Here is a 57,671-nt window from a genome sequence, read left to right on the forward strand (position 1 = left end):
TTATGAGTTATTGCCAGAAACATCGGAGACTTTTATTTATCTGGCAATGATCCGTATCATGGTCAGGCGGTTGGCATAATATTTAACCCCTCACCACTTTTCAAACATCCTCTAACAAATGAAACCCTTTAAATTCAAGATTATCAGGGCTAAACCAGAAATAGTCAGGAGTGCGGAAAACATCCCTATCTAATCTCGCCACAACGCAATTCCGCCCAATAAACCAGTTACATTAGGAACGATTTTGACATTTAGTGGTAAGTTGAGAGTTACTTTTTTGGCTTCGCCGCCGCCGATGTAAAGGTAATCGTAGTTAAACAGATTTTGCAGAGATGCGATCGCTTTTTCGAGACGAGAATTCCATTTTTTCTCACCGACTTTATCTAAAGCGGCACGTCCCAACTGTTCCTCATAGGTTTCCCCTTTGCGAAACTGATGGTGCCCAAGTTCCAGGTTTGGCACCAGTAATCCTTCCACAAACAAAGCCGAACCAAAGCCTGTTCCCAGAGTGATCGTTAGTTCTACACCCGATCCTGAAATCGCCCCCAGACCTTGCATATCGGCATCATTAACCACCGCTACTGGTGTTTTTAAGCGATCGCATAGTGCTGTTGCTAGATCGAACCCGATCCAATTTGGAGACAAATTTACGGCTGTCTTAGTGACACCAGAGCGAACTACGCCAGGAAAGCCCACAGATACGCGGTCAAACTCGCCTTGAGAGCTAACAAGGGTCGCGATCGCATCCATTACAACCTCTGGCACAGGAGGGTTTGGGGTGTCTACACGAGACCGTTCAGTCAGCGGCTGTCCATCTTCGTCTAAAATTATTGCCTTGATGCCACTGCCGCCAATGTCAACAGCTAGAGTCCGCATAAATTTATCTCTCAATTGGGTAGTGACTTAATTTTTGATTTTAGATTTGTGACAACCTTGAAATGAAGGTTTTACACCGCTAGATGTTAATCCCAAATTATCGGAAACCCAGAGAATCCTTCGCCCCCACAAAATCCAAAATTGTATTATGCTTGGGGGTTCGGAACCGAGGAACTTGCATCAGTTACAGTTGGTGAGAAAAACTTCTGCCTCACCCAGTAAGTCAAAATATGAGAAAGCAATCCCATCGGCCCTGCAAATAAACATAGCAGCAGCGAATGGATTGTCCAGATACCAGTCCGCTGACCCTCCAAATAAATATAGCGACCCACGAACAAATCCATCACCAGAAAATGAATCCACCCAGTAGCAGCAGCTGTTTCATCTGCAAAAAATTGTGCAATGTCAGCCAGTTGAGGATTCGATAAAGCGGCGGCAGATTCTGGCGTAATTGACGCTACAAACAGATAGATATACAGACCAGCTAACGCCACAAATGGGAGATAAGATTCCATAACCCGCTTGGTCACGCCCCAGTTGGGCAGCAGAATCATCAGCGCCCAGAAAGGCAGAACAAACAGATTAGCAACGTTAAACAGTTGAGCGATGATCATATCAATGGCTAATGGGTAATAAAAAGGAAAAATTGAATAATTCTTTATTTTGCCTTTTGACGCGATGTGCAACTTTCACAATCAGAACAGTTATATCACCCCCCTAAACAAGGGGGGCAAGGAGGAATTAACACGTGAGCTGCACTCTTCGTTAAATACCCCTACCCCCGTGAATAAAAAGTTTTCCTTATCTTCCCCGTCAAAAAAACTTTTTCTTTATCTCTGGTTCGCCAGCGAACCAGTTTGAGGAGGTAAGAGGGGCTGCTCTTAGTTGCACATTGGGCCTTTTTCCTTTTTACCTCATCCGCCGCCGACCTTTACGATTTTCAGAGACGAGGCTATCTGCTGATGACTTATAAGACTCTGCCAGTTCCTCCCATCCATCATCATCTTGGTCTTCCAGTGTCTCTAGATTATCCATGATGTCGCTATCAGTGTCACCCTCTGCGGCTAAGAGCGTAGCAGCACGGTATGCCTCTGTAGCCTCCCGGTGTAGACCTTGACGATGGTAAATATCTCCCCAAAGCTTATGCTGACGGGGTGCAAGCTGTTTGGTCTGAGGTACTTCTCTAAGAAGCGTAGCAGCCTCTTCCAGTTTATTTTCTTGAATCAAAGCTTCTACCAAGCTTAATCGGACACCAGATGGTACATCGGGGTTCAGCTCAACTGCTTGACGTAATACCTCCGAAGCAGCACCGTAGTTATTCTGTTTCAAATAGACGCGCCCCAGTTCGGCATAACTAATCCACTTTTGGGGATTGATATTAATTGCAGTTTTTAGCTCAGAAGCAGCTTCTGCAAGCTTCTCCTGGTCAATATAAGCTTGAGCCAAGCGGATGCGAATCATTAGCAGCCGGGGGTCTAAACTTAGAGCCTTACGAAACTCCTGTATGGCTTGCTCATAGTTGCCTTGCCTCGCCAGCACCTGACCCAAACCTGTATAAGCTTGGATGGCTTTCGGGTCAAGGCTAACAACCGTTTTAAACTGCTCTAAAGCTTTATCCCAATTCCGCTGCTTCAAATAAGCCTTCCCAGCTTTCAGTATGGGCATCGGCTTCAAGGGATCTAATCTTATTGCTGCTTGATAATAAACAAGAGCTTCATCGTAATGTTTTTGCTTGAACTCAATATTTCCAGCACCCAGATTAGCCCGCATTGATGTCGGATTGTCTTGCAAGACTGACTTAAATTGTGCTAAAGCTTCATCCATCCGCCCTTGTTTTTGCAGAGCAACACCAAGCTTTACCTGATCCTGCCCGCCTGTATTCAGTCGCTTTACTTTAGGAGTGAAATTGGTCATGGAAAGTTCTTCCTCTAATGCGCGATGTGCAAGTGGGCAATGAAAAAAATTCTACCGTTAGCTTCTAGAGAGACATTCTTCATGACCCTTGGTAGATAGTTTATCTTATGTGTCTTTTGGGGTGCCACTGCCCTTGCTGGTGGCGATCGAGTTTTATTAAATGCTTACTACACTCATGGATGATTGACAATACTTATTATATAAAACTCAATTATATGTAAAAATTTTTGATGAATGTAAAAAAATTATATCTTAGAAATTCTGGCTTCTAGGGTAAGTATACATTTTTGAGCCACTGCCCACAGTTCATCAGCCGATAAACGATTTGTTATGGCTTCTTTTAAAGTAGTTATGACCTCTGATAATGCTGCTTCTGCTGGGGGCAAGTGACTAAAAACTGCCAAAATTTTGGGATGTTCTGTAAGCATGACTTTTTCATGAGAATTTATTAAAGATTCATGTAATTTTTCCCCTGGACGCAAACCAGTGATGCAGATAGGAATATCAATATTTGGGGTAAGACCTGCCAAGTGAATCATTTGTTCGGCTAGTTCAAAAATGTTGACTGGCTGACCCATATCTAAGATTAAAGTTTGCCCTGATTTTCCCACGGCAAGGCTGTGAATTACCAACTGCGCGGCTTCAGGAGTGGTCATAAAGTAGCGGGTCATTGACTTGTCGGTGACGGTAACGGGGCCGCCTCTGGCAATTTGCTGTTGGAATATAGGCACGACGCTGCCGCGACTGCCTAAAACGTTGCCAAATCGTACGACAAGAAAGCGGGTGTGACTTTTGGTGGCATATGCTTTGACCATGAGTTCTGCTAAGCGTTTACTTAAGCCCATAAAGTTAGAGGGGTCAACAGCTTTATCTGTAGAAATCATGACGAATGTTTCTACTTTGCAGGCATCAGCTAAAGCTGCTAATTGGGCAGAACCAAGGGCGTTATTTTCAATGGCTTCTGTGGGGTTATGTTGCATCAATGGTACGTGTTTGTGGGCGGCAGCATGAAAGACAATTTCTGGTTTCCAGGTGTTGAATATGTCCTGCATTCGGGGAAAAGAGCGAATATCTCCAATTAAGGGGGTGGTAACTAAATTGGGGAAGTCTCGCCTTAATTCTTGTTCGATATTAAAAATGCTGTTTTCGCCTCTTCCTAGAAGCAATAAATTTTTAAGTTCCAGTCTGGAGAGTTGGCGACAAATCTCTGAGCCGATGGTGCCACCTGCACCAGTGACGAGGACGGTACGATTTTTAAATTGCGATCGCGCACTGGGAAACTGCACAGAAAACTCGGTCGCTAGATCCAGGCGAATTTCCGGTCGTCCCAGGATATCCTGAATTTGGATTTTTCTGGCTTGCGGGGTCAGAGTGCGATCGCGTAAAATTTCTGCCTGTCCCGGTAAAGCTTTGAGTTTCAGATTAGTGCCAACAGCGAAATTAAGCAGTTTGCGGATTTTGGCAGCACTGGCAGAAGGCATGGAAATCAACACTTCATCAACATTCAGCGCTAAAGCGATCGCTACCATCTGCTCAGAAGATCCCAGAACTGGCACCCCTTCCACCTTGCGACCCACCTTAGTCGGGTCATCATCGACAAATCCGACGATTTCTAAATTCAGGTGCGGATTTTGTCGCGCTTCTTGGACAATTTGGCTCCCAGCCATCCCCGCACCCACCAGCAACACCCGCTGAGGCTGTGAAAAGCGCGATCGCATCTGCGGGTGATTAACTGACCAGCGACGAGCATAGCGCAGAGCCGCCATCAAGAGCAGGCAAAAACTCCAGTCAATCGCAGCAATGCTCAGGGGAATCCCCAAAATCGGCATAAAGCTAGGAAAGATGGCGCGGGTCATCGCTAAAACCAGGAGGGAATAGACGGTGACTGCCTGGAAAAGTGCGATCGCATCCTTAAGACCGAACAAACGCCACACTTGTTGATACAAGCCAAAACCAGTTTGGACAAGCAGCCGTCCGGGAATGGCAACCAGTGGTAGAATCCATGCCAAGGCTTGATGATCGAAAGCGATCGCTCCATCAAAGCGGAGCCAAAATGCAAAGCTGCAAGCAAACCAGGCAACAAATCCATCTAGGCTGAGTTGTCCTAGTCGATATACAGAGGGAAAAATAACGCGCTTGGGCATGGAAAACTCATTTTAGGCAGGCTACCAGCAACTCTTAAGCATCATAACGCTGGTAAAACATAGTTAATAATCTCAGTTTTTCGTGTAGACAACCTATTTGTCAGGTTTACACCTCTTTCACGTTACTGCTAATCTTTATGAAGCAGCGACCAGAAAAGGCGGTACGAGCTTTAGGAGTGTCTGAGTGCAAACAGGCGACAAAAAAATTATCATTCGTCCCGGCAATCAGTCTCTGGTTGACTCGCTCCGAGAATTCTGGGACTATCGCGACTTGCTGTATATCCTGGCAGCGCGGGAAGTCAGCGTGCGGTACAAGCAAACGGTAATTGGCGTTGTTTGGGTAGTGTTGCAGCCTTTGATGACGACACTGATATTTACCGTCGTGTTTGGTCGCTTCGCCAAAATACCCTCTGATGGCATCCCGTATGCGATATTTTCCTACTCCGCACTGGTGTTATGGAGCTTGTTTTCTCAGGGTATGGAACGAGCGGCAAATAGTATCATTGCCGATGGAAATTTGATTACTAAGGTGTATTTTCCCCGTTTGGTAATTCCCTTTGCCGCTGTCGGTTCAGCTTGGATTGATTTTGCGGTGTCATTGTTTATTCTCCTGCCGCTGACCTATATTTACGGTCTTAGACCAACAGGAAGTTTGCTGCTAATTCCTCTAGTCATGATTGTAGTAATGATTTCAGCAGGGGGTGTGGGTACGTTGCTGGCAGGGTTAAATGTCCGCTACCGCGATTTTCGGTATATAATACCATTTTTCTTACAGATTTGGCTGTATGCTTCACCTATCGTATATCCTGTCAGCATCGTGCCAGAGTCACTGCGACTGTTGTATTATTTGAATCCGATGGCCGGGCTAATTGAGGCGTTCCGGTTTGCAGTGTCGGGACAAGGAAGTTTTAGTGGGATGGGATTAGGGATAAGCGCCGTTACCTCAGTCATCATTTTTCCCATCGGCTTAACTGTGTTTCGGCAAGTTGAGCGCAGTTTTGCAGATTTTATTTAGGTATGAGCATGGAGCCAATTATCTCTGTCAGAGAGTTGGGAAAGATGTACCGCATCCGTTCTCAAGACAAAAAGCCATACCGAACGTTGCGAGAGGAGTTAGTCGAGGGTGTTCAGAAACTCTGGCAAGGTAAATTTGCCCAGCCTAAGATGGAAGAGTTTTGGGCATTAAAAGATATTAATTTTGATATTTATCCAGGTGAAGTAGTCGGAATTATCGGCAGAAATGGCGCTGGGAAAAGTACGCTATTAAAAATATTATCCCGAATTACGCCGCCAACTACAGGAGAGGCCATTTTACGGGGTCGAGTTGGTTCTCTCCTAGAAGTAGGAACAGGGTTTCACCCAGAATTAACTGGTAGGGAAAATATCTATCTCAGTGGTGCAATTCTGGGGATGAGCAGGGCAGAAATAAAAAAGAAATTTGATGAAATTGTCGCTTTTGCAGAGGTAGAAAAGTTTATCGATACTCCCGTAAAGCGCTATTCTTCTGGGATGTACGTGCGGCTAGCTTTTGGAGTAGCAGCGCATTTGGAACCAGAAATTTTGGTAGTAGATGAAGTGCTTGCAGTGGGGGATGCCCAATTTCAGAAGAAATGTTTGGGAAAAATGCAGGATGTGAGTAGAGAAGGACGAACGGTTTTATTTGTGAGCCATAACATGCCTGTTATTCGTAAACTATGCAAAAGTTCTATTTTGCTCAATCAAGGACAAATTGAGATTATAAGCAATACCGAAACAGTTTTGAGAAAGTACCTTGAGGGGGGAGAGAATAGCCAAGCTATTTATCCGATACAACATCCAAAAAATGGAAGTACACCAGGTTATGCTCATAAACTTATTATTGAGGATGAATCTGGCAATCCAGCAACTACAATACCCATCGGGCAACCCTGGCAAATTAGAGTATATTTCACTATTAATGAAAAAATCGAACATTTTATTATAGCTTTGGGATTTCGGACAAGTGATGAGATTCCACTCAGAACCTGTTGGAGTAAACCCTGGTCGTTAGTTCCTGGAGAATATCAAGCAGTTTTTCGTGAAGAAACAGTTATTTTAGGGGCAGGGCGTTATTCAATAATTGTGGGACTTTCTAGCCGTAACCAGTCATTTCATTATGTTGAAAATACTGGTGTTTTAGAAATTGCCGAATATACTGATAAAATTGAATTACTAAAAAATTCTAATGTTGGTATAATACTAAATTCCCTAAATATCGATATTTACAATACTATTAACGTTAAGTAAATTTAAAGATAAAGATGATTTTTACAAGAGATGATTATATAAAAATGCCTTCTCCCATCGAAAAGGAACTAAAAATACTTTTTAATACTCATTCTAAATTGACAATATTTGATATTGGTAGTTGCGAGGGAGAAGATTCAATTAAATATGCCAAACTTTTTCCTAATTCTAAAATTTATTCAATTGAAGCTTTGCCAAAAAACCTACCAATTTTGTACACTAATCTAGAAAAATATTCAACAAAAAACGTAGAAGTTTTGCCTGTTGCTCTATCTGACAAAAGAGGTAAAGCTGCCTTTTATGTATCTTCAGGAAACCCAGATAATTTATCCAGGAGTAATGATTGGGACTACGGTAATAAATCTAGCTCTCTGCTTCCACCAGATCAGCATATACAATATTGGCCTTGGTGTAAGTTCAACGAAGTTATTGAGGTAGAAACAGATACTCTCAACAATGTTTGTAAATACTACAATATTGAAGTGATTGACTTTCTTCATATGGATGTTCAGGGCGCAGAATTAAAAGTGCTTAAGGGTGCTGGAAAGTTTTTAAAAAAAATCAAAGTTATATGGCTAGAAGTAGAGCATATAAGTCTATATCAAGGGCAACCTTTAAAAAAAGAAGTTGAAAATTTTATGAGGGAAAATGGCTTTTTTAAAATCAAAGACACCGTTAATAAAGTTACTGGAGATCACTTGTATTTAAATTCCAAATACTTCAATTTCTTATTTTATAAGGTTTTAAATTTACTTAACCTATTTTAATAATTTAAAATGATGTATTATTAAGCGTTAGTTCACTATATTGATTGAAATAAAATAAAAAATGTTTTTTCCTGAATTAATCAAGTCAATTAAGCCATCTGATAGAGTTCTAGAAATAGGACCTGGGGGTAATCCTCATCCAAGAGCAGATATTTTGCTTGAGTACGAATTTGATTCGCCAGATATGGCTGAAGCTCAAAGAGGATATGTATATCCTTTAAAAACCGATAAAAAAATTATATATTATAAAGGTGACAGATTTCCTTTTAAAAATAAAGAATTTGATTACATCATATGTTCTCATGTTATTGAACATATAAATAATGTGGATGAATTTGTTAGGGAAATAAATCGAGTTGGAAAAGCTGGATATTTAGAATATCCAACTATTTACTATGATTATATCTATAATTTTCCTGAACATTTAACATTTGTAAAATATAAAAATGGAAAACTTTTTTGGATGAATAAAAGCCAAACATCGATTTCTAGTTTTCAACCAGTTCATCATCTTTTTTATGAAACTTTGCGTCAAGAGTATTTCGGTTTAATCAATGATTTAAAATTTTGTTTTTTTGAAGGTTTTGAATGGTCGGGCAATCTTGATTCTGTAAAAACATCTAATTTAAATGACTTGGTATTTAATATTCTAGATATCCCTCCTAAACCCTTATCAGGGTCGCGTATTTCAATAATTAAAACTAGATTTAGAAACTTATTAAATAAAATTTTAAATATTTAAATATAAGGAAATATTTTGAAGTTAAAAAATTCTTGAAAAAAGTATAGAAAAAGTAATGTTAAGAGCCGGAACGTTCAATGAATTCAATCGTGTAGCTTGGCTGGAGCAAAGTCTGAAGCAAATACCTGATGATTCGCGCATTCTTGATGCTGGAGCCGGAGAGCAGCAGTTCAAAAAATTTTGTTCCCATCTTAACTATGTAGCTCAAGATTTTGCCCGATATGATGGGAAAGGTGATAATAAAGGATTGCAAATGGGTTCTTGGAACCAAAACGAATTAGATATTGTGTCTGATATTGTGGCAATTCCAGAACCAGATGAATCTTTTGATGCCATTATGTGCATAGAGGTATTTGAACATTTACCCAATCCTTTATTAGCACTCAAAGAATTTTCTCGTTTATTGCGGAGTGGAGGGCAACTGATTATCACTGCACCCTTTTGCAGTCTGACTCATTTTGCACCCTATCATTTTTATACTGGGTTTAATCGCTATTTTTATGAAACCCATCTTTCTGCTTATGGTTTTGAACTTGTGGAGATACAGGCAAATGGGAATTTCTTTGAGTACCTTGCCCAGGAAATTAATCGCCTCCCTTACATTGCTGAAAAATACGCTAAGGAGCGCCCTCGCCTCTGGGAACGCCTTGCCTTGCGTGTGGTATTAATGATGTTGGAACGATTAAGTTCTAAAGATAGCGGCTCGGCAGAGTTATTGCATTTTGGCTATCATGTTCTTGCTACTAAGAAAGGGGGGTAAAGTTGAGGAACTGGCTAGTGCCTCTGTATCTGCCGGACATTAGATGGCAAATTTTTGACACGTTTGATGCAATGTGATTAGCGATCGCTAATGAGCGACACTAGCGATGAAGTTAGAGGATGACGGATAAAACAACCTAGTTGCACAAGGATTGGAATTGTTATCGCCATTAAAATTTCGCACACAAAATGGATATAAATCTGACAGATAAAAACACATCAATAGAGTTTTACGAACACAGGTACTCTGATGGCTACATGGAAGAATGGCCTGAAAAAAAGAAACAAAGAGTTTTGGAAATACTCAAAAATCTCCCCCTACCAGAAACCGGAGACGCATTAGACTTCGGCTGTGGCAACGGCATTTTTACAGATGTAATCAAGCAAGCGTTACCCCAATGGAATGTTTACGGAACCGATATTAGCCTGGTAGCTATAGACAATGCTAGAGAAAAATTTCCTAATTGCATATTTTTTGTATCTTCTGATGAAAAGTTCGCCAGTAAAAAATTTGACTTTTTATTTACTCATCATGTTCTTGAACATGTATACAACCTGTTTGAGGTTTGGGAACAAATGCAAGGTTTTTCCCAAGAAAAATCAAGAATATTACATATTTTACCCTGCGGGAACGAAGGTAGTTTTGAACACCAGCTTGCTTCCTTAGTAAAGAATGATGCAAATTCGGAAAGGGAAAATTGTTATTTTTTTGAAGAACCAGGACATTTAAGAAGATTAAATACAGAGCAATTCACTTCAATTGCAACAAAATATAATTTTAAGTTAGTTATAGATTATTATGCCAATCAATATTATGGAGCGCTTGACTGGATTATGGACGAAGCTGTTAAATATATTCTAGAGCTGGGCAATCCACCTTTACAGGCTAAAGACAACTTATCAAAAATAAAATTAAAATTTATAATAGCGAAATTGTTAGTATTATACATAATAAGATATCCAGCGTTAATTTTAGAAACCGCCAGAGAAAATAGACGCAAAAGTTTAAAGCATTTCTGTAGGTTTATCTTATTAATGATTTTGTATCCCTTTTCGTGGGTGGTAAACTCAAATTTTGAAAAAAAGGTAGCAGAAGAATGGAAAAATAGAAAAAGAGATAAAAACGGTAGTGAAATGTATTTATTTTTTGAGAAAAAGTAGTAGGAATTTGTAAAGCCTAAATGCACATATTTTACGCTGCACCCGATACACCTAACTTTGAATTTAAATCAAATTTATGGAACATTAATCTATGCCTACCTATTAAAGATATGGGGCATGAGGTAACAAAATTTAAGTATGACTTGGAAAAGGTATTCCATATTTATTTTTATTCAGATGCTAATAAGCGCAAATTTTTAATAGAAAAAAGTAGAAAAAAAGTTGGGGAAGAACTACTGCGGCAAGTTAAGGAAGCACATAGTTATAAAAAGTTAGATTTGTTGTTAAGTTACTTTTACGATTTGCATATCTTGCCTGAAGCTATAGATGAAATTCAGGCGATGGGAATTACAACGGTAAACTGGTACTGTAATGGCTCCTATCAATTAAATTTAGTTAGTGAGATTTCTCCCCATTATGACTGGTGCTTGGTGCCGGAGAAATTTCGACTCCAAGATTACATAGCAATGGGAGCCAGACCGATTTACTGTCAGGAAGCAGCTAATCCTAATATCTATAAGCCTTACGATCTGTCAAAAGAATTTGACGTTACTTTTGTCGGGCAAGCTTATGGCGATCGCCCACAATACATCAGATACCTGCTAGATCGAGGCATCGATGTCCGGGTGTGGGGGTATGGTTGGCAAAACTTTTCCCCAGAGACGAAGACAGCTATGCAAGCAATTTCCTGGCAACGAGCGCTTTACATCGGCAAAAGGCTATTGACACCCCAAGGGTGGCAAGCAGTGCGGCAAAGTTTCCAAAAGATGCTTTCATCCCCATCTGGAGAACAAGACTCCTTCTCCACAACCGTCGCGTTACCTCCTGAAATTTTGGGCAGCACCCTCTCGGATCTGGAAATGATCCAAATGTACAGTCGTTCTAAGATTAACCTCGGATTCTCTACCTGCGGTAACACTCATCTGACAGATCAGCGTATCCTACAAGTGCGACTGCGGGATTTTGAAGTTCCCATGAGTGGCGGCTTTTATATGGTGGAGTATATGGAAGAATTGGAGGAGTTTTTTGAGATAGGTAAGGAAATTGTTTGCTACACTGATCCGGAAGATTTGGCTGATAAAATTCGATATTATCTAGCCCATGATGAGGAACGAGAGCGCATTCGTTTGGCGGGGATGCAGCGTGCTAGGAGTGAGCATACTTGGCACAAACGCTTTGAGATGGCGTTCCAGCAGATGGGTTTAAGCTGATATGTGCGGTATTGCGGTAATTGTCTCGAACACAGAGGAGATTTCAGAAGGCGCGATCGCACGCATGACAGAAAGCCTACAGCATCGTGGTCCCGATGCCCAAACTTGTATCCAGTTGCCTAATTGTCACCTCGGTCACACTAGGCTAAGTATCATTGATGTGTCTGGGGGCAGCCAGCCCATGACAGAAGAGACAGAACGCTACTGGATTGTATTCAATGGCGAAATTTACAATTACCGCGAGTTGCGCCGCGACTTGGAAAGACAGGGATGGCATTTCCGGACCAACTCAGACACAGAAGTGCTGCTGCGTGCCTATCAAGCGCATGGCGAGGCAATGCTAACTCGCCTCAACGGTCAATTTGCCTTTGTAATTTGGGATAGTGTTGAGCGACAATTATTTGCGGCACGTGATCGCATTGGCGAAAAACCCCTGTATTGGGCTTGCTCGTCCCAAGGGGCTTGCATTCTGGCATCTGAAATTAAAGCTTTAGTCGCTTCCGGCTTAATTCAGCCAAAAATCGACCTAGTTGCCGTAGATGCCTACCTGGCTCTACTCTACGTGCCGCCAAACCGAACCATTTATGAAAACGTCCACACCCTACGCCCCGGTCATGCTCTTTCTTGGAAAAACGGGCAACTGCGGCAATGGTCTTACTGGCAACCAACCTACTCCCAGCAGCCAACCTCTGACCCCCAGGAACTAATTGAGAAACTACGCTTCCTAATTGCTCAAGCTGTACAACGGCAAATGGTCGCAGATGTCCCTGTGGGAGCGTTCTTGAGTGGCGGTCTAGATTCTAGTACAATTGTCGCCTTAATGACTCAGCACGCCAATCAGCCTGTCTCTACCTTTGCCGTAGGCTTTGGCGACTTGATTGATGAACTGCCCTACGCACGGTCTGTGGCACAAGCTTATCAAACCAACCACCAGGAAATCCAAGTGTCGATTCCGGTAGGGGAAATGCTGGAACGTATGACGGCGGTTTATGATGAACCTTTTGCGGACTCTTCCAATATCCCCACCTACTGCCTCGCTGAATTTGCACGTCGTCACGTCAAGGTAGCACTGTCAGGCGACGGCGGCGATGAATTATTCGGCGGTTATGACTGGTATCGCTGGTTGTTTGCCAGTCATGGAAGTAAGTCGGGTATCGGTAGGATTACAGGGTTACACCTGATAGCTTTGGCATGGCGCGTACTGACAAAACTGGGTCTGCCCTTTGCAGCCCAAAAGGATGCTGCTGTTTATGCCCATTACGGAGCGAGTTATCAGCGCCGCTACCCCGACCTTTGGGAACATCATCTAGCCATCTCTACGGGGTTAAACACAAATCGTTCTCAATTATGGGGCAGTCAAAAAATTCCGGAAACCGCTGCGGCAATTCGTCAATACCAGCCATCGCCAGATGTGAAATCTCTGGATCGAGCAACTGATTTCGATTTACAGTGCTACTTGCCCGGTGATATCTTGGTCAAGGTGGATCGGGCAGCGATGGCTCACGGTTTAGAAACTAGAGTGCCATTTCTGGATGTAGATTTGGTTGAGTTTGTGTTGAGTCTGCCTTGGCAATTGCGGTTTCAAGATGGCACGCTGAAGTATCTACTACGCCAGTCTTGTAGTAATTTGTGGCCCGATGCCTTGCAAAAGCGCTCAAAACAAGGATTTGGCGCACCTGTGTGGAATTGGATACGGCGACCGGATGTACAAAATCTGCTACAGCGTGTTTGTAAACCAGGTAGCCCGTTGGTGGCTCTACTTCCTGGTTGTCTCGCCGCCTTGCCAAATTTGGCTTCACAGCAGGTATGGACTGTACTGTGTCTGGGTTTGTGGTTAGAGGAGCGCTCAGAATGTCTGAACAGCCTAGAATGATTAGTGTAGTGATGAGTGTCTACAATGGCGATCGCTACCTGCGCGAAGCTGTAGACAGCATCCTCAACCAAACCTTCACTGACTTCGAGTTTATTATCATTGACGACGGTTCCACAGACAGTACCTGGGAAGTTCTCACCGCTTATGCCAAACAGGATTCTCGAATTTTACCGATCCGCAATGATGAAAACATTGGCTTAACTTGTTCCCTCAATAAGGGAATAGCCCTAGCTAAGGGAAAGTATATTGCCAGGATGGATGCTGATGATATTAGTCTACGCGATCGCTTTGCCAAGCAAGTTGCTTTTATGGATGCCCACCCCGAAGTAGGAGTGTGTGGAAGCTGGATTAAATTTATTAGTGAAGGCATCAGTTACATTTGGCATTATCCTACAGACGACAAAAATATTCGGTGTTGGTTGTTATTTAAAACCGCATTAGCTCACCCTTCTATAATCATGCGTAAAGACCTCTTTTTAAAAGCTGGTCTTTCCTACGATCCTGCCTACAAATATGCTCAAGATCATGAACTGTGGGTGCGCTCTTCAAAATATTGCAAGCTAGCCAATATTGGAGAAGTCTTATTACTCTATCGAATACACAACAATCAAGTGTGGCAGCGCCATAGGACAGACCAGATAGCATTAGCCAGATACATCCAGTTAGAGCAGGTAAAAAGTTTAGGTATTCAACCTACAGTAGATGAATTAAACCTCCACTACGCCTTGAGTATGTCGAGCTTTGAGCTGACCAATGATTTTGTCAACCAAGCTCATACCTGGCTCTACAAGATTAAAGCAGAAAACGAGAAAACAGGGAGCTACGATGAACTAGCACTGGCAAAGTTTCTCGGTCAGCTATGGTTTTCTCTTGGCAATGCAGCGACAAAGTTGGGATGGTGGATGTGGGAAACCTTCTGGCAGTCACCTTTAAGTGCATCTGCGGATTTAACTTGGCAGCAGAAATTGAAATTTGCACTCAAGTGTAAGCTCAGATATAAACCCTATCTTTGGGGCAGAATCTGGGAGCAGCTAGAAAAAAAAATTAAGTTGTTGTTCAAGAAGTAGGTGAATAGGCAATGACGCCTTTTATCAGTGTAACTATGGGTGTGTATAACGGTGAAAAATATTTAGTAAAAGCAATTGAAAGTATTCTCAATCAAACGTTTACCGATTTTGAATTTATTATTATTAATGATGGTTCAACAGATGGCACTAGCGCCATCCTCCACCGTTACGAACAGCTCGATCCCCGAATAAAAGTTTATTACCAAGATAATAGTGGACTGGCTATAGCACTCAATAGAGGATTGGAACTAGCGCAGGGTAAATACTTTGCCACGATGGATGCTGATGATATTTGCCTACCCGAACGCTTTGCCAAGGTATTTACCTTTATGGAGGCAAACCCAGAGGTGGGAATTTGTGGAGGTTGGCATAAAACAATTGGTCAATATTCTTACGTTGAAAAGTATCCAACTGATAATGCAACGCTTCGATGTCGATTGCTATTCACCACAGCTTTTTCTCAGCCTACCGTACTGATGCGTAGAGAGTTCTTGGTTAAGGCGAACCTATCTTACGATCCTGCCCACAAATATTGCGAGGATTATGGATTATGGGTAAAGGCATCAAAACATTTTCCCCTGGCAAATCTTGCGGAAGTCCTCATGCTTCATCGCACGCATCCCAACCAGGTAACGCAAAGTTGTAGCAATGATCAGCAAGCAGCGGCAAAACATATCCGACTAGCTCAGCTGGCAACCTTGGGGATTCAACCGACAGCGCCAGAGGCAGACCTCCATGAATCCATCCGAATTTTGACTTTTCCGGTCACTAAAGATTATATCCAACAAGGTCATAACTGGCTTCTTAAACTAAAAAAGGCAAACGCAAAAGTTTTGACCTACAATGAACTGGCACTGGCAAACATTCTTGGTCAGCGCTGGTTTTACTTTTGCAGTGCAGCAACCGAATTAGGAGTTTGGACGTGGAAAACATTCTGGCAGTCGCCTTTAAGCAAGTCCGCCGATTTAAGTTGGCAGGATAAGCTTAAATTTGCCGTGAAGTGCGGAATTAAGCGTAGAAGTCAGTTTTGATGCAGAAAAAAAATAGGTAAAAAGTTTTTTAGATATTATCTCAAGTTGCGCCCGGATTGTAAAAATTATTGCGTTAATCTCATGGATTTTATTATTACTGGAGGAGCAGGTTTTATCGGTTCTCACTTGGCAGAACAACTTTTGATAGAGGGTCATACTGTCACCATAGTTGATAATCTCGCAACTGGTAGCTTAAAGAACCTCCCTCAACATCCAAGTTTAAAATTGATTAAAAAAGATATCCTGGAATGTCAACCAGAAGATTTTCTCGCCCCAGTTGATGGAATTGCCCACTTAGCGGCGATACCATCAGTTAGCGAATCTTGGAAAGAACCGATAAAAGGGCATTCTAATAACCTCTCTACAACAATTAGCGTCATTCAAATTTGCCAGAGTTTAAGGATTCCCCGGCTAGTTTTCGCTAGTTCTGCCGCCGTATACGGAAATCAAGCTAAATTGCCCATTTCAGAAGATCGAGAAACTAATCCTATCTCTCCTTACGGTTTACAAAAACTTACGAGCGAAAAATACGCTGGATTATTTTCTCAGCAGCTGGGTATGTCAACAATTGTATTGCGACTTTTCAATGTATTTGGTCCCAGGCAAGTACCTAACTCGCCTTACTCTGGCGTTGTCTCCAAATTTGTATCAGCTATGCGGTATAACCAACCTTTAACAATTTACGGTGATGGAACTCAGACACGAGACTTTATCTACGTTAAAGATGTGGCTAAAGCGTTTTCCACAGCTTTAACAACTCCCCTTATGGCTGGCTCCTGCCTAACTTGCAACATCGCTACTAATAAGTCAACTTCTATTCTGCAACTTGTAGATATTCTGAAAAGTTGTTTTCCGGAATGGTATTCAAAAATTCAATTCCTACCCGTAGGGACTGGCGACATTCAACATTCTCAAGCTGATATTTCCAAAGCATTATCGTCTTTAGTTTTTGCCCCTGAATGGTCAGTCGAGGCGGGTATGAAACTTCTAGTTGACTATATAGCTATAGATAAAAAATAAAGTGAGGATATGAAAATCACTCTGGTTATTGCTAGTATGGACTGCGGCGGAGCCCAACGGGTGATGTCAATTATAGTTAACTATTGGGCTAGGAAAGGATGGAAAGTTACTCTATTGACTATCGATGATGGTTCAGAACCTCCTTTCTATGATTTAGAAAAATCTGTGCTACACATACCATTGGAAATAGCAGGGGCTTCTGGAAATCTATTAGCTGGCTTGTGGAATAACTTGAAACGTATTTATGTGATGCGACAAGCTATTTTTTATAGCAATCCAGATGTGGTGCTAAGTTTCATAGATGAAACAAATGTGATTACTTTGTTAGCGACACAGGGACTAAATTTGCCAGTAGTGGTGTCAGTACATACTGACCCAACAGCATGTCCCATAAGTAAGATTTGGGAGCAACTGCGCCAATGGACTTATCCAAGGGCAGATAAAATTGTTGTTCTCAGCCAAGCTGCACAAAATTTTTTTTCCCCTCAGCTACAAAATCGAATTTCTATAATTCCCAATCCAGTCTTGCGACCAAAGTTTGAGAAAAATCCATTCGGTCAGCAGTTGGTTAAGCCAGCCGTAATTGCTCTGGGGCGTTTTGCAGAAGAAAAGCGTTTTGACCTACTGCTACAAGCTTTTGACAAATTAAAAGATCGTCATCCTCAGTGGACATTGACAATTTTGGGAGAGGGAGAACTACGTCCAGAACTGGAATCTCTACGCCAAGAGTTAGGATTGGGCGATCGCGTTTATCTTCCAGGAGTGGTGAAGAATCCCTATGAATTTCTACAGCAGGCGGATCTATTTGTCATGTCTTCTAGCTTTGAGGGGTTCCCGATGGCTTTGTGCGAAGCAATGGCTTGTGGGCTACCCGTCATTTCGACAGACTGCCCTAGCGGGCCAAGAGAAATTATTCGAGATGGCGTAGATGGTATCTTAGTGTCGAAGGTCGATGCAGAGGCTTTGGCTGCGGCGATGGACAAATTGATGTCTGACGAGGAAGAGCGCCAGCGTCTAGCTGCCCGTGCGCCAGAGGTAACGCAGCGATTTAGTTTAGAAACAGTAATGGGAATGTGGGAGGCAGTGATTAGTGAGGTGATAGGAGAAACATAGGGATGGGAGAGCAAGAGCAACAGAGGATAGAACCCGAACAAAACTATCAATATGTGTTTACAGCTTTCACCCCAACCTATAACCGCGCTTATACACTTCATCGGGTTTATGAAAGCCTGAAAGCACAAACTTATCGTGATTTTGAATGGCTGATTGTTGATGATGGCTCTACTGATAATACCTGTGAATTGGTAGAGCAGTGGCACAAAGAAGCTGACTTTCCAATTCGCTATCTCTACCAAGAAAACAGCGGAAAGTACATTGCTTGGAATCGCGGGGTACAAGAAGCTAGAGGAAAACTGTTTCTGTGCTTTGATTCTGATGATGCTTGCGTGCCAGAAGCCTTAGAACGATTAAAATATCACTGGGACTCTATTCCAGAACCCAGAAAAAGTATTTTTTCATCTGTAGTTTGTCTATGTGAGGAGCGAAATGGAAAATTAATTGGTACTAGGTTTCCCCAGGAAATAACTGATTCAGACTATTTAGAAATTCACTATAAATTTAAGGTCAAAGGAGATAAGTGGGGATTTGACAAAACTGAAATTTTAAGCAGGTTTCCTTTCCCGGTTCTTAAAGGAGAAAAATTGATTGGAGAATCCTTGGTTTGGAACGCGATCGCCCGCAATAATTTTAAGACACGCTTTGTTAATGAGGTACTCAAAATAGTTGAATATTTGCCTGATGGTTTAACGCGCACTACAGTTGGCTCAAAACACGCTTTGGGGACTGCCTTTGCACACGCAAGTTCTCTGAATGAAGATATAGGGTGGTTTCGGTATGCGCCATTAACTTTTTTTCGTTCAGCGGTTCACTACAGTCGTTTCTCTTTTCATGTAGGTGTTACTATACTTAAACAGTTTGAAGGAATTAAAACACGATTAGGAAAAATATTGTGGTTTGTAGCGCTGCCCTTAGGATACTTGGTTTACATCAAAGATTGGTTCTTGAAAGAAAGGCATGAAAAGCACTTTTGAGCAAGAGGTTAAGCAGAGCGATCGCTTTCAATTTACCGTTTGTACTCCCACCTATAACCGCGTCTATACTCTGCACCGGGTTTATGAAAGCTTGAAAGCACAAACTTATCGTGATTTTGAGTGGTTGGTTGTCGATGATGGCTCTATTGATAATACCCGTGAATTGGTAGAGCAGTGGCAACAAATAGCTGACTTTCCCATTTGCTACATTTATCAAGAAAATGCTGGTAAGCACGTCGCTTGCAATCATGCTGTGCGGTTAGCAAAGGGAGAATTGTTTTTGTGTTTTGATTCTGATAATATTTGTGTGCCGAATACTTTAGAGCGTTTCAAATATCACTGGGACTCCATTTCAGAAGATGAAAAAGATAAATTTGTAGGTGTTACCGCCCTTTGTATGGATAAACACGGCAGGGTATTGGGAAACCCATTCCCGGTTGATGCGATCGACTCTAACGAAATCGAAATGCAAGTAAAATGTGGTTTAGCTGGGGAGAAATGGGGTTTTCATAGAATAGATGTATTAAAAGAGTTTCCTTTTCCAGAAATTCAGGGAGAAAAATTTCTGGCTGAGGGGCTTGTTTGGAATAGGATTTCTACTAAATACAAAACTAGATATGTGAATGAGAAGTTGCAAGTTGTAGAATATTTGACAGATGGACTTACGGTATCTTCTATAGAAATACGTGCTAAAAGCCCCAAAGGAACGAGGCTATATTATCAAGAATATCTTTCTTTGAATGTTCCTTTGACAAAGAAATTTAGAAACTTAATTAATTATATTCGATTTTCTTTCCATGCAGGCATTAACCCTCTAAAAATACTCATCGAGTCTAAGAGGAGAATTTTAGTAGTATTATTTATGCCCTTGGGGTATGTGTTTTATATAAAAGATGTATGCCAAGTATCGTCAGATTTTAAGCTAATATAAAGTAAGAAATATATGAGTTCTATTAGATATTTTATAACTAAATTAAGGCAAAAAAAGCGACCTTTTCTTTTTATTATTTCAAGACTTTTATGGGCGTCTGGCTTTTGCCAATTATTCTCGATTAAATGTAAGTCATATCAGCTTCGATTTTTTCCTACCTCAGGATCGGCAGATAAGTGGGTAGATCCTGATGCTGGTGAGGAAGATGAAATTTTTTTTAATTCCTATCTTAGAAGTGGAGATGTGGTAATTGATGTTGGTGCTAATATTGGAACATTAACTTTAACAGCAGCTACTATCGTCGGTAGTTCTGGAAAAGTATTTTCAGTTGAAGCCCATCCAGCCACATTCAAGTACCTACAAAAAAATATAGAAATCAATGATTTAAAAAACATACATTTGTTCAATATTGCTATCGGTAACAAAAATAGTTTGGTTGGATTTTCTAATAAACGCTCAGACGAGCAGAATGAAGTTACTGGAAGCCAAGGTATACAGGTGGAGGTTAAAAAGCTGGATGACTTATTTGTCGATAAGCTTGAAAGTGTCGAGCTTTTGAAGGTTGATGTAGAGGGATATGAGAAATTTGTTTTCCAAGGTGCATTGGAGATACTTAAAAAAACTGAGTGCATTTACTTTGAATCCTGGAAACAGCATTTTGCCAAGTATAATTACAGTACATTCGATGTTTTTAATATATTGAAATCTTCTGCATTCAGTATATACAAGCTTAAACATGGTAAAATTGTGCAATTACCATTGGATTATATTTCGGAAGATTGTGAAAACTTGCTGGCAATTAAGAACATCCAATCATTTATAGAGAGAACAGGTTTTTGTATCGGAGAAAGTTATGAACCATATCTTTGAGCAGTCAGTTAAGTAGAGCGATCGCTCAGATATACCTCATTTCACCGCTGCCTTACATGAATTGTCTACTCACTGGTTTTGGAACGTGCTAAGGTTCAAGGGAAATTTGAGTATGGGTAAGAGTTTCCGAGTTGTTCACATCATCGCCGGGCTTCCTAGCGACGGCGCTGAAATGATGCTTTATAAGCTCTTGTCCAGGATGAACCGAAAGCGCTTCAATTCAGTTGTAGTTTCTTTGATGGATCGCGGCACCTTGGGCGATCGCATAGAAGCTTTAGGCATTCCTGTTTACACTATCGGTATGAAACCGGGAAGACCTACAATTGCTTCTATTTGGCGAATAATTAGCACAATTCGCAATATCAAACCCGGTCTCATTCAAGGTTGGTTGTCTCACGGCAACTTGGCTGCACAATTAGTTAGTGCTTTTGTGCCAGGACGAGTTCCTGTGCTGTGGAATGTCCGTCACTCAGCTTTGCCAAGAAGCGATACAAAAATCGGAACTCTGTTAATCATCAAACTGCTAGCTTATTTATCTCGCTTGCCAGCCAAAATAATTTATAACTGCAAAATCGGTGCTGACGATCATCAGCAAATTGGCTACGATATTGAGAAAACTATTATTATTCCCAATGGTTTTGATACAAACCTATTTGCACCCTCGGTAGAAGCTCGCCTCAGTGTTCGCTCAGAGCTGAACCTTGCTGAAAATACTTTTTTCATTGGTCGATTGGGTCGTTTTCATCCCATGAAAGACCATCTTACCTTTCTCCAAGCGGCTGCTTTTTTATTAAAAGTTTATCCAGAAGTTCACTTCCTGTTGGCTGGGAGTGGAATTGATGGAAATAACCAAGTTTTACACCAGTTTATTAAACAATTAAATATTGGTGAAAAGATACACTTACTAGGAGAGCGTCAAGATATATCCCGGATTGCGGCTGCTTTAGACATTGCTACCTCTTCTTCTGCTTATGGCGAAGGCTTTCCTAATATTATTGGCGAAGCTATGTCTTGTGGAGTGCCTTGTGTGGTGACTGATGTGAGCGATTCTGCTTGGATTGTGGGAGACACGGGACGAGTAGTACCGCCAAGAGATCCAAAAGCATTATGTGCGGCGTGGGTAGATTTGATTGAGATAGGAAGCTCAGCACGGGTTGAGCTGGGTGCAAGAGCAAGACAGCGAATTCAAACGGAATTGTCACTTGAAAAAATAGTTTATCAATACGAGAAACTTTACGAAGAACAACTCTATGGAATCTAATATCGACCAAGCAGTTGTTGAGGGATTTGGTGATGAATGGAGCAGATTTGACCAATCCGAACTGTCTCCAGAAGAAGAACTAGCAATGTTCAACGACCACTTCTGCATTTTTCCTTGGGATGTATTGCCAGCAAATTCTATTGGTTTCGATCTTGGATGTGGCAGCGGTCGTTGGGCAAAATTGCTGGCGCCAAGGGTAGGTGAACTGCACTGTATAGATCCCAGCGCTGCTGCCTTAGAGGTTGCTAAAAAAAATTTAGTTGGACAGCAAAATTGCCAATTTCATCTAGCTAGTGTTGACACTATACCTTTAAATAATGAGTCAGCAGATTTTGGCTATGCAATCGGAGTGTTGCATCATATACCCGATACGCAGATGGGGATTAAGTCTTGTGTAGCTAAATTAAAGCAAAAAAGTCCTTTTTTACTTTACTTATACTACGCTTTTGATAATAGACCTTGGTGGTTCAGGCTCATCTGGAAAGTTAGTGAGATGGGGCGTTTTATACTATCGCGCTCGCCTGCTCCCATCCGTTATTTCTTAAGCCAAGTTATCGCCCTTTTTATTTACCTACCCCTAGCCCGATTTTCAGTGATTTTAGAGAAGATCGGTATAGATGTTGATTCAGTTCCTTTGTCGTATTATAAGGACAAAAGCTTTTATACAATGCAAACAGATGCGTTGGATCGGTTTGGGACAAAATTAGAAAAAAGATTTACAAAAAATCAGATTTTAAAAATGATGGAATCAGCGGGGTTAGAGAAAATAGCGTTCAGCGATCGCGCTCCTTATTGGTGTGCAGTAGGCTATAAAAAATAAATGTGCGGCATCACGGGTTTTTGGGACACCTCTCGACAATTTAGTACCGACACCATGCAGGCGATCGCCCAAAAAATGTCGGACACCTTGCGGCATCGAGGGCCAGACGATCGCGGCGTGTGGGTCGATGCAGAAGTGGGACTTGCTTTAGGTCATCGGCGTCTGGCAATTGTGGATCTTTCCCCCGAAGGACATCAGCCGATGGTGTCTGCCGATGGTCGTTACGTGATTGTATTTAATGGCGAGATTTATAACTTTTTAGAATTACGGCGGCAACTGGAACGCCTGGGCCATCGGTTTCGGGGGCATTCCGATACCGAGGTGATGCTGGCAAGTTTTAGCCAGTGGGGACTGGATCGGGCAATTAGGCATTTTAACGGGATGTTTGCCTTTGCCTTGTGGGATAATCGGGAGCGAATTTTATATTTAGGGCGCGATCGCCTCGGTGAAAAACCCCTTTACTACGGTTGGCTGGGCGAAACTTTCTTATTTGCCTCCGAGTTAAAAGCCCTGAAAGCTTATCCCCATTTTCAGGCTGAAATCAACCGGGATGCCCTAGCACTGTTTGTGCGCTATAACTACGTTCCTGCGCCTTATTCTATCTACCAAGGCATCTACAAGCTGCCCCCCGGACAAGTTTTAAGCTGGAACGGTTCGGGAACTCACCCCGATCCGATACCATATTGGTCTCTAAGGGATGTTGCCCAATTCGGTCTTGCCAATCCCTTCACTGGCACGACATCGGAAGCAGTAGCAAAACTGGAGGCACTCTTACAGGATGCGATCGCCCTGCGAAGAGTAGCTGATGTCCCCTTGGGCGCTTTCCTGTCGGGGGGTATCGACTCCTCTACCGTCGTCGCCTTGATGCAGGCGCAAAGCGGTCAACGGGTGAAAACGTTTACCATCGGTTTCTATGAAGATGCTTACAATGAAGCTCAATATGCCAAAGCTGTCGCCCAGCATCTCGGTACTGACCACACAGAACTTTACGTTACCCCAAAGGAAGCGATCGCTGTCATCCCCAAACTGCCGGCTTTGTATGACGAACCCTTCGCCGACTCCTCCCAAATTCCCACCTTCCTAGTTTCCCAGCTTGCCAAGCAACACGTCACCGTCAGCCTTTCTGGGGATGGGGGAGATGAACTCTTCGCCGGATACAACCGCTATTTCTGGGGTCGTCGCATTTGGCAGCAAATTGGCTTTTTCCCCCAACCTTGGCGACAAGCGGCGGCGAATGTCTTAACTGCGCGATCGCCTCAAACTTGGAACCGTGACTTTGCCCGAATTCAGCCATTGCTGCCGACTCAACTCAGGCAACGCTTACCGGGTGATAAATTGCATAAACTAGCAGAAATTTTGCCCTCTGCCAGCCCGGAAGCAATGTACCAGCAGCTAGTATCCCATTGGAAAGTCCCAGAATCCTTAGTGGTGGGAGGAACCGAACCCCCCACAGTTCTAAGTGACCTAAAACAATGGGTGGATCTGCCAGATTTTACGCAGCGGATGATGTACCTAGATACTCTCACCTATTTGCCTGACGATATTCTGACTAAAGTAGATAGAGCCAGTATGGGTTTGAGTCTAGAAACCAGAGTGCCTTTTCTCGAGCCCAGAGTTGTCGAATTTGTTTGGCAGATCCCACTTCCTCTGAAAATTCATCAGGGGCAGAGCAAGTGGCTATTACGTCAAGTTTTGTATAAGTATGTGCCGCCCAGCTTAATCGAACGCCCTAAAATGGGCTTTGGCGTTCCGATTGACAACTGGCTGCGGGGTGAGTTAAGAGATTGGGCAGAAGCCTTACTGAGCGAACATCGGTTGCGCGAGGAAGGCTTTTTTCATCCCCAACCGATTCGGCAGAAATGGGAGGAACATTTAGCAAGCGATTCCCTTGGGGATAGCTCCCCTTACCGCAACTGGCAGTATCATCTATGGGATATTCTAATGTTTCAGGCTTGGCTAGATGAAAACTAATCGCCTGCGTTCGCCAAGATACTTGGCTTAAATTAATAAAACAGGGAAGTACAATGTTTGCCTCGTTTCTAAAGCTATTTAAAGAATTAGCCTTTTATACTCCTCTGAATTATTATGTTTTTTACACCTACAGATATAACTTCACTCCCGCACAATTGAGCTTTTTATGCAGTTGCCTTGATCAAACTAAAACTTTGTCAGGTTCAATTCTAGAAATAGGATGTGCGGGTGGACATACCACAGTTTTTCTCAACAAGCACATGGAGTTTTCAGGAATAGAGAAACCCTACATTTGTATTGATACATTTTCGGGCTTTACTGAATTTGATATAAATCATGAGGTTTTTAACAGAGCTAAAGATAAAAACCGCTATACTGGATTTCGAGTTAATAAAAAGAAATGGTTTGATTATACAATTCAACAAAATGGAATCAGCAGAGTGAAGTCTTACCAGGCAGATATTAATCAATTCGATTTCAACAGTCTTACGAATATTTCCTTTTGTATAATTGATGTGGATTTATATCTTCCTGTTAAAACTGCATTAGAAAAAGTTTACAGCTTGCTTGATGAAGGAGGCATCATTGTAGTTGATGATTGTAAACCTAATCAAATCTTTGATGGAGCTTATCAGGCATACTGTGAATTTCTGTCCAATCGCAAACTTGAGAAGAAAATTATTTTAGATAAATTAGGGATTATATCAAAATGAATTTAAAATAAAAGCTTATAACTACAAATAAATTGTAAAAATGATAGCTGTGAAATGGCGCTTTATTTTGAATTTAATCACCTTCAATATTCAAGCAAATTACTACTATGAATGAGCGTATCGCAGTAATTGGTCTTGGCTATGTCGGTCTTCCCGTTGCCTTAGCCTTTGCAAAAAAATTCCCCAACACTGTTGGCTTTGATATCAATCTCGAAAAGATTACAGATTTAAAGAAGGGTATAGACCACACGGGTGAAGTTTCGGCTGATGATCTCAAGCTTTCTAGTCTTAAGATTACATCAGAAGCAATTGATTTAGAAAAAATTAACTTTTTTGTTGTTGCTGTACCAACTCCGATTGATAGCGACAAGAAACCTAACCTAACCCCCCTTATTAAAGCTTCCGAGACTATCGGCAAAGTGCTACAACCCGGTTCGGTAGTAGTGTATGAATCTACAGTCTACCCAGGAGTGACAGAAGATATTTGTGCGCCAATCTTAGCCAAAGTATCGGGTTTACAACCTGGGATTGATTTTAAGCTGGGCTACTCACCGGAACGGATTAATCCCGGCGATCGAACACATAGTCTTGAAAAAATTCTCAAAGTGGTAGCAGGACAAGATGCTGAAACATTAGAACGGGTAGCAAAAGTATACGCGGCTATTATTGATGCAGGCGTTTATCTAGCTGCTTCCATAAAAGTAGCAGAAGCAGCAAAGGTTATTGAAAATACCCAACGCGACTTGAACATTGCTCTCATGAACGAGCTAGCTTTAATTTGTGACCGACTGGGTATTCGGACTAAAGATGTACTCGATGCTGCCCAAACTAAGTGGAACTTTTTACCCTTCACTCCTGGTCTAGTAGGGGGTCATTGCATCGGAGTTGATCCTTATTATTTGACTACAAAAGCAGAACAGGTTGGATATCACCCGCAAGTCATTTTAGCGGGTCGCCGCATTAATGATGGCATGGGTCAGTTTTTGGCACAACGTCTCATCAAACTCTTAATAGCAGCGGATGTGCATATTAAAGGCGCTCGTCTGGGGATTCTAGGGCTAACCTTCAAAGAAAATGTGTCTGATTTACGCAATAGTCGCGTACCAGATATCGTAACTGAATTGAGGCAATTTGGAATTGAGCCTCTAGTACACGATCCCCTCGCTAATCCTGATGAAGCACAACAGGAATACGGCATTTATTTAGCACAATGGTATGATATGTCTGATCTAGATGGGCTGGTATTGGCGGTGAATCATTGCTACTATCTGGAAATGTCACACCAGCAACTATTATCGGGACTACGTCCAGGTGGCGTATTGATGGATGTAAAATCTATTATTCATCCTGACAATTTACCCCCAGAGATTCATTACTGGAGTTTGTAGGAAAGCGTAATTATTATGCAAAATATTAAAACAAATGTTCCTTGGTGGCTGAGAATTTCTAGTAAGTTGGTGTTATCTCGCTTACCGATTGCCTATGCCTTATGGGAGCGTCTTGCCCTATTTAAGCATGGAGAAATGGATGACCCAAGCTATGCTTATCGGATTTTTATCCAGTATTTTGAACGCTTTAAACAGCATTATCAGCGTCAGGCTGACTTTCTTAATCAACCACAGCAAGATTCTCCTAAAGAATTCGTAACATTGGAAATGGGTCCAGGAGATTCGCTAGCTTCCGGGATGATTAGTTGGGCTTTTGGCGGGTCGGCCTCCTATCTGGTTGATGTTGGGGACTTTGCATCAAAAGATATAGAAACCTATCGGGTGATGGCAGACTTTGTGGTTCAAAAAGGCTTGCCTGCGCCTGACATCCAGACTTTTAAATCTATAGAAGAGCTACTTGATTGTTGCTCTATAACGTATTTAACATCAGGTTTATCATCTTTACGAACCATTCCAGATCGCTCTGTAGACTTTATTTGGTCGCACGGTGTACTTGGATTAGTGAGAAAAGCAGAATTTCTCGATACTCTGCGAGAATTGCGTAGAATTATTCGAGATACTGGTGTATGTTCACATAAAATCGGTTTTACTGATGCTTATTATGAATTGAACAGCCTTAGATTTCCTGAACCAATCTGGGAATCGGATTTTATGGCTTTATCAGGTTTTTATACTAATAGAATCAAATACTCGCAGATGCTAGAACTGTTCCGTCAAGCCAATTTCGAGGTAGAAGTGCTAGAAATAGATCGTTTGCCTGAACTTCCAATATCTCGCTCTAAAATTTCTAAAGAGTTTCAACATATTTCTGATGAAGAGTTGTGCATATCTAGTGTTTCTGTACTTTTAAAACCAATTTAAGTTTCTGTATGATTAATAAATAATAAAAACCTAAACTAAAGGTTTTAAATAAATAGAACACTAAAAGTTTAACTAGTAAATCGGTATGCTTGTATACCAAAGTGGGTGATTCAAGAGGAAGTTTCCAATGAAAATCCTGCATATTTGTGCAGTTGAATTTACTGTAAAGTATCTTCTGCTACCTCAAATTAATTACTTTCTGTCCCATAATTTATCGGTTGAAATAGCTTGTTCTCCGGGTCAGGAAGTTGAAGAACTCCAAAAACTAGGATATAAGATTCAGCCGATTCCGATTGAGCGGCGAATCGCTCCCGTTTCTAATCTAATCAGTATTTATCAGCTAACAAAGCTAATCCGCCAAAATCAGTATGATCTGGTTCACGTACACACTCCCATCGCCTCAGTGCTGGGTAGAATCGCCGCTAAACTTGCGGGAGCAAAACGAATTGTCTATACTGCTCACGGCTTTTATTTTCATGATGATATGCCTGCGAAGCAATATCGCTTTTATCACAGCGTAGAGCGATTTGCAGGGGTGCTTACCGATGTAATCTTGACTCAAAGCCGCGAAGACTTAGCTACATCTGAAAAAACCGGACTTTGCGAACCGCAAAAACTGCGCTATTTAGGCAATGGTGTTAATGTAGAACGATTCCACCGTTCCAACCTAGTTCGCGATCGTCAGCAACAATTGCGACAGGAACTCAATTTACCTGAAGCAGCTTTTCCAATTATTGCAACAACTGGAAGAATTACAGCAGAGAAAGGCTATCTAGAACTGATTCAAGCCTTAGCAAAACTTTGCTCTCAATTCCCTAACGTGCATCTTTTGGTGATTGGAGGACAACTCAGTAGCGAACGCGATACTTTCCAGTCACAATTAAATCACTTTCTCCAACAGCAAAACTTAGAGCGCTGTGTAACTTTTACGGGTCTTCGCAGCGATACGCCGGAATTACTAGGCTTAGCAGATGTGTTTACATTACCATCCTACCGAGAAGGCTTGCCTCGCTCTATCTTAGAAGCAATGGCGATGGAACTTCCGGTTGTCGCCACCGATATTCGCGGCTGTCGAGAAGCTGTTGTCAATAGGGAAACTGGCTTAATTGTTCCTCCTCGAAATAGCGACAAACTAGCCGATGCTCTGAGCAAAGTTTTAGCAGATTCGGAGATGAGGGAGACTTTTGGTAAAGCTGGTCGCCAGCGGGTTAAATCTGAATATGATGAGCGTTTCGTTTTTCAGCGACTCGCAGAATGCTATCGAGAATTAGGAATTTTGCCGTAATGTACCGTTTCTACTTTCAATTTTTTAAAGCATAAGGATTGTATGACAGATAAAAACAGTAGTTTTGTTATTTCCTTAGATTTTGAACTCTACTGGGGAGTTCGAGATAACAGAACGATTGAAAGTTATACAAACAATCTTTTGGGCGTGCGCTCTGTTGTACCGGCACTTTTAAAGTTATTTAAAAAATATGAAATTCATACGACTTGGGCGACCGTTGGTTTTTTATTCTTCGATACTCATGCAGAATTGCTAGAAGGATTACCTAACGAAAGACCTAAGTATTCAAATAGTAATTTTTCTCCCTATGAGTATGTCAACCGCATTGGGAGTAATGAGCGAGAAGACCCCTTTCATTATGCTTTGTCGTTAATAAAATTAATTGCTAATTATCCCTATCAAGAAATAGCGACTCATACTTTTTCTCACTATTACTGTTTAGAAAAAGGTCAAACTATTGAAACTTTTCAAGAAGACTTGGAAGCCGCAAAAAAAGCCGCAAAAAAATATAACTTAAATTTGGAAAGCTTGGTTTTTCCTAGAAATCAGTTTAACATCCAGTATATCCAGGTTTGTAAAGAAATGGGAATCAAAGCTTACCGTGGGAATGAGTCTTCCTGGCTTTATACTGCTAAAAGTCAAGAAAATGAATCTTTAGCAAGGAGAGCTATACGATTAATAGATGCATACTTGAATATTTCAGGACACAATTCTTATCCTGTAAATGAAATACTAGGTGATTTTCCTTTCAATATTCCTTCAAGTCGATTCCTTCGTCCTTATGGGACTAGGTTAAAACTTTTAGAACCCTTAAGGTTGCAACGGATACTATCTGATATGACCTATGCAGCTAAGAAGGGTCAGGTTTACCATTTGTGGTGGCACCCTCACAATTTTGGGAGTTATTTAAATGAAAATTTATCGTTTTTGCAAAACATACTAGATCATTATTTAAAACTTCAGGATAGTTATGGTATGGAAAGTTTAAATATGGGAGAACTATCTCAGCGGTTAATGAAACTTTCAAAATTGGACGTGAAGAATGAGTGTTTAACTAGCAGAATTTAGGGATATTAGCAGATGAGAATTTTTATTACTGGCGCTACGGGTTTTATTGGCAGTCATCTCCTCCCGTTTTTAAATCAACAAGATTGGCAAATAGTTACCGCTAGCCGTAGCTATGATATTTCTAATAAATTACTTAATAATATTACTCAAGTTCCTATTGGTGAAATTGATGGCAATACCAATTGGCAAAATGCTATCAATGGTATTGATACGGTAATTCATTTGGCGGCTCGCGCCCATATTTTACAAGACAAATCTCCTAATCCGGAAGCAGATTTTTTTAAAGTTAATACTGAGGGTACTGCTAATCTTGTTAAACAGTCGATTGCAGCAGGAGTGAAGCATTTTGTTTTCATCAGTTCTATCGGCGCGATCGCATCCGAGAGCAACCACCCGCTGACTGAAAACACATCCCCACAACCCGATACTCCCTATAGGCGCAGCAAACGACAAGCAGAAATTGCGTTGATTGATCTTGCCAGCCACAGTAACATGACCTGGACAATTCTACGCCCTCCCCTAGTTTATGGTGCTGGCAACCCCGGCAATATGGAACGTTTAGTTAAACTAATCGACCGAGGTTTACCGTTGCCTTTTGGGTTAGTAAAAAATCGCCGTAGTCTTATATATGTGGGTAATCTTGTAGATGCGATCGCTACCACACTCACCCACCCCAAGGCTACCAATCAAATTTTTCTCGTTAGCGACGGTCAAGACCTCTCAACACCCCAATTAATTCGGAAAATTGCTGATAACAGGGGACAACCTTGTAAACTCCTACCAGTTCCACCCAGCTTACTCAAAATCGCCGGATATTTAGGAGATACAGTAGAACACCTCAGCAAAAAACCTCTTCCCCTCAACACACCAACAATTAATCGCCTTCTCGGTTCCTTATTTATTGACAGCAGCCACATCCAAACTACACTAAACTGGCAACCACCTTATACGATTGATGAGGGTTTATTGCAAACACTACGAAAATAATGATATTTTTAATTTTGTTATTTATTAGCTTTCTAATTAGCCTGCTTGCTGTTGCCTTGATTAAGCAGCGCTTGAGTCAACATCTTTTAGATATTCCTAACGAACGCAGTTCCCACACTCAACCCACACCACGCGGCGGCGGCTTAGGTTTTATAATTGCTTTCGCTCTCACCAGCAGTTTAGCCTCAGCGTTACAAAGCAATTTTGCTTTCCCCAACCCCACCTTTGTCTGGCTAATTCTCACCCCTCTCGCTATCATTGGCATCATCGACGATCGGCGCGGCGTTCCGGCGAGTCTTCGCTACTTGGTGCAGCTAGTCGCTGCTGTAGTTGCAATAGCTTGTTTCGGAACCTTCCCCCAGCCTTGGTTGGATTTTGGCACTGTAGGCGCGATCGCCAGCATAACTCTGAGTGCGATCGCATTCACCGCCACGATTAATTTTTATAACTTTATGGATGGCTTGGATGGTCTTGTCGCTGGTGTCACCGCCGTCCAACTCAGTTTTCTAGCACTTTACCTGAATCAACCCCTGTTATTTTTCCTCGTCGCCGCCCTCTTGGGCTTCCTCTGGTGGAACTGGTCGCCTGCTAGAATTTTTATGGGCGATGCAGGTAGCACCGTCCTGGGAGCAACAGTAGCCATTGCGCTGCTCAACACCTCTGACCCGGTGCAAGCGTGGTCAGCTTTAGCCATTACCACCCCACTCACCGCCGATGCCATTTACACCCTGATTGTTCGTCTGATGCGCCACGAAAATATCTTTCAAGCGCACCGCAGCCATCTGTACCAACGCTTACAGCAGTCTGGCTGGTCGCACCGTCAAGTTGCTAGTACCTACATCGGCTTAACAATTTTTATTGCCATCAGCATCAGCCTTTTTGATGGCAAAGCTGCTTTGCTCAGTGCCGTTGGCGTTGCGGCTACGATGATTTTAGGTGAAGTTTATTTGCGATCGCTCAAAAATTCCTATCAGCAATGAGTCGCCCCAGCCATACCAGCTATATTAGTTTCTATAGGCTCAAAACATCAACAGCAACAAAAGAGCCGCATTGAAATCTGGAAGTTTACATTATAACCTTGTTTAAACTAATACAGTAATTAACATAAGTTATGCTAAAAAAGATGCTTGCGGCATGGCATAACATTCCCTCGGTACTACATTATCAATGGCTAAAACCTCACGTTGCTGTTGCTCTTAGAATTACTTTGCACTTGCACCATTGCCAAAAAACACGGCAAGTTTTTAACATTTGTCCAAATCATAGTAACCCAAGGCAAGCGAAATCCAGGGCTTTTTTCCCATGTATAAAGTATCACAAACCCGGCTGCGACAGGATCTTATCGTTACATCTACCACTAATAAAGTAACAGAGAGCAAAACCCATCTCATCAAAGATCCCATTTCCGGAGAAACTTTTGAGTTTGGAGAAGAGGAATATTTTCTCTGTCAATCTATAAATGGAATTTCTACTACATCCCAAATAATCGCCGCATTTAAAAGTCGTTTCGATCTGTCAATTACAGAAAATGATTTTAATCAGTTCGCTGAACAAATAACCAGCTATGGCTTATTAGAACCCTGCGACACTCCAGTTTTTTCTTCATCTTCTTCATTAGTTTCATTCCAAGAAACAGAAGATTTTGGGCAACCAGATATCTCAAAGGAATCAGTAGAGAAAAATCAGGAAGAAAAAGTCAAACAAAAGCCTCGTCCCCAAAAAGTAGAAAATCTTAAAGAATTTAGATGGAAACTTTTTAATCCTGATACATTTTACACATTTGTAGCGAAAATCTTACGACCTTTTGGATGGTTTTTTAAAGGTCTAATTTGGTTACTTATTCCGGGCGTACCTTTAGCCCTTTTAATTTATTTTAAAGAACAACATGCTATTTGGCAAGACATAAAAACATTTTCAGTACCGGAAGCTTACTTTGTTAAGATTCTGGTTAACATGATGTCAATAAACATAATCAGTAGACTAATTCAAGGCATAGTTTGTACTGCTTTAGGTGGAACAGTAAAAGAGTTTGCCTTGCAGCTAAGATTTGGCATTCTTCCCCGTTTTCAGAACGATAGACGTGGGTATCGACAGCTTAGACGTAGAGGGCAATTGTGGACAATTGCAAGTCCCTTATTAGCTAGACTTTTCTTTTTCGTTATAGGAACATTTATTTGGTATTGCACACATGGAACGGGAACAAGCTTGCCGCTGATGGGTCTTTTCTTTGCCCAAGCTGGTCTTTTTGGCTTTTTGATACTTATCCTTCCTATTTGGGGTGAAGGCTATAGATTTTTTGTTCTTCTTTTTAAGCTTCCCCCCCAGTTGTTTCAGCGAGCTTTGCAAACCTTTATGTTTACAATCCAGGGTCGCTCCTTGCCAACAACAATATCCTCCGGTCAGAAGTGGAGTTTACTACTATATGCGCTGATCATCATATCTTTTTGGTTCTACCTGATGACAAAAGTAGTTTTTTCTACTGCCAAAGGGCTAGTAGTAAGTTACCCAGATATTTTTGGTAGAAGTACCAGATTCATCTTTATCGGCGCGATCGCATCAATGGCCTTATATTGGACGAGCAAAAAATGGTCAAAGATGACGCAAAAAGGCAAAAATCCGAATCCCTCTCCCGTAGTTGATCGTGAAGTAAATGTACCGGAAAAGGCACACTTACACATAGCCAAGAAAACCCGTTCCAAAACAAATCACTTAGTCAAAATTTTACTTCTTGTTGGCTTAGGCATTGTCCTTTTCTTGCCCTACCCCTATAAACCAGGTGGCCCCATTCAGTTAATGCCTCCTGCACAAGCAAAAATTCAAGCCCCAATTTCTGGAAAAATTACCAAAGTATTCTTTGAGGGCGGCAACGGTAAATTGATAAAATCCGGAACCGTAATTGCCACAATGGAATCAACCGATCTAAATAACTCTATCTTAACATTGCAGCAGCAAGTAAACGAACAGCAAGCCGTTCTGGAAAAGCAGCAAGATAAAGTCAATCAACTGCTAAATACTCCCAGCAAACAAGAAGTAGAAGTGGCAAAAAAAGAACTTGAAGTTGCTAAACAAGAAGTAGAAGTTTCTAAAAGGCAGCTAGAAGTTGCCATGACCAAAGCCCAGTTTAGCGCTCGTCAAGCTGCACGTTTTGAAGGTTTATATAAACAAGGGGCTTATTCTTTACAACTATTGGAAGAGGCACAAAAACAGGCGGAAACAGACCGCATCAATACAGAAGCAATGCGCGATATTATCGCCAGAAAGCAAAAAGATGTAGAGAAATCAGAAGCCGATCTCCAGGTAGTTTTGAGTGGAGTGCCTCCAGATGAAATAGAAGCTGCTCGTCGGGATGTTAAAGCTGCTCGCGCTAATCTGAATCGGGTACAACAACAATTGAAATATGCTAATGAGCAACTAAAAACAACCCAGCTACTAATGCCTATTGATGGCCACTTAACCACTTCGTATCTTGGACATAAATTAGGGACTTACCTAAAGGAAGGCGATACGTTTGCTGTCGCTGAGAACGATCGCAACTTTATCGGTCAGATATCGATTCCGGAAGATAACATAGGTGAATTTGCAGTTGGCAATCAGGTGGAAATTAAGCTTTTAGCATATCCCGATAAACCTATATGGGGAAAAATAGTTTCTATTGAACCGATTGCTACCGATGAACCTAGCCAACCCGCCACACAAGTTGTAAAGGTTAATGTAGAAATCCCCAATTCCGATTCCCAGAGACTTTTGAAAACCGGAATGTCTGGTTATGCCAAGGTGAATGGAGGGACAAAGCCAGTCATTGTGGCGTTTACTCGTCCAATTGCCCGCTTCATCCAAGTTGAAGTTTGGTCTTGGCTTCCTTAGCACAACAGGCAAATTTCGCATATTTTTTAGTTTCAGCGATCGCTAACTTAGATTCTGAAAAACAATGCCTGAATATAGCAGTAGAAACGTAATACTGAAACGATATTCTCTAGGCGAACGGGATTTTCGTAAGGTCAATCTAAGTGGTGCAAACTTAAATGATGCAGACCTCAGTAAAGTGGATTTAACTGAGGCAATTATGAATCAGGTAACTCTATGTCAGGCGATTTTGGCTGAAGCAAAATTAACTGGGATCAATTTGAGTGGGTCGGCTCTAATTGAGGCAAATCTAGTTAGAGCCGACCTAAGTGAAGCAAATTTGACTGATACAATCTTATGTTGGGCAGACCTAAGAAATGCCAATTTATGTAGGGCAAATTTAAGTGAGGCAAATTTAGTTAAGACAAACTTGAATCGAGCAAATTTGAATGGGGCTTCTTTGAATCGAGCAAATTTGAATGGGGCTTCTTTGAATCGAGCAAATTTGAGTGGGGCTTCTTTGAGTGGGGCATTCTTATTAGAAGCAAATCTGCTGGGTGCAAATTTGAGTGGAGCTTCTTTGCGAGAAGTTAACTTGCAACAGACAAACCTTCAAGGAGTTTTCTACGATGCTACTACCCAGTTCCCGGAACACTTCGATCCAATTTCAGCAGGAGCGTACTTAATCGCTCCTAAAGTCCATTTAGTGGGAGTAGACTTGCCAGCAGCCAATCTACCACAAGCCAACCTTGCATCCTCTAACTTAAGTCAAGCCAACTTCAGCAAGGCTAACCTGCAACACGCTAACCTCAGCGCTATAATATTAAATCGAACCAATCTCAGGGAAGCTAACCTGCAACACGCCAACCTTGCAGGAGCGAGTTTAATTGCAGCAGACCTCAGAGCAGCCAACCTCAGCCAAGCCAACCTGCAACAAGCACAATTAGCCCAAGTTCTCTACGACCAGGAAACTCAGTTTCCCAGCGATTTTGAGCCAAATACTGCTAAAGCATACTTAATCGCCCCTGGTTCTGAGTTAGTGGGAGCTAATTTAGCTCAAGCAAATCTCAACAATAGTCAGCTGTGCAAAGCTAATCTTCGCGCCGCCTGCTTGGTGGGAGCCTCTTTGCGAAAAACTGATTTAGCTCAAGCAAATCTTACTGATGCTGATTTGAGTGGTACCGATTTAGCAACAGCTAACCTAGTTGGAGCTTGTTACAACCAGCAGACGCGATTTCCCCAGGATTTTGAGCCACATCAAGCCGGAGCGTTCTTAATTGCTCCTTGTACTTCCCTTGTGGGAGTTGATTTGCAACAGCTAGATTTGCCAAATGCTAACCTGAGTGGGGCATCTTTGAGTGCAGCCAACCTGAGTAAAAGCAATCTCACTAGGGCTAATCTTAAAGCGGTTAAGCTGGAAAATGCGAATCTGTGCGACGCTAATCTCACAGGAGCCGACCTCAGACGCGCCGACCTAACTGGGGCTAATTTAATCGGAGCCAACTTACAGCAAGTTGTCTACAACCCAGCTACTCGCTTTCCCCAAGATTTTGACCCGATGGCTTCAGGAGCATACTTGATTGCTCCCAATGTATCACTCCAAAAAGCTAATTTACAGGCTGTAGATTTGAGTGGGGTGAATTTAACAAAAGCTAACTTAACAAAGGCTAATCTGTGCGGTGCTAAGCTATCTGGAGCAATTCTTTTGGGAGTTAATTTGTCTGGAGCTAATCTTCAGGGAGCCGATTTAAGCGGGGCAATCTTGAAAGGAGCAAACTTGAGTAAATCAAATTTAACTAATGCTAACCTAAGAGCTGTAGATTTAAAGCAGGTGATACTAGAAGGGGCAGTCATGCCCGACGGAACAATCTACGAGGAATAAGAACAATTTACAATTTATTTTTACAGTTTTATTGTGTCTTACTTGAATAAGAATATTTTAGAACTAAATCCAGTTGGAATCATAAATAATTTCATTCTTGAGCGATACACTAATAGCGCTAATGCTTTGCGCCAAGTGCCGATTAAAATTTACTACCCGCAAGCATCAGGATTATTCCCTGTCATTATTTTTTCGCATGGTTCGGGAGGGTCAAAAAATGCCTTTTCTTACCTGGGGCGCTTTTGGGCTAGTCATGGCTATATTTCCATCCATCCAACTCATTTTGGCAGCGACAAATCTGTGTTTCAGAGTGGTGGACGTGAGGCACTTGAGAACAGTTCTAAAGACCCTCAACAATGGCGCGATCGCGCTGGTGACATATCCTTCCTCATCGACTCCTTCAAGCAATTAGAACGTAGTATTCCCCCATTAACCCAAAAAATAGACTACTCCCACATAGGTGTCGCCGGTCATTCCTATGGTGCTTATACAGCAATATTGATTGCTGGCGCGTTAGTGGACATACCCCAACAGCCAAATATTACTTTTCAAGACGAGCGCGCCTGCGCCTTTTTAGGGATATCTTCTCAAGGAAGTGGTACTTATGGTTTAACTAAAAGCTCTTGGAATGAAATTCAAGCGCCTGTAATGACAGTGAGTGGAACCAAGGAAACAGGAGGAAAAGGAAAGCCTAAATCGTGGCGGTTGGAACCTTTTAAATATATGCCTCCAGGCAATAAATATCATACTCTTATTCAAAATGCTGAGCACTCTTCCTATAATGATTACAAACGCAGTACAGAAATATCCAAATTAGAAATGCAAGCTATAAATGATATTCATATTTATCTTCAGAGCGCAAGTATTGCTTTCTGGGATGCTTACCTCAAGCAGGATAATTCAGCAAGAGAATATCTAAAATCCAAAGCGCTCCAAATTTATAGCAACGGCAAGGCTTCAATTATTGAAAGATAATTAATGACATTTAGCATGGTTAAACGCAGCTAAATGCACAAGTTGCAGTCCTTGTGTCAATAAACCGATACTACCGACGGCTGGAAGATTGGCGACTTGCTGCGGCAATTTTTGCCGATCATCCGACTGAGAGTCCCCTTAGATGCGAAACCCAATATTGGCAAGGGTTTGATGGGTAACGCTAAAGCTCTACCTATCCTACAATCCTATAAATAATTAGATCCATGTACTTACTTGCACCCAGCTAACTTTAAACTCTAAGTTATTGCTAGCTCAATTAACCCTAGAAAAAATAATGCTAACGTCCTCAATTAACAACACGACTCGACTGCAACTTGCCCCTTTAAAAATACCAACTCGTCTGCTACTTGGGCCAGGGCCATCAAATGCCCATCCCGCGGTACTTCAGGCGATGAATACCCCTCCTGTTGGACACCTCGACCCCGCATTTCTGGGGCTGATGGACGAAATCCAGACCTTGCTGCGCTATGTTTGGCAAACGGAAAATCCACTCACCATTGCAGTAAGCGGTACAGGAACCGCCGCAATGGAAGCAACCATCGCTAATGTTACTGAACCGGGTGATGTGGTTCTAGTTGGTGTGAATGGTTACTTCGGCAACCGTCTTGTTGATATGGCCGGACGCTATGGTGCCGATGTGCGAACCATTACCAAACCTTGGGGACAAGTGTTCGCCCTAGACGAACTCCGCACCGCCTTGGAAACTCATCGCCCTGCTATTCTGGCTTTAGTTAATGCTGAGACATCCACCGGGGCGCGTCAACCATTGGAAGGAGTCGGCGATCTGTGTCGTGAATTTGACTGTCTGCTGTTGGTGGATACAGTTACCAGTTTGGGTGGTGTTCCCTTGTTTCTGGATGAGTGGAAGGTTGACCTAGCTTATAGTTGCAGCCAGAAAGGGTTAGGTTGTCCGCCCGGTGCTTCGCCGTTTACAATGAGTCCCCGTGCGGTTGAGAAAATGCAACAACGTCGCACTAAGGTGGCTAACTGGTATCTGGATATGACGTTGTTGAGTAAGTATTGGGGTCAAGAACGCACTTATCACCACACTGCCCCGATTAACTTGTACTATGCTCTGCGGGAAGCGCTGCGTTTGATTGCCGAAGAAGGAATAGAAAATTGCTGGATGCGTCACCAAAAGAATGTTGAGTATCTTTGGGAGGGGTTAGAAGATTTAGGACTCACCATGCACGTTGAACGAGAGTTTCGTTTGCCTACGCTTACTACTGTTTGCATTCCAGAGGGTTTGGATGGGAAGGTGATCGCGCGTCAGGTGCTGATGGAACACAATATAGAAATTGGGGGCGGATTAGGCGAACTGGCTGGTAAAGTCTGGCGTGTGGGTTTGATGGGCTTTAACAGTCGTCCAGAAAGTGTAGATCGACTTTTGGAAGCACTGCGGCAGGTTTTAGCCAAATAGTGCAGGTGGTTCCTATAGAGATTCTCAACTGCATCTAACATGACACAGCTTGCATAGTTATGAACCAAGATATCGACGAGGTACTGGTACTAGAGGAAGGACAAGCACCACCAAAAGATGCGATCGCGCCACCTCGAAAGCCAAGGTGGTCAGACACATTAAATTACATTGCCAATCCGGATCGCTTCTGTCGCCAAAATCTAGAAAAGTACGGTGCCATTTTTAACACCAGTGTCTTTGGTGGCACTACTATCTTTGTGGGTTCAGCTAAAGCTACTCAAATGACATTTAATGGGGACTTGAAATACACAGAAATTGCTTTGCCAGCGACCACGATGGATATGTTTGGCGAGTACAGTCTGTTTCAGCGTCCCGATTTGCATCGCCAGCGCAAAAGCGCACTGCGTCCCGGACTGACTGGTCAGGTACTTGAGAGATATGCGCCGGCGATTGAGAGTGCCATTTTACTAGGCATTTCCGAGTGGCCCACCCCTAGTAAAATGGCACTGTACCCAGCAGTGGAGAAGATTTGCTTTGATGTACTCGTCCCCCTGCTGCTGGGAGTCAGCTTGAATGACGCCGATCCAACCACTTTTGAGGGACTACCTGTATCCTCCAAAGCCGAACTAAAGGCGTTGTACAAGACCTTTTTTGATGGTTTCTATGGCTTGTTGAAGTGGAAGTCACCCTTTACAGCCTACGGCAGGGGATGGAAAGCACGCGCAAGGCTAATTGACTTCATGCGTGCAGTTGTACGACGACGGCGGACACAGGGCGGAGTCCTTGACCCCACAGTAGACTTCCTCTCAATGATGCTAGCCAGTCAGGAAGAAAACCCGGATGGAGTCTTTAGCGATGCCTTGATTGAAAACCAGTGTCTGCTACAGTTGTGGGCTTCACACTATGAAATTTCGGGGCTGGTGGCTTCCCTGATATACCAGCTTGGACACCACCCGCAGGTACTACAGCGGCTGCGGGAAGAACAAACTGAAGTGATGGGCAAACAAAGCAATATCAGCACGTTCTTACCCGAACATCTCAAGCAGATGGTATTCCTAGAGGCAACCATCAAAGAAACGCTACGCACGCTACCTCCTAGTTCTACTGCCAACCGCCGGCTCACTAAGTCTGTGGTACTGGATGGCGTGCTGTATAAACAGGGCTGTTCGGTGATGGCAGAACCGCGAATTGCACATATCATGCCAGAATACTTTCACGAACCGGAGGTATTTTCTCCAGAGCGATTCCTGCCCCCTCGCAATGAAGGTAAAATGTATGAGTTCATCCCCTTTGGTGGCGGCGTACACGCTTGTTTAGGGGCGCAGTTGGCGATGGTTGTTACTAAGATATTTGCCTCTAATTTGCTGCACAAGTTTGATTGGAAGCTGACAGGTGATGCAAAATTTGTGCAATTTCCTCTGAAGAAGATTAGGGATGATTACCAAATTGAAATAACACACCGAGTTTAAGATTTTCTGTATTCTTCGGATACGTTCTTGAGCATCATGTCACAAACCACTGTTGGAATTAACAAAAAAAGTAAGTCCCTTCCTCCGGGAATAATTGTTAAACTTGGAAAATTTGTCTGGACGACAATCTGGCATCTGATGATGTCTCAGCTTGCCCCATCTCAAAAATCGGGTGACTATGTCCGCCCTAAGAGCCAGTTTCGGCATTTTGTCGGGACTGAGGAAGGGAATTTATACCAGCCAGCCGCAGGACGTTACCGCCTTTTTGTGGGGTTGGGATGTCCTTGGGCGCATCGTACATTAGTTGCGCGATCGCTTAAGAAACTGGAAGATGTCATCAGCGTGTCCATCGCTTCCCCTTCCTCTGATGCGGGCATCTGGGTATTAGACGATCCCCACGAGGGTTGCCACACCTTACCAGAGTTGTATCAGTTGGCGCAGCCAGGCTATAGTGGGCGTTGCACGGTTCCGGTTCTCTGGGATGAACAAACAAAAACTATCGTCAACAACGAGAGTGCAGAGATTATCGTGATGCTGTCAGCGTTTAATGAGTTTAGTAAACATCCCGAACTGGATCTCTACCCAGAAGAACTCAAAGAAACCATTGACCTTTGGAACGACAAAATTTACCATGCTGTGAATAATGGCGTGTACCGTTGCGGCTTTGCTCAGTCACAGGCGGCTTATGAAAAAGCCTGCGATGAGCTATTTGTTGCCCTAGATGAGATTGACGCAGTGCTGGCGACAAGTCGATATGTGTGCGGGGACAACGTGACACTAGCAGATGTGCGTTTGTTTACTACGCTGTTCCGCTTTGATGCTGTGTATTACGGGCTGTTCAAGTGCAACCGCAAGAGAATCAAAGACTATGAAAATCTCGGTGCCTACCTTTGCGATTTATATCAACTTCCCGGTGTTGCTGACACCTGTGATATAGAAGCTGTAAAGCGGGATTACTACGGCAATCTATTTCCACTAAATCCAGGCGGGATTATCCCCTCTGGGCCTGATATGAAAAGTCTTTTTGAACCACACGATCGCGATCGCAAAACCAAAACACAATTTGTTTCAACTTAAGGATTGTCACTAAAATTTACTATTTTGATTACGCATTGACAACGGGATTGGGGGCTAGGTAAGATTTTTTGCTCTTCCTTAATCCCCAATCCCCAATCCCCAATTCCCAATCTCTAGTTGCGATGCCATCGCGTACCATCTGGGCTATCAATTAGAGTAATGCCCTTAGCTTGTAGCTCGTTGCGGATGCGATCGCTTTCAGCAAAATTCTTCGTTTTCCGCGCTTCCTGTCTTTGCTGAATCATCGCCTCAATCTCTGCATCGCTTAAACCAGCCCTGCCGCTCGCACTAACAGTTGGAGCGGGCAGTGTTGCATTAATAATGCCTCTAATTACCACATCTAAGCCCAAAATATTTGCCAAACTAACTAGCGTATGCCATTGACGCTCAAGCACAGGCAGGGCTGTCTCAGTTTTCCCCTGATGCACCAAGAGGTTCCGATCGCGGTTTATACTCTTTGCCAACTCAAACAGGATTGCTAAGCCGCCTGGAAAATTCAAATCATCATCGACAGCTGTCTTAAAACGTTCTACAGTTTCATTGTCTAAGTTTGCATCCTTGTCTGAGGGATTTGTATCCCAACCCAGCTGAGAGCGATACTGATAGCCAAACAGCAGACCTTCTTTTAAGGTATTCCAACCGTTGGTAGCAGCTTGTATTGCTTCATCGGTAAAATCAATCGGCTTGCGGTATTGAGCTGTAAGAACAAATAGCCGCACCGCCATTGGATCGACCCCTCGATCGAGTAACTCGCGAATGGTGATAAAGTTGCCCAGAGACTTAGACATCTTCTCCCCATTGACCGTCACCATCCCGTTATGCAGCCAGTAGTTCGCTAACGGCTTGCCAGTTACTGCTTCTGATTGAGCAATTTCATTTTCGTGGTGAGGGAAAATTAAGTCAGCACCGCCAGCGTGGATATCTATAGTTTCGCCCAAGCGATCGCGCACCATAGCCGAGCATTCAATATGCCATCCCGGACGACCATCACCCCAAGGCGACTCCCAAGCAGGTTCCCCCGGTTTAGCAGCCTTCCACAAAGCAAAATCAAACGGGTCTTTTTTCTTAGACGCTTCCGGTTCCACCTCAACCCGATTACTCGCGCCAGCCTGCATATCTTCTAACCTGCGTCCCGAAAGCTTCCCATACTCCGGAAATTCCCGAACTGCATAGTAGACATCCCCAGCCGAAGGATAAGCAAAATCTTTCTGTTCCAACTCGTGAATCAGCCGCTTAATTCCATCTATTGTGTGAGTAGCGCGGGGATATTCATCAGCTTCTTGGATATTCAGCCGCGCCATATCCTCAAAATAAGCTTGGATATAGCGTTCTGCGACTTCCTCCATCGTTGAACCCTCAAGTCTGGCTCGATTGAGGATTTTGTCATCAATATCAGTAAAATTCTGTACGTAGCGCACATCATAGCCGCGAAATTGCAAATAGCGGCGCGTCACATCCCAAACTATGCAAGCTCTAGCATGACCCAAGTGGCAGTAATCGTACACCGTTACGCCGCAGTAGTACATCCCGACTTTACCAGGTTCCACGGGTTCAAAGACTTCCTTGCGACGAGTGAGGGTGTTGTAGAGTGTTAGGGCCATTCCTAGAACTTAAGAAATAAAGTGCATCTGTTAAGTATTTTAAATTTACCAGTTGGCAAGGCATCCATTCATCCCAATCAAAGTTACATTTTGTAGCAACGCGCATCAGAGAGCCGTCCCTCACCTGTTAGCGTTTTAACGCTGGCGAACCCTACTGATGCCAGGCAAGCCTACCCGAACAGACCAACCGCTATAAAAGCTTTAACGATAGAGCTTGGTTTACCGCCCGCTCTTGAGTCACCCCTGATTCTTCATATTTTTTTCGTAGAAATTGAGACGCTTTTAAGTAAAAACACGGATGCCTATTTTCCTTTATTTAGGCATTGCTTTACTCAATCTTCATGATTTAACCCCAAAATCTAGGCTTATATAAAGACTCTGTAAAGATACGCCTAATCAGTATTGGTTTTTCTACGGAGAAGGTAATGTTAACTCAAGCAGGATTTTTTGAGAATGAGTCTCAAAAAATCTTGAAAGCATTGCAATGTAATGCTTTCGGCGAGGCGGAAATTTCAGATGTGGTTTGATAATCCCCTGTTCCAGTTTTTGCTGAGCATTAACCCCATCTGACAACTACCTCTCCCAAACAGCCTGCAAAGTAAACCAGGCATCAAGCAATCAGGAGAAGCAAAATGTTTAAAAAATCTTTGAGACAGTTACTTTTGGCAGCCGCCATTTTCCCGCTAGTTGTTCAACCTGCAATGGCTCATGTCATCTGGTTTGACTACAACAAAGGAGAATACGATGTCTTATTCGGTCATCCAGAGGATGGAGCAGAAGCCTATAATCCGGACAAGTTCAAGTCAGTCACAGGCTACGACCAAAACAAACAGATTGTCCCTGTCGAAATCAAAAAGCAAAGTGAGAGTGTATCCGTTATCCCTAAGGGAGATATTGCAGCGCTGACCGCTTTCTTTGACAATGGCTTCTTTGTCACAAAGTCACCAGGTAATTCTGAAAACGTTTCGGAAAATGAGGCAGAGAAACTCAACCCAGACTTCGAGGTTGGTCATTTTTTGAAACACACTAAAGCCCTTTATGGCTGGTCTGAAGTCCTAAAGCAGCCGTTTGGTCTTCCCCTTGAGATCCAGGCTCTGAAGAATCCCTTTGAGTTAAAGTCAGGAGAATTGCTTCCAGTACAGGTTCTATATCAGGGAAACTTGCTCAAGAACCCGACAGTGGAATATGAGGGAGAGAAGTATACCATTGATGAAGACGGCATAGCCTTGGTTCCCTACGTAGTGGGGGGATTTCAACCCATTGAAGCAAGCTATACGCTCTCATTGGATAACGATCCTGCTGCCGATCGGCTTTCTTACGAGACCAGCTTTAGCGCAGAGCGCAATTCTGTTCCGGAACCTTCAGCATTGTTGGGTCTGAGTGTGCTGGGTTTAATGGCGTTCGCACGCAAGCAAGGTAAAGGGCTGAAGTCTACCAAATAAGCGATCGCTTCAACCAACAAATCTGCATAATTTAGTTGGATTGGGATGAAAGATGGTCAGTCGATGCTTATCGGGGAGCTGAAGCTGACCATCTTTTTGGAGAGAAGGATGGAGAAATGTCTTGCAGCCGTCAGGAAAATTGAAGAGGGCGATCGCATAGTATTCGCCTAGTATAAGGAAGTGAGGTGTATTACCTTCGCTCCCTGTATCAGACTACTTTTTGACGTTTTTTGATAATTCTGACAGTCGCACTATGCAACCAGTCGCCACCGAAAGTCAATCCCCAGCAATCGATTCCCCGAAACACGGCTTGCCTGTCACGATCATTACAGGTTTCCTTGGCAGCGGCAAGACCACGCTCCTCAACCACATCTTAAGCAATCAGGAAGGCGTGAAAACCGCTGTTCTGGTCAATGAATTTGGTGAAATCGGCATTGACAATGAACTGATTGTCACCACCGGAGAAGACATGGTGGAGTTGAGTAACGGTTGTATCTGCTGCACCATTAATAACGATTTGGTTGAGGCAGTTTACAAAGTTCTGGAACGCCAAGACAAAATAGATTATCTGGTAGTCGAGACAACCGGACTCGCAGATCCTTTGCCAGTTGCACTCACCTTTTTAGGGACGGAACTGCGAGACATGACCCGCCTAGATTCTATTATCACGGTGGTAGATTCAGAAAATTTCAGTCTCGATTTGTTCAACAGCGAAGCCGCCACCAGCCAGATTACCTATGGTGACATTATTCTACTAAACAAAGCAGATTTGGTAGATGAAGCCGACTTGGATGCGTTGGAAGTTAGAATTCGGGACATGAAAACTGATGCCAGAATTCTGCGAACCGCACACGCACAGGTGTCATTGCCGTTGATTCTTAGTGTTGGTTTGTTTGAGTCTGACAAGTATTTAGAGGTTGAATCGGAACACGACCATCACGACCATCACGACCATCACGACCATGACGATCATAGTGCTTGCGATCATGAACATGATGTTTGCACTCATGACCACGACCACGACCATCACCACCACTCGCACCACCTGGAAAATGACGGGTTTACCTCAATTTCCTTTGAAAGCGACAAGCCTTTTGCTATCAAGAAGTTTCAAAATTTCTTAGATAATCAATTGCCTTCTACCGTCTTCCGTGCCAAAGGGATTCTTTGGTTTGACGAAAGTCCCAGACGGCATATTTTCCACCTCTGCGGCAAGCGCTTTAGTATTGACGATGAAGATTGGAAAGGTCAACCGAAAACCCAGCTGGTGCTGATTGGTCAGGATTTAGATAAAGAAACCCTGCGCGACCAAATCCAGAAATGTGTCTGTCTCCCCTCTGCAAGTCGTGGCAAAGGGTTCGGGAAATAGTAATTAGCCAATTGCTAATGGTTAATATCGTTTCTCAGTTGGGTGGAATACAGCGGCTTGCAGTCGGATGAAGTACAGGCTATGTGGAGAGATCCCCGACTTCGCAGGAGTTGTCGGGGATCTGTGTACCTCACTCACAAGGGAAAGTATATTGCGGTTCTAACGTTTGGTAGGGACATGGCAATGCCATGTCCCTACAGATGTAATGACTAATGACTAATTATGCGCGTTGTCGTTCAGCGAGTTAAATCATCTCAAGTTGAGGTTGCAGGTAAAGTCATCGGCAAAATTGGGCGAGGACTTAATTTACTCGTAGCCATTGCCGATACGGATACCGAAGCAGAACTTGACTGGATAGCGCGAAAATGTCTGGAATTACGCTTATTTCCAGATGAGGAAAATGGGACGGGACGCTGGGAAAAATCAATTCAAGAAATCGGGGGCGAACTGTTAGTAATTAGCCAGTTCACCCTCTACGGAGATTGTCGCAAAGGTCGCCGCCCTTCCTTCGACCGTTCAGCTGCACCAGATGTTGCCAGAAAGCTTTACGAACAGTTTGTTGAGAAATTGCGCCAAAGTGTGCGAGTAGAAACTGGTGAATTTGGGGCGATGATGCAGGTAGCAATTGAGAATGATGGCCCTGTTACTTTGCTGCTGGAAAGAGAAGCATCTTAGAGAACAATACGGTTCACTTAAGAATATTTCTAGGTTGGGATTACCGTGTGGAAACCCAACCAATACTTATGGGTGTCGGGTTGAGGAACGAAACCCAACCTAAGCTAGGCTAACTCAAACAATCGGTTTGCGGCGACGGCGGGAATTGGCAATTATTCCCAGAATGCCAAGGCTGAAAATTCCTAGAGTAGCCGAAGGTTCAGGTACGCTGACGCTATCATCAGCCACCTTAACATCAGCCCACACCAGGCGATGATCGGAACTGGGGAATGGGAACGTCCCCACTAGAGGAAACAAGGGATCGCTGCTCTTAGGCCAGAATACAGCTGCATCAACAATCTCTAAATCCTGGGATGGCAAAACGTAATCTACGCGCAAATTACCGGGCGTACCATCAGCAAAGTCAGCTGTATCAAATACTGGGTTGCTTTTATGGGTTAGATTAGCACCGCCCTGCAAAATTGCCTGTTCTGGGCCGCCTTCGCTGGTGGGAGTGACACTGGTATTGACAAGCGGATTATCCAGCAATTGCTGTATTGCACCGGGTAAACTATCGCCATCAAAAGGATCTGAATTTTGGTCGCCCATGATCACAAAGCTTGAATCAGCACTAAGTCCTCCAAAGGTGCGCTGATCGTCGTAGATGTAATCGCCTTCTCCGGGTGTGATATAGTCTGCCCAAAAGCGAATTTCGTCAAAATTCCGCCTACCGTTGCGGTCTTCGGGGCCGTCAAATACTGGCGGGGTAGGATGGCTAAGGAGGGCGTGAACAATCTCTCCGTTAACATTAATTGGGACATCCCAGTGACTCTTGGAGGAGAGACGAACTACCTCAAGTTCCGCTTCCGAGTACCAGTCATTAGGTTCTGGTGTCGCTGGGTTGTCGGGAAGTAAGGCTCCCGGCATATCTTTCCACAGGAAGGTTTGGAAGGTACGGATGCTTTCTTCTAAAATTGGGTACTTGGAGTACAATGCCATGCCATACTGACCGGGGAAAAATCCGAAGCCATAGGCATCGTTTGGGCCGCCGACTGTGCCATTGTTATCTAGGTCAAATCCGGAAGGTATGCCAGTGTTGGATGGTGCAACGTAGCGATATTGATATTCAGTGGGGGAAGCACCATTCTGGCTAACTGAAAGGTAGTTATTTTGAAATAGTTGGGCTGCTGTACCGCCTTCTACATAGTCGAATTCGTTGATTAACAGCACGTCAGGGTTGACTCGTTGGATGATTTCGGCAACGGTCTGTGCCTGTACGTTGTCGGGGGTTGACAAATCGGTAATTAGTTGACCTTCAGCGTTGCGATTTAGTGAGGCGTTGAATGTGGCAAAGCGGAGGGTGGTGGCTTGGGCTGACCCAGACGCGATCGCGATCGCTCCTATTATCCCTGCTGTCAGCAATCCTCCGGATAAAAGGCGATCGAACCGGGAAATTAGAGCTTTCTGGATCTTCATAGCAACCGTGTTTGTACTTAGCTTTCGTTATTCCTCACACAGTAGCGATCGCACGTTAAGACAACCCTATGAAGGTAATAAGCAGGTTTTAAGACGCCTCATCTTCACGGAAGCTTCATAAAAAACCTGCTTATTTAACAGAAATGTAAAGTTATGACGCTTTAAGTATCAAGGGAAAATATTTTGCCACCAAGGTCTAGAATTGCTTTGTGCCACAGGCATTTTCTTCCGAATATCCTGAATATTCCACCCTGTAAGCTTCGCTAAAGTTTGCGCTTCTTGTTCAAATCGTCCAGCCAAAGACTTTTTATATTGTTGTCCTGCTTGACATTTAACTTCCCCTGTAAAAGCATGGCGGAGGATATAGCGACCCTGGAAATTTTGGCGATTTGATGTTTCTTGGAACATCAAATCTTCCGGAAACTTATCGCGGGTATAGCGGACGTGGAGACGAGTAATAAAAACATTACTGGAGGGAACAATGCCTCTCCGGAAAGGCGCTGACTGCTGGATACCCGAAGGGTAGTTATCTAGCCAAAATACACCAGCTTTCTTCAGTTCTTCTGGATTTAATGGTTCCGCAGAACACGGATCGCAGCTACCCATATCCCACGCATATTCGAGAAAAGCGACTTTTTGATTTTCCCGATTGTATGCGTTTTTGAACATAGATTTGTAGAAATTAGCAAAGTCATTTTTAACGTATACTGGTATTTCAGCATCCGAGGGAACTTTGACTGTCCGGTAGTTGGTAACTTCTGCCTGACCTTTTGGCGATAAGACATAAACAATTAAGTCTTGTTCGCTAGTAGAATTAATCATGCCTAGACGAATCGGCAACATGAATTTAGGAGATTCATAAGCCATCATCAAAGGTCGCAGAAATTGAGTTCCAGACTTTTCAAACTCTCCTAAGTTGACTTTAGCAACGAAGAATTTCATGTTTTGTCGGATGTATGGTTGCAGCAGTTGTTTAGCACCTTTGGGAATGCGATAACCGTTGCGATTTAGCCAAGTTTCTAAACCATTAGATTCTCTGGCGCTGAGGATTACAATGTCATATTCTCCGACTGTAAAACGTTCTTCTACAGTGACACCTAAAGTGCTTTCGTCTCTATTTCCTCTTGCTGCGCCAGGTTCCATCGCTGCTCTTGATACAGGTCTTGGAGCATACATGACAGGATTACACGGATCTTCGTCAAAATATTCTACCAGTCGCGGCGCGCTAAAAGCATCTAATCGTTCGATAATTTTGGGTTCGCCAACGCGAACTTGGTCTTTTTTAAGCACCGTGGGAACGGGGACAACTAAAGCGAAGTCTTTGACATCTCCTTGATAGTCATTCGCCATAGTTAGAACAGTGCGATCGCCACTCCGCGCAATCACTACTTGAGAAGCTTTGTTGTATAATTTGGTATCTGCTTTTGCGACATAAAATCCACAAAATGCCCAGGCTGTAGGCGCAAAGCAAATAACCGCTAGACAAGTTATAAGTAAGGTTTTGAAAATCCGAAATAACTTCATTGTCACCTCTGTTATTTTAGTAAGAATTTACACTTGTATATACTGCTCAGTTTCAGCATTTTCAGGTTTATTGGCTGAATTCCACCACGAGAATCTGGGCGCTTTCCAAACTAAATCCCAAATTACAGTTAAGGGTGCCAGAGCAAATAAAGCCCAGAAAACTGCGGTAGAAACAAAAAATTGATTCCGCAGGATAAAGGTTAATACAGCGATGGAAATAGCCCATATTAAGCGGCTGATTCTGGCGTTGGGAATTGACCGAGGATCTGTAATCATAAACAATGCAAACAGCAGTAAAGAACCACTGGTTAAACGATGGAAAAATACGTCCCACGTCCAGCCAAGCCAAATATTGCGAATCGCTTCTAAAAGGGCATAGGAACATAAAAAAGCTGCGGTTGTGTCCCATCGTCCGACTCGTTTTAATATCATGCCTCCGGTTCCTGCAAATAACAAGGCATACCACCAATCATCCCCCCACTGTCCAGGAGAAACCCAGGCATCGGGTGTTAAAATGAGAACTGAAATAATACCAAAATTGGCAGGATTGAAAAAATGTTTGTTATTAGTTTGAAAAATAAATTTACTTGAAATTGCTAATGAGCCTGCTAATATCATTGTGGTGTAATTATCAGCTCTTAGCAGCAAACTTAAACCTAAAGCTGTAATTAAAGCACTGCGAAATGAAGGTTTGATGGGAGTATTGGTTGTTGATTCAGTTTCTTTGAGTAGGTTTTGTTTGATGGATGTTGCTAGCCACTGAGTAACTAGGCAAGTCACTATTACAACTAAAATTAAATCTGGTCGTAGCGTCCAGTCTCTTGTCGAAATTCCTAAGACAAGAAATGAGGTTAGAAAGAGAATTTGGTAGTCTCGGATATCTTTTAGTAGCATTGCCTGTTGATGGCAGGAGTAGCCATGTCTTTGTCTGAATTTAGACGCGATAGGATGCTAGTAGTTGTCCTGTTACAGAAATTGTTACAAAAAGGTAGCAGGGGAGACACGGTTGCTACTGAAGGGGATGTGGGAAACGAACCGCCGAGGCGCTGAGGGCGCAGAGAGGGGATAATTTCAGGTGGCTGTCAGTGTCTTTTTACGATCGAGATGTGCTGCGCCTTCTATGATCACAACGAAAATCGCTGCTATCCAGGTGACGGCGACGTAGAACCAGAAGACTCGCAAATCTCCCCACAGTGTGCCAAAGAAGACAAGTGTAGTATTATAGGCAGCGTGGAAGAATGCGGCAAGTAATACGCTGCCTTTTGTGTGGTTGTAGATCCACGTCATCAGAATCGCGATCGCTATCGTGGAGAGAAGGAAACCTACAAAGGGGATACTAGCTTGAGGTGTTCCTGGGATGAGAAATAAGGGAAAGTGCCATATTCCCCAACTTAAACCCAGAATGAAACTGGCCCATAAGGCGGTAAAATTTTCCTGAAGTCTTGATAAAGCAAATCCTCTCCACCCAGGTTCCTCAGTTAACAGATGGATGATGATTTGTTCAATGAATAAGGGTAATATTCCTTGCAATGGAATTATAGTGGCGATTTGATGATTCCCGCCCAGCAGGCTGTGAAGACCAATTGCTGCTAGACTGATGCCAGCTGGTATGAAAAAAGCGATCGCGTACCATTTCCCTCTGACACGCCACCTCATCAGTCGGCTAAAGAATTTGTTAATTCCAGCTTTTCCGTCTGCGATCGCACTAATCATCACTGCTGATATGCTAATGCCAAAGAAGGCTAAGTTTTCGGGGAGTTGGAAGGAAATCCAGCCGAAGGTTGCGGCGATTTTGCTACCCCAAACTAACCACGCGATCGCATAAACCAAAATAAAGAAGGTAGCAAGCGGGTATTTTCTAATAAATGACATCTACTTTATTCTCCTGACTCTCCCTTAGATGGGATTTCCAGTTATACCTCACCCGTCCCTTCTTCTACAGAAGATGCGTCTTTGACTTGATCTATCTCTGGATATTTTTTTGAGGTACTATCGCCCACATCAACAAGTAAAGCAGAATGTCTTGACCCCCGGCAATAGTCAGTATGGCAAAGGCAATCTGAACCAGACTTGGATTGCGGAAATACTCGGCTATACCGCCACAAACGCCAGCAAGTTCTTTTTCTGGGCGGTTACGACAAAAATTTTATCGTTCGATTTCCCGGTTTATTTTTATTATCCTAATAAAGGTAAAATACTTTTTTTTGCCTCTATAGCAATCCTATTTAAGTTGTGAACGAGTATTCGCCCTGGTGTAGGGACACGGCAGTGCCGTGTCCCTACAGAAGTTCACGAATCATTTAGGATTGCTATATTAGTAGCTTCGTTACCGAATTTACATTTATACCCCAAACCACTCTAAAATGCCCTTGGCAATTTTCTTTTCCATCGGATTAGAAGAGAGTAATCGCAATAATAACTGACGCAAAAGCCAGCGATTTAGCAGTGGAAAAAATAAATATAATAGACGTTTAAATCCAATTTGCAATAGCCACGATGTTAGCAGCGATACTAACAGTTTCAATGGATTAAGCTGCTGTATATAAACAATAAGTGTAGGAAGGACAACTAATAAAGATAGCCCCCAAGATATCCACTTTAACAACAAAGCTGTTTTGAGATGCAGATTGTTTAAAAGTTGAGCGACGAGCCAGTGGTGTGCAGTTGCGATCGCTAAACACCAAGTTGAGTCAACGAGACAATCATGGCGAATTTGGTGAATGATGTCTCCATCCAGAGAAATTACACTCCTCATAACAATGTTATCAGCCACTTTCTCTGTAGTTACATGATAGTAGTAAGTGCAGAAAGTTAAGCCAGATTGTAATCGATTTTCCGCATCTAATAAAGCATAAGAACGCAATTCCCCAAGTCTCTTTGGGGAAATACACAAATCTTTTCCCTTTGTTCTAGCTTGCAGAATTCTGTCTATGACATTCTGATCTAAGTTAAATCGCACGAAGCGAAACACTACTTGTCCGTTTTCGTCTTTGACTTCCTCGACTTGAATGTATGCAGTTAAATCAAGGCATTTTCTGGATGATATTGCAAAATTATTTCCCACTCATTTTTAGCAATATTCGGTTTAATTGGCATCAGTTTGAAAGACTGAGATTTACACATTTATTCCCAAGAGCAACCTGGGAACCAGAATCACGAAAACTCACTTCTTTTAAGCCTGCTTTCGCTGGATTTTTGAGCGATTGCAACTTTAGTTGCTAGGCTGTTACGCAATATCAATTCCGGTTAAATATGTTTTTTATCGAACGTTGATTCACCAAAGATTCTACCATGTTTACCATAAAGTCTAACAGTCCGTGCCACTGTTTTTCCCCAGCAGTTACTCCTTGTCTATGAATATCTAAAATTATGTCTTTATGCTCGTGTTGAAAAAGTTTTTCATGGTAGCGGTTGATGATATCTCCATCCAACTGAATAACCGACTGAGCATAAATAATGTCGGTTGTCACTTCCTCTTCCGGGTTTTCTGATGCAGCAATTTCGCTATTCTTAAGCGCTTCGTTACGATTGTCAAGCGCCGCCTTTAGTTCATCTACCTTCCGTAAACTGCGTAAAAATCTGCCATCGTTGAGCAGAGTTTGAATCCTTTTAATTTCAACAGCAGGATTAGCAGATGGGTTGAGTGGGTTAGGTAATTTCGTCTTTTGCAAATCCAATTCGGCTGTGGGATCGCTGAGAACTCGGACAAATTCCCTTAGCTGGGAAGCATCTTGTCCTACAACATCTTCAACGCGGTATAAACAATACTCTATTTCGATTTGTTTGCGAAGACTGAGGTAACGCGCGTGGAGAGACGGATGAATTCCCATCCTTTCTAAATATGGCTTGCAAATGGGATAAATATCGCGATAAGCTTGCCAAGGAATGAACTTTGTTCCGGTAATTTCCTCAACGACCATTGTATTAACTTCTAGAGCCGTGATGTCGATAAGTACATCACTTAGTGACTGCAAAAAATTGTGAAACTTAGGTCGCAAATTAGGGATAATATCTCTACTATTTGTGTCAGATCTATTCGTCACAATTGTTAGGCTCCCATGCTATTACTTCGGTTTTTTGTTCTTCTCATCAGTAGGATTGTTATCACCAGGATTGGCGGGTGTGTCTGAAAAGAAAGGGTCTTCAAAGGTGACGGGCGTTTCCTCGTCTAGCATTTCTGAGTTAGATTGGGGCTTTTCTTCCGGTGGTATATCTCCGAACAAAACTGCCATCGGATTTGAAAGGCGATCGCTTGAAGTAAAATTTCCTTGTGGCTGATTCGGTTGGCTTTGTTCCTCTTGTTCCCAGTTGTCGAACCCTTCCCAGTCGTCATCCTGTAAACCAGTCTGCGACCACCCGGCGAAGCGTTGTTCTGGTTCCTCTATCTCTACATCTTCCCACTCTTCATCGCTTCCCCAGTTCACTACAGTCTGCTGAGTAGCCGTCCACGCTGGCTCTGATGGCGGTTCCTCTAAGAGTGCTTGTTCCCATTCCTCGGCACTCAACACAGGCTCTACAGTTGTTTCCGATGTCTGTGGGGACGGGGTGGGCGCAACTTCCTCCCATTCCTCTTGTTCCCATTCCTCGGCACTCAACACAGGCTCTACAATTGTTTCCGATGTCTGTGGGGACGGGGTGGGCGCAACTGGTGGGGTTTGTGCGGGAACGGATGCTGCTAAAGGGGAAGTCGAAAAACCTGACGATTCAGCCGCTGCAAGGGGGGAAGGAAAAGAAGAACTTTTGTTCTGGGAAGGGGAATCTAGAAGCCCTTCCCCGCTTCCGGGAGGGGTTGGGGAGGGGTCAGACGCGATCGCAACCTCTACCACAGAAACTTCAGGCTCCATAACTAAAGGAGCAGCATCGTCTGGAGGTAGTTTAGGACTCTCTACACCAGACAATTTTGGAGGATTTGAGGGCCGCATTTGCGCCCAAATTCCAAATAATTTTTGCAAACTCTTGAGGTTGTCTTGGATAATTTCCCGGCTTTGCTGAACCTGTTCTAAATGAAATTGCCGCAGTTCGCTATAGGGGCCAGTATCGAGAAATTGGTTGCCAATTTCGTTGGTGATGTCACCATCGACAATATTAATCCGAGTCTGCATCCGAGAGCCTGGTTCCGGCTGCTCTCGCTCTGAGTCGGTGGCAACCCAGGTGGTAATTTCTAACTCAATTGCCTCGCTGAGTGCCGTTGAAAGTGCCTCAACAATTTTGCCAGCTTTGAGTTTTTGTTTGAAGTCGTCGCTTGCCGCCATAAAGATATTTTTAGCTAAGTTTTTAGTTATTAATCAATTTGGTAAAAGGTAAAATTAAAGTAAATAACTTTTTTTACCTTTTACCTTTGCATGATTGCCTTTTTACTCAGATGGGTTGTTGGGCGTGGAAGGCGGAAAAAGGGGTTGGCTATTTGAAGACAACCGCGATGTCTGCATTTGAGACAATGTGTTACTTAAGACTGTAAATAGCTGTTGTAAGTTTGCCAGGTTTTCCTGGATAATTTCACGGCCTTCCTGAACTTGCTCTAAGTGAAATTCTCGCAGTTCGGTGTAGGAACCATTGCCAAGAAATTCGCTGCCTACTTCATTTTCGATGTCACCATCTACGATGTTGATGCGGGTTCGCATAGAATGGCCGGGTAGGGGTTGATCTCCTCCTGCCGGAGTGTCTGAATTAGCGGATGAAACCCAGGTAGTGATTTCTAATTCTATGGCTTCGCTTAGTGCCAAGGTGAGTGCTTCAACAACTTTGCCAGCTTTGAGTTGTTCTTTGAACTCTTTACTTACTCCCACAATATCCCCTCTCTTAATGTCTTAGTCATTGGTCATTGGTCATTAAGCCATTTGTCATTAGCGCCGAAGACAAAGGACTAATGACTAAGGATAACTTTCATTGTTGCCAGAAGTCTGTGACATCGTATCCTAGTTCACCGAGCATTTGGCGCAGCAGGGGCAAACTAAGACCGATGACATTGGTATGACAGCCTTCCAGTTTTTCTACAAATAGTCCGCCTCTGCCTTCGAGGGCAAAGCAGCCAGCGCATTTGAGAGGTTCGCCAGTGGCGACGTAGGCGTTTATTTCGCGATCGCTTATATTGGCAAAGTAGACTCGCGTGATGCCGCATTCTACTAGAGTTTTACCCTGCCGTTGGTCAATTAAAGCATGACCAGTATAGAGGTTGCCGACAGAGGAGCGCATTTTTTGCCAACGTGCGATCGCTTCTTTCTCATCCGCTGGTTTCCCATGAATTTCGCCGTTGACGGCTAAAACGGAATCGCACCCCAACACCAAACCATCTGGAAATTGACTAGCCACTGTTTCGGCTTTACGCAGTGCTAGGGTTTGCACCAGTTCCGCTGGATCGTTCAACTGGACTTGCGATTCATCAAAATCGCTGAGTGCAACTACCGGATCGATTCCAGCAGTTTGCAACAAGCGGCGGCGGGCTGGGGACGCGGAGGCTAAGACAAAGGGAGGAATATTCATAGTCATTAGTCAAGTTATCAGTTGAAGGATGGCAAATTGCTCGCTTGTTCAAAAGCCATTAGCCATTAGCTATTAATAAACTGAGAATGAACTGACGACTTGTTTCAACATCGGCTGCATTTTGGCCCAGCGTTTTTCTGTAGTGGAGGCGTTGAAGGTGAAGAGTTTGCCGCGACTGATGGCGACTGAGGCGAAATTATGGCGTTCCTGATTTGGGAGTTTGACAGCGTATTCTAAAAAGTAATAAGTTTTAGTGCCATCGGCTTTTTCGGCGTTCACCAATTCGGCTTCGCGTCCCGATCCGGGGGGTGCGATCGCGCTTTTTGATAATTTGTAACCTACTTCACTAGGTGTCCCTAAGTCAGTCAGGGTTTTACCTTCAGGAACTGGGCTAATTACGACTGACACATTTTCGCTTGGCTCAATGATATCGTGCATGACGATATCTGCTGCATTGCCGACGTTGACTTCAACCCAGCCATGAGGATATAGGAACTGATAGCCGTCGGTGCTATCGACATAGCTTCTTAGCCCACTGGTGGCGCTGACAGCAGTGCAACTTTGTAAACTCAAAGTTAATACTACAAGCAGTATTGCGGCAATTCGTTTCAGCATCTTCCCTCTTCCTTTCCCTGTGTCACTAAGCATTGCTCTGTTTCATTTTCCCACTTCCGGGAAACAGGACGATCGGGCATTTTGGAAAAACTTCATTCGACGTAGGGATACAGAACAAGACTAAGCGATCGCTTAGTCTTGTTCTGCTTGATTTTTCATCAGTCGTTGTACGCTTACCAATGCTCGATTTAATTCATAACCCCGTCGTTCTGGATTATTCAAATATGCCTGTTGTTCTTCCTCAATCATTTGTACATCTTCAACGACTAATCCATCGAGTAATTTTTGAGCAGAACCAAATAAACTATTTTTCACAAAACGGCGAAATGCTACTGGCAATTTGTGCAACCGCCAAAAGGCATTTAATGATGTAAAATGAATGAGATAAGCACGAGTTGTCGTTTCATTCACCGGGCAAAGTAGACAGTAAATTTTGAAATCCTTGCCTAACGTTGAAACCCAGTGCGGATAAATATAGCTAACATCCAACGGTTCTGGGTGTAAGCGACGCAATGCCGGAAAAAACAGCTGAGAAATAGACCAAATCTTGTCTATTTTGTAATAACTCTGAGCTTGATAATGAGCATCTACACGATTAACTTCTTCGTGAATATCTTCAAGCACTGCATCAGTCCAAGCTTGCCAATCCTGATGTAAATGTCCGTGGTACATATCCATCAAGTTTTCA

51 protein-coding genes (1 of these 51 running past the window's edge) are annotated in these 57,671 nt (G+C 43.0%); 35 read left to right on the forward strand and 16 right to left on the reverse strand.

The features are described 5' to 3' along the window. Positions 1-189: 189 nt before the first annotated feature. From H6F66_RS12645 to H6F66_RS12660, 4 genes are all read right to left on the reverse strand, one after another. Positions 190-876 (reverse strand): ROK family protein, encoded by a 687-nt coding sequence (locus H6F66_RS12645; RefSeq protein ID WP_190421712.1) that lies wholly within the window; start codon positions 874-876, stop codon positions 190-192. A 146-nt stretch (positions 877-1,022) separates the two neighbouring features. Beyond that, complete coding sequence (locus H6F66_RS12650) at positions 1,023-1,490, reverse strand: ABA4-like family protein (protein WP_190421714.1); 468 nt, start codon at positions 1,488-1,490, stop codon at positions 1,023-1,025. 295 nt (positions 1,491-1,785) lie between these two features. Beyond that, positions 1,786-2,790, reverse strand: coding sequence for a tetratricopeptide repeat protein (locus H6F66_RS12655; protein WP_190421716.1), 1,005 nt, complete (start codon positions 2,788-2,790; stop codon positions 1,786-1,788). Positions 2,791-3,035: 245 nt separating this feature from the next. After that, complete coding sequence (locus tag H6F66_RS12660) at positions 3,036-4,934, reverse strand: nucleoside-diphosphate sugar epimerase/dehydratase (protein ID WP_190421718.1); 1,899 nt, start codon at positions 4,932-4,934, stop codon at positions 3,036-3,038. Between the two features lie 184 nt (positions 4,935-5,118). On the opposite strand from H6F66_RS12660, the gene H6F66_RS12665 reads away from it, so the two are divergent. The 32 genes from H6F66_RS12665 to H6F66_RS12815 all read left to right on the forward strand — a co-directional run bounded on the left by H6F66_RS12665 (position 5,119) and on the right by H6F66_RS12815 (position 41,822). Further along, positions 5,119-5,949: an ABC transporter permease gene (locus H6F66_RS12665; RefSeq protein ID WP_190421720.1), complete on the forward strand. Its 831-nt coding sequence runs from the start codon at positions 5,119-5,121 to the stop codon at positions 5,947-5,949. Between the two features lie 8 nt (positions 5,950-5,957). After that, a complete protein-coding gene (locus H6F66_RS12670; protein WP_190421722.1) occupies positions 5,958-7,199 on the forward strand; it encodes an ABC transporter ATP-binding protein in 1,242 nt (413 codons plus the stop codon). Positions 7,200-7,213: 14 nt separating this feature from the next. Further along, positions 7,214-7,966, forward strand: coding sequence for an FkbM family methyltransferase (locus H6F66_RS12675; protein ID WP_190447813.1), 753 nt, complete (start codon positions 7,214-7,216; stop codon positions 7,964-7,966). Between the two features lie 61 nt (positions 7,967-8,027). Then, positions 8,028-8,708 (forward strand): methyltransferase domain-containing protein, encoded by a 681-nt coding sequence (locus H6F66_RS12680; protein ID WP_190421726.1) that lies wholly within the window; start codon positions 8,028-8,030, stop codon positions 8,706-8,708. Positions 8,709-8,763: 55 nt separating this feature from the next. Continuing rightward, entirely contained in the window at positions 8,764-9,468 is a 705-nt protein-coding gene (locus tag H6F66_RS12685; RefSeq protein WP_190421728.1) for a class I SAM-dependent methyltransferase, read from the forward strand. A 188-nt stretch (positions 9,469-9,656) separates the two neighbouring features. Then, positions 9,657-10,628, forward strand: a complete 972-nt coding sequence (locus tag H6F66_RS12690; protein ID WP_190421730.1) for a class I SAM-dependent methyltransferase — start codon at positions 9,657-9,659, stop codon at positions 10,626-10,628. Positions 10,629-10,648: 20 nt separating this feature from the next. Beyond that, positions 10,649-11,839 (forward strand): glycosyltransferase, encoded by a 1,191-nt coding sequence (locus tag H6F66_RS12695; RefSeq protein ID WP_190421732.1) that lies wholly within the window; start codon positions 10,649-10,651, stop codon positions 11,837-11,839. 1 nt (position 11,840) lies between these two features. After that, the gene (gene asnB / locus H6F66_RS12700; protein WP_190421741.1) at positions 11,841-13,712 is read left to right on the forward strand and encodes an asparagine synthase (glutamine-hydrolyzing); all 1,872 of its coding nucleotides are present in this window, start codon (positions 11,841-11,843) and stop codon (positions 13,710-13,712) included. Next, on the forward strand, positions 13,691-14,779 hold the full coding sequence (locus H6F66_RS12705; protein ID WP_190421743.1) for a glycosyltransferase: 1,089 nt from the start codon (positions 13,691-13,693) through the stop codon (positions 14,777-14,779). Before asnB (H6F66_RS12700) ends, H6F66_RS12705 begins: the two co-directional genes overlap by 22 nt. A gap of 11 nt (positions 14,780-14,790) precedes the next feature. Further along, entirely contained in the window at positions 14,791-15,810 is a 1,020-nt protein-coding gene (locus H6F66_RS12710) for a glycosyltransferase family A protein (protein ID WP_190421744.1), read from the forward strand. 81 nt (positions 15,811-15,891) lie between these two features. After that, positions 15,892-16,830, forward strand: coding sequence for an NAD-dependent epimerase/dehydratase family protein (locus tag H6F66_RS12715; protein WP_190421745.1), 939 nt, complete (start codon positions 15,892-15,894; stop codon positions 16,828-16,830). Positions 16,831-16,839: 9 nt separating this feature from the next. Next, complete coding sequence (locus H6F66_RS12720; RefSeq protein WP_190421746.1) at positions 16,840-17,943, forward strand: glycosyltransferase family 4 protein; 1,104 nt, start codon at positions 16,840-16,842, stop codon at positions 17,941-17,943. A 2-nt stretch (positions 17,944-17,945) separates the two neighbouring features. Then, positions 17,946-18,920, forward strand: a complete 975-nt coding sequence (locus H6F66_RS12725; protein WP_190421747.1) for a glycosyltransferase family A protein — start codon at positions 17,946-17,948, stop codon at positions 18,918-18,920. Beyond that, positions 18,904-19,851 carry a glycosyltransferase family A protein gene (locus H6F66_RS12730; protein WP_190421748.1) on the forward strand — a complete coding sequence of 316 codons (948 nt, stop codon included), beginning with the start codon at positions 18,904-18,906 and terminating at the stop codon, positions 19,849-19,851. The genes H6F66_RS12725 and H6F66_RS12730 overlap by 17 nt, the downstream gene beginning before the upstream one ends. 12 nt (positions 19,852-19,863) lie before the next feature. Further along, positions 19,864-20,721 carry an FkbM family methyltransferase gene (locus tag H6F66_RS12735; protein ID WP_190421749.1) on the forward strand — a complete coding sequence of 286 codons (858 nt, stop codon included), beginning with the start codon at positions 19,864-19,866 and terminating at the stop codon, positions 20,719-20,721. Between the two features lie 112 nt (positions 20,722-20,833). Then, positions 20,834-21,982 (forward strand): glycosyltransferase, encoded by a 1,149-nt coding sequence (locus H6F66_RS12740; protein WP_190421750.1) that lies wholly within the window; start codon positions 20,834-20,836, stop codon positions 21,980-21,982. Next, on the forward strand, positions 21,972-22,802 hold the full coding sequence (locus tag H6F66_RS12745) for a class I SAM-dependent methyltransferase (protein WP_190421751.1): 831 nt from the start codon (positions 21,972-21,974) through the stop codon (positions 22,800-22,802). Before H6F66_RS12740 ends, H6F66_RS12745 begins: the two co-directional genes overlap by 11 nt. Further along, on the forward strand, positions 22,803-24,773 hold the full coding sequence (gene asnB, locus H6F66_RS12750) for an asparagine synthase (glutamine-hydrolyzing) (RefSeq protein WP_190421753.1): 1,971 nt from the start codon (positions 22,803-22,805) through the stop codon (positions 24,771-24,773). Positions 24,774-24,826: 53 nt separating this feature from the next. Next, entirely contained in the window at positions 24,827-25,486 is a 660-nt protein-coding gene (locus tag H6F66_RS12755) for a TylF/MycF/NovP-related O-methyltransferase (RefSeq protein WP_190421755.1), read from the forward strand. Positions 25,487-25,593: 107 nt separating this feature from the next. Further along, on the forward strand, positions 25,594-26,874 hold the full coding sequence (locus H6F66_RS12760) for a nucleotide sugar dehydrogenase (protein WP_190421764.1): 1,281 nt from the start codon (positions 25,594-25,596) through the stop codon (positions 26,872-26,874). A gap of 15 nt (positions 26,875-26,889) precedes the next feature. Continuing rightward, positions 26,890-27,795, forward strand: coding sequence for a class I SAM-dependent methyltransferase (locus tag H6F66_RS12765; protein ID WP_190421765.1), 906 nt, complete (start codon positions 26,890-26,892; stop codon positions 27,793-27,795). 127 nt (positions 27,796-27,922) lie between these two features. Further along, positions 27,923-29,080: a glycosyltransferase family 4 protein gene (locus H6F66_RS12770; RefSeq protein ID WP_190421767.1), complete on the forward strand. Its 1,158-nt coding sequence runs from the start codon at positions 27,923-27,925 to the stop codon at positions 29,078-29,080. A 42-nt stretch (positions 29,081-29,122) separates the two neighbouring features. Continuing rightward, positions 29,123-30,148, forward strand: a complete 1,026-nt coding sequence (locus tag H6F66_RS12775; protein WP_190421778.1) for a polysaccharide deacetylase family protein — start codon at positions 29,123-29,125, stop codon at positions 30,146-30,148. Between the two features lie 12 nt (positions 30,149-30,160). Continuing rightward, positions 30,161-31,135 carry an NAD-dependent epimerase/dehydratase family protein gene (locus H6F66_RS12780; RefSeq protein WP_190421780.1) on the forward strand — a complete coding sequence of 325 codons (975 nt, stop codon included), beginning with the start codon at positions 30,161-30,163 and terminating at the stop codon, positions 31,133-31,135. Further along, a complete protein-coding gene (locus H6F66_RS12785) occupies positions 31,135-32,115 on the forward strand; it encodes a glycosyltransferase family 4 protein (protein ID WP_190421782.1) in 981 nt (326 codons plus the stop codon). Before H6F66_RS12780 ends, H6F66_RS12785 begins: the two co-directional genes overlap by 1 nt. Positions 32,116-32,437: 322 nt before the next feature. Further along, on the forward strand, positions 32,438-34,999 hold the full coding sequence (locus H6F66_RS12790; RefSeq protein ID WP_190421784.1) for an efflux RND transporter periplasmic adaptor subunit: 2,562 nt from the start codon (positions 32,438-32,440) through the stop codon (positions 34,997-34,999). Positions 35,000-35,063: 64 nt separating this feature from the next. Continuing rightward, complete coding sequence (locus H6F66_RS12795; protein ID WP_190421786.1) at positions 35,064-36,860, forward strand: pentapeptide repeat-containing protein; 1,797 nt, start codon at positions 35,064-35,066, stop codon at positions 36,858-36,860. A 33-nt stretch (positions 36,861-36,893) separates the two neighbouring features. Further along, a complete protein-coding gene (locus H6F66_RS12800; protein WP_190421788.1) occupies positions 36,894-37,835 on the forward strand; it encodes a hypothetical protein in 942 nt (313 codons plus the stop codon). 53 nt (positions 37,836-37,888) lie between these two features. After that, entirely contained in the window at positions 37,889-38,014 is a 126-nt protein-coding gene (locus H6F66_RS28905) for a hypothetical protein (RefSeq protein WP_277873892.1), read from the forward strand. A gap of 113 nt (positions 38,015-38,127) precedes the next feature. Next, the gene (locus tag H6F66_RS12805) at positions 38,128-39,276 is read left to right on the forward strand and encodes an aminotransferase class V-fold PLP-dependent enzyme (RefSeq protein WP_190421837.1); all 1,149 of its coding nucleotides are present in this window, start codon (positions 38,128-38,130) and stop codon (positions 39,274-39,276) included. Between the two features lie 59 nt (positions 39,277-39,335). Next, on the forward strand, positions 39,336-40,745 hold the full coding sequence (locus tag H6F66_RS12810; RefSeq protein ID WP_190421789.1) for a cytochrome P450: 1,410 nt from the start codon (positions 39,336-39,338) through the stop codon (positions 40,743-40,745). Between the two features lie 36 nt (positions 40,746-40,781). Further along, positions 40,782-41,822: a glutathione S-transferase family protein gene (locus tag H6F66_RS12815; RefSeq protein WP_190421790.1), complete on the forward strand. Its 1,041-nt coding sequence runs from the start codon at positions 40,782-40,784 to the stop codon at positions 41,820-41,822. A gap of 113 nt (positions 41,823-41,935) precedes the next feature. Here the strand turns inward: H6F66_RS12815 and cysS are convergent, their stop codons facing one another. Continuing rightward, entirely contained in the window at positions 41,936-43,423 is a 1,488-nt protein-coding gene (cysS, locus tag H6F66_RS12820; protein WP_190421791.1) for a cysteine--tRNA ligase, read from the reverse strand. Positions 43,424-44,055: 632 nt separating this feature from the next. Here cysS and H6F66_RS12825 point away from each other — a divergent pair. The 3 genes from H6F66_RS12825 to dtd all read left to right on the forward strand — a co-directional run bounded on the left by H6F66_RS12825 (position 44,056) and on the right by dtd (position 46,909). Then, positions 44,056-44,865, forward strand: coding sequence for a DUF4198 domain-containing protein (locus H6F66_RS12825; RefSeq protein ID WP_190421792.1), 810 nt, complete (start codon positions 44,056-44,058; stop codon positions 44,863-44,865). A 253-nt stretch (positions 44,866-45,118) separates the two neighbouring features. Continuing rightward, on the forward strand, positions 45,119-46,234 hold the full coding sequence (locus H6F66_RS12830; RefSeq protein WP_190421793.1) for a GTP-binding protein: 1,116 nt from the start codon (positions 45,119-45,121) through the stop codon (positions 46,232-46,234). 222 nt (positions 46,235-46,456) lie between these two features. Continuing rightward, complete coding sequence (gene dtd / locus H6F66_RS12835; RefSeq protein ID WP_190421794.1) at positions 46,457-46,909, forward strand: D-aminoacyl-tRNA deacylase; 453 nt, start codon at positions 46,457-46,459, stop codon at positions 46,907-46,909. Between the two features lie 114 nt (positions 46,910-47,023). Here the strand turns inward: dtd and H6F66_RS12840 are convergent, their stop codons facing one another. The 11 genes from H6F66_RS12840 to H6F66_RS12895 all read right to left on the reverse strand — a co-directional run. Next, positions 47,024-48,364: an endonuclease/exonuclease/phosphatase family protein gene (locus H6F66_RS12840; protein ID WP_190421795.1), complete on the reverse strand. Its 1,341-nt coding sequence runs from the start codon at positions 48,362-48,364 to the stop codon at positions 47,024-47,026. Between the two features lie 168 nt (positions 48,365-48,532). Beyond that, on the reverse strand, positions 48,533-49,888 hold the full coding sequence (locus H6F66_RS12845; RefSeq protein ID WP_190421797.1) for a DUF2330 domain-containing protein: 1,356 nt from the start codon (positions 49,886-49,888) through the stop codon (positions 48,533-48,535). Positions 49,889-49,915: 27 nt separating this feature from the next. Beyond that, positions 49,916-50,782, reverse strand: coding sequence for an RnfABCDGE type electron transport complex subunit D (locus H6F66_RS12850; protein WP_190421806.1), 867 nt, complete (start codon positions 50,780-50,782; stop codon positions 49,916-49,918). Positions 50,783-50,959: 177 nt separating this feature from the next. Continuing rightward, on the reverse strand, positions 50,960-51,760 hold the full coding sequence (locus H6F66_RS12855) for a type II CAAX endopeptidase family protein (RefSeq protein WP_190421808.1): 801 nt from the start codon (positions 51,758-51,760) through the stop codon (positions 50,960-50,962). Between the two features lie 469 nt (positions 51,761-52,229). Beyond that, complete coding sequence (locus tag H6F66_RS12865) at positions 52,230-52,952, reverse strand: hypothetical protein (protein WP_190421810.1); 723 nt, start codon at positions 52,950-52,952, stop codon at positions 52,230-52,232. A 172-nt stretch (positions 52,953-53,124) separates the two neighbouring features. Beyond that, positions 53,125-53,931 (reverse strand): hypothetical protein, encoded by an 807-nt coding sequence (locus H6F66_RS12870; protein WP_190421812.1) that lies wholly within the window; start codon positions 53,929-53,931, stop codon positions 53,125-53,127. Positions 53,932-53,952: 21 nt separating this feature from the next. Continuing rightward, positions 53,953-55,140: a hypothetical protein gene (locus H6F66_RS12875; RefSeq protein WP_190421814.1), complete on the reverse strand. Its 1,188-nt coding sequence runs from the start codon at positions 55,138-55,140 to the stop codon at positions 53,953-53,955. Between the two features lie 102 nt (positions 55,141-55,242). Beyond that, positions 55,243-55,674 carry a hypothetical protein gene (locus H6F66_RS12880; RefSeq protein ID WP_190421816.1) on the reverse strand — a complete coding sequence of 144 codons (432 nt, stop codon included), beginning with the start codon at positions 55,672-55,674 and terminating at the stop codon, positions 55,243-55,245. Between the two features lie 97 nt (positions 55,675-55,771). Next, entirely contained in the window at positions 55,772-56,368 is a 597-nt protein-coding gene (locus tag H6F66_RS12885) for a nucleoside triphosphate pyrophosphatase (RefSeq protein ID WP_190421818.1), read from the reverse strand. 72 nt (positions 56,369-56,440) lie between these two features. Continuing rightward, positions 56,441-56,983, reverse strand: a complete 543-nt coding sequence (gene psbP, locus H6F66_RS12890; protein ID WP_190421820.1) for a photosystem II reaction center PsbP — start codon at positions 56,981-56,983, stop codon at positions 56,441-56,443. Between the two features lie 132 nt (positions 56,984-57,115). Further along, on the reverse strand, positions 57,116-57,671 hold the 3' portion of the coding sequence (locus H6F66_RS12895) for an aromatic ring-hydroxylating dioxygenase subunit alpha (RefSeq protein ID WP_190421822.1). The gene runs 515 nt beyond the window's last position; the window shows 556 of its 1,071 coding nt (coding positions 516-1,071); its start codon lies beyond the right edge, outside the window; its stop codon occupies positions 57,116-57,118.

The sequence above is a fragment of the Trichocoleus sp. FACHB-6 genome (genome assembly GCF_014695815.1).
Lineage (GTDB): Bacteria > Cyanobacteriota > Cyanobacteriia > Cyanobacteriales > FACHB-T130 > Funiculus > Funiculus sociatus.

What these genes read in the sequence shown, in the direction of transcription:
- H6F66_RS12645 (WP_190421712.1), bottom strand. Translation starts at nt 876, where the DNA reads ATGCGGACTCTAGCTGTTGACATTGGCGGCAGTGGCATCAAGGCAATA.
- H6F66_RS12650 (WP_190421714.1), bottom strand. Translation starts at nt 1,490, where the DNA reads ATGATCATCGCTCAACTGTTTAACGTTGCTAATCTGTTTGTTCTGCCT.
- H6F66_RS12655 (WP_190421716.1), bottom strand. Translation starts at nt 2,790, where the DNA reads ATGACCAATTTCACTCCTAAAGTAAAGCGACTGAATACAGGCGGGCAG.
- H6F66_RS12660 (WP_190421718.1), bottom strand. Translation starts at nt 4,934, where the DNA reads ATGCCCAAGCGCGTTATTTTTCCCTCTGTATATCGACTAGGACAACTC.
- H6F66_RS12670 (WP_190421722.1), top strand. Translation starts at nt 5,958, where the DNA reads ATGGAGCCAATTATCTCTGTCAGAGAGTTGGGAAAGATGTACCGCATC.
- H6F66_RS12675 (WP_190447813.1), top strand. Translation starts at nt 7,214, where the DNA reads ATGATTTTTACAAGAGATGATTATATAAAAATGCCTTCTCCCATCGAA.
- H6F66_RS12680 (WP_190421726.1), top strand. Translation starts at nt 8,028, where the DNA reads ATGTTTTTTCCTGAATTAATCAAGTCAATTAAGCCATCTGATAGAGTT.
- H6F66_RS12685 (WP_190421728.1), top strand. Translation starts at nt 8,764, where the DNA reads ATGTTAAGAGCCGGAACGTTCAATGAATTCAATCGTGTAGCTTGGCTG.
- H6F66_RS12690 (WP_190421730.1), top strand. Translation starts at nt 9,657, where the DNA reads ATGGATATAAATCTGACAGATAAAAACACATCAATAGAGTTTTACGAA.
- H6F66_RS12695 (WP_190421732.1), top strand. Translation starts at nt 10,649, where the DNA reads ATGCACATATTTTACGCTGCACCCGATACACCTAACTTTGAATTTAAA.
- asnB (WP_190421741.1), top strand. Translation starts at nt 11,841, where the DNA reads ATGTGCGGTATTGCGGTAATTGTCTCGAACACAGAGGAGATTTCAGAA.
- H6F66_RS12705 (WP_190421743.1), top strand. Translation starts at nt 13,691, where the DNA reads ATGTCTGAACAGCCTAGAATGATTAGTGTAGTGATGAGTGTCTACAAT.
- H6F66_RS12710 (WP_190421744.1), top strand. Translation starts at nt 14,791, where the DNA reads ATGACGCCTTTTATCAGTGTAACTATGGGTGTGTATAACGGTGAAAAA.
- H6F66_RS12715 (WP_190421745.1), top strand. Translation starts at nt 15,892, where the DNA reads ATGGATTTTATTATTACTGGAGGAGCAGGTTTTATCGGTTCTCACTTG.
- H6F66_RS12720 (WP_190421746.1), top strand. Translation starts at nt 16,840, where the DNA reads ATGAAAATCACTCTGGTTATTGCTAGTATGGACTGCGGCGGAGCCCAA.
- H6F66_RS12725 (WP_190421747.1), top strand. Translation starts at nt 17,946, where the DNA reads ATGGGAGAGCAAGAGCAACAGAGGATAGAACCCGAACAAAACTATCAA.
- H6F66_RS12730 (WP_190421748.1), top strand. Translation starts at nt 18,904, where the DNA reads ATGAAAAGCACTTTTGAGCAAGAGGTTAAGCAGAGCGATCGCTTTCAA.
- H6F66_RS12735 (WP_190421749.1), top strand. Translation starts at nt 19,864, where the DNA reads ATGAGTTCTATTAGATATTTTATAACTAAATTAAGGCAAAAAAAGCGA.
- H6F66_RS12740 (WP_190421750.1), top strand. Translation starts at nt 20,834, where the DNA reads ATGGGTAAGAGTTTCCGAGTTGTTCACATCATCGCCGGGCTTCCTAGC.
- H6F66_RS12745 (WP_190421751.1), top strand. Translation starts at nt 21,972, where the DNA reads ATGGAATCTAATATCGACCAAGCAGTTGTTGAGGGATTTGGTGATGAA.
- asnB (WP_190421753.1), top strand. Translation starts at nt 22,803, where the DNA reads ATGTGCGGCATCACGGGTTTTTGGGACACCTCTCGACAATTTAGTACC.
- H6F66_RS12755 (WP_190421755.1), top strand. Translation starts at nt 24,827, where the DNA reads ATGTTTGCCTCGTTTCTAAAGCTATTTAAAGAATTAGCCTTTTATACT.
- H6F66_RS12760 (WP_190421764.1), top strand. Translation starts at nt 25,594, where the DNA reads ATGAATGAGCGTATCGCAGTAATTGGTCTTGGCTATGTCGGTCTTCCC.
- H6F66_RS12765 (WP_190421765.1), top strand. Translation starts at nt 26,890, where the DNA reads ATGCAAAATATTAAAACAAATGTTCCTTGGTGGCTGAGAATTTCTAGT.
- H6F66_RS12770 (WP_190421767.1), top strand. Translation starts at nt 27,923, where the DNA reads ATGAAAATCCTGCATATTTGTGCAGTTGAATTTACTGTAAAGTATCTT.
- H6F66_RS12775 (WP_190421778.1), top strand. Translation starts at nt 29,123, where the DNA reads ATGACAGATAAAAACAGTAGTTTTGTTATTTCCTTAGATTTTGAACTC.
- H6F66_RS12780 (WP_190421780.1), top strand. Translation starts at nt 30,161, where the DNA reads ATGAGAATTTTTATTACTGGCGCTACGGGTTTTATTGGCAGTCATCTC.
- H6F66_RS12785 (WP_190421782.1), top strand. Translation starts at nt 31,135, where the DNA reads ATGATATTTTTAATTTTGTTATTTATTAGCTTTCTAATTAGCCTGCTT.
- H6F66_RS12790 (WP_190421784.1), top strand. Translation starts at nt 32,438, where the DNA reads ATGTATAAAGTATCACAAACCCGGCTGCGACAGGATCTTATCGTTACA.
- H6F66_RS12795 (WP_190421786.1), top strand. Translation starts at nt 35,064, where the DNA reads ATGCCTGAATATAGCAGTAGAAACGTAATACTGAAACGATATTCTCTA.
- H6F66_RS12810 (WP_190421789.1), top strand. Translation starts at nt 39,336, where the DNA reads ATGAACCAAGATATCGACGAGGTACTGGTACTAGAGGAAGGACAAGCA.
- H6F66_RS12815 (WP_190421790.1), top strand. Translation starts at nt 40,782, where the DNA reads ATGTCACAAACCACTGTTGGAATTAACAAAAAAAGTAAGTCCCTTCCT.
- cysS (WP_190421791.1), bottom strand. Translation starts at nt 43,423, where the DNA reads ATGGCCCTAACACTCTACAACACCCTCACTCGTCGCAAGGAAGTCTTT.
- H6F66_RS12825 (WP_190421792.1), top strand. Translation starts at nt 44,056, where the DNA reads ATGTTTAAAAAATCTTTGAGACAGTTACTTTTGGCAGCCGCCATTTTC.
- H6F66_RS12830 (WP_190421793.1), top strand. Translation starts at nt 45,119, where the DNA reads ATGCAACCAGTCGCCACCGAAAGTCAATCCCCAGCAATCGATTCCCCG.
- dtd (WP_190421794.1), top strand. Translation starts at nt 46,457, where the DNA reads ATGCGCGTTGTCGTTCAGCGAGTTAAATCATCTCAAGTTGAGGTTGCA.
- H6F66_RS12840 (WP_190421795.1), bottom strand. Translation starts at nt 48,364, where the DNA reads ATGAAGATCCAGAAAGCTCTAATTTCCCGGTTCGATCGCCTTTTATCC.
- H6F66_RS12845 (WP_190421797.1), bottom strand. Translation starts at nt 49,888, where the DNA reads ATGAAGTTATTTCGGATTTTCAAAACCTTACTTATAACTTGTCTAGCG.
- H6F66_RS12850 (WP_190421806.1), bottom strand. Translation starts at nt 50,782, where the DNA reads ATGCTACTAAAAGATATCCGAGACTACCAAATTCTCTTTCTAACCTCA.
- H6F66_RS12855 (WP_190421808.1), bottom strand. Translation starts at nt 51,760, where the DNA reads ATGTCATTTATTAGAAAATACCCGCTTGCTACCTTCTTTATTTTGGTT.
- H6F66_RS12875 (WP_190421814.1), bottom strand. Translation starts at nt 55,140, where the DNA reads ATGGCGGCAAGCGACGACTTCAAACAAAAACTCAAAGCTGGCAAAATT.
- H6F66_RS12885 (WP_190421818.1), bottom strand. Translation starts at nt 56,368, where the DNA reads ATGAATATTCCTCCCTTTGTCTTAGCCTCCGCGTCCCCAGCCCGCCGC.
- psbP (WP_190421820.1), bottom strand. Translation starts at nt 56,983, where the DNA reads ATGCTGAAACGAATTGCCGCAATACTGCTTGTAGTATTAACTTTGAGT.